The 57671-nt window shown below is 68.4% G+C and carries 44 protein-coding genes and 1 pseudogene (2 of these 45 only partly in view); 28 read left to right on the top strand and 17 right to left on the bottom strand.

The annotated features are described in order from the left end of the window. The 8 genes from ACFWZ1_RS06655 to ACFWZ1_RS06620 form a co-directional block, all read right to left on the bottom strand. Window positions 1-712 carry the 5' portion of a sensor domain-containing protein gene (locus ACFWZ1_RS06655; RefSeq protein WP_231324852.1) on the bottom strand. It extends 203 nt beyond the left edge of the window, so the window shows 712 of its 915 coding nt (coding positions 1-712); its start codon is at window positions 710-712; its stop codon lies beyond the left edge, outside the window. Further along, complete coding sequence (locus tag ACFWZ1_RS06650; RefSeq protein WP_231324850.1) at window positions 712-1074, bottom strand: PadR family transcriptional regulator; 363 nt, start codon at window positions 1072-1074, stop codon at window positions 712-714. Before ACFWZ1_RS06650 ends, ACFWZ1_RS06655 begins: the two co-directional genes overlap by 1 nt. A gap of 188 nt (window positions 1075-1262) precedes the next feature. After that, complete coding sequence (locus tag ACFWZ1_RS06645) at window positions 1263-3134, bottom strand: PAS domain-containing protein (protein ID WP_439665842.1); 1872 nt, start codon at window positions 3132-3134, stop codon at window positions 1263-1265. 305 nt (window positions 3135-3439) lie between these two features. After that, window positions 3440-3817, bottom strand: coding sequence for a response regulator (locus ACFWZ1_RS06640; RefSeq protein WP_231324847.1), 378 nt, complete (start codon window positions 3815-3817; stop codon window positions 3440-3442). Continuing rightward, complete coding sequence (locus ACFWZ1_RS06635; protein WP_439665841.1) at window positions 3817-5304, bottom strand: sensor histidine kinase; 1488 nt, start codon at window positions 5302-5304, stop codon at window positions 3817-3819. Before ACFWZ1_RS06635 ends, ACFWZ1_RS06640 begins: the two co-directional genes overlap by 1 nt. Beyond that, window positions 5301-5861, bottom strand: coding sequence for a YfiR family protein (locus ACFWZ1_RS06630; RefSeq protein ID WP_439665840.1), 561 nt, complete (start codon window positions 5859-5861; stop codon window positions 5301-5303). Before ACFWZ1_RS06630 ends, ACFWZ1_RS06635 begins: the two co-directional genes overlap by 4 nt. Window positions 5862-5965: 104 nt before the next feature. Then, the gene (locus ACFWZ1_RS06625; protein WP_439665839.1) at window positions 5966-7936 is read right to left on the bottom strand and encodes a TonB-dependent receptor plug domain-containing protein; all 1971 of its coding nucleotides are present in this window, start codon (window positions 7934-7936) and stop codon (window positions 5966-5968) included. Between the two features lie 357 nt (window positions 7937-8293). Further along, window positions 8294-9346 (bottom strand): NAD(P)-dependent alcohol dehydrogenase, encoded by a 1053-nt coding sequence (locus ACFWZ1_RS06620; RefSeq protein WP_231324839.1) that lies wholly within the window; start codon window positions 9344-9346, stop codon window positions 8294-8296. Window positions 9347-9712: 366 nt separating this feature from the next. Between ACFWZ1_RS06620 and ACFWZ1_RS06615 the strand changes: the two genes are divergently transcribed. The 8 genes and pseudogenes from ACFWZ1_RS06615 to ACFWZ1_RS06580 form a co-directional block, all read left to right on the top strand. Next, the gene (locus tag ACFWZ1_RS06615; protein WP_439665838.1) at window positions 9713-10048 is read left to right on the top strand and encodes an ArsR/SmtB family transcription factor; all 336 of its coding nucleotides are present in this window, start codon (window positions 9713-9715) and stop codon (window positions 10046-10048) included. A gap of 4 nt (window positions 10049-10052) precedes the next feature. Then, complete coding sequence (locus ACFWZ1_RS06610) at window positions 10053-10541, top strand: ArsI/CadI family heavy metal resistance metalloenzyme (RefSeq protein WP_439665837.1); 489 nt, start codon at window positions 10053-10055, stop codon at window positions 10539-10541. 9 nt (window positions 10542-10550) lie between these two features. Continuing rightward, window positions 10551-10937: an arsenate reductase ArsC gene (locus ACFWZ1_RS06605; RefSeq protein WP_231324833.1), complete on the top strand. Its 387-nt coding sequence runs from the start codon at window positions 10551-10553 to the stop codon at window positions 10935-10937. Window positions 10938-10939: 2 nt separating this feature from the next. Beyond that, window positions 10940-11599 carry an aquaporin gene (locus tag ACFWZ1_RS06600; RefSeq protein WP_439665836.1) on the top strand — a complete coding sequence of 220 codons (660 nt, stop codon included), beginning with the start codon at window positions 10940-10942 and terminating at the stop codon, window positions 11597-11599. Window positions 11600-12066: 467 nt separating this feature from the next. Further along, window positions 12067-13065 (top strand): sulfate ABC transporter substrate-binding protein, encoded by a 999-nt coding sequence (locus ACFWZ1_RS06595; RefSeq protein WP_439665835.1) that lies wholly within the window; start codon window positions 12067-12069, stop codon window positions 13063-13065. 1 nt (window position 13066) lies between these two features. Further along, the gene (gene cysT / locus ACFWZ1_RS06590; RefSeq protein WP_231324827.1) at window positions 13067-13891 is read left to right on the top strand and encodes a sulfate ABC transporter permease subunit CysT; all 825 of its coding nucleotides are present in this window, start codon (window positions 13067-13069) and stop codon (window positions 13889-13891) included. Beyond that, the gene (gene cysW / locus ACFWZ1_RS06585) at window positions 13888-14748 is read left to right on the top strand and encodes a sulfate ABC transporter permease subunit CysW (protein ID WP_439665834.1); all 861 of its coding nucleotides are present in this window, start codon (window positions 13888-13890) and stop codon (window positions 14746-14748) included. The genes cysT and cysW overlap by 4 nt, the downstream gene beginning before the upstream one ends. A 171-nt stretch (window positions 14749-14919) precedes the next feature. Continuing rightward, window positions 14920-15966: pseudogene (locus tag ACFWZ1_RS06580) on the top strand (sulfate/molybdate ABC transporter ATP-binding protein); the annotation flags it as partial. A 90-nt stretch (window positions 15967-16056) separates the two neighbouring features. On the opposite strand, the gene ACFWZ1_RS06575 reads toward ACFWZ1_RS06580, so the two are convergent. Next, a complete protein-coding gene (locus tag ACFWZ1_RS06575; RefSeq protein ID WP_439665833.1) occupies window positions 16057-17199 on the bottom strand; it encodes an OprO/OprP family phosphate-selective porin in 1143 nt (380 codons plus the stop codon). A 237-nt stretch (window positions 17200-17436) separates the two neighbouring features. On the opposite strand from ACFWZ1_RS06575, the gene ACFWZ1_RS06570 reads away from it, so the two are divergent. The 8 genes from ACFWZ1_RS06570 (at window position 17437) to ACFWZ1_RS06535 (ending at window position 24591) form a co-directional block, all read left to right on the top strand. Continuing rightward, window positions 17437-18351: a peptidylprolyl isomerase gene (locus tag ACFWZ1_RS06570; protein WP_439665832.1), complete on the top strand. Its 915-nt coding sequence runs from the start codon at window positions 17437-17439 to the stop codon at window positions 18349-18351. Window positions 18352-18521: 170 nt separating this feature from the next. Continuing rightward, on the top strand, window positions 18522-19448 hold the full coding sequence (locus ACFWZ1_RS06565; protein WP_439665831.1) for an EamA family transporter: 927 nt from the start codon (window positions 18522-18524) through the stop codon (window positions 19446-19448). Between the two features lie 52 nt (window positions 19449-19500). Continuing rightward, the gene (locus ACFWZ1_RS06560) at window positions 19501-20421 is read left to right on the top strand and encodes a 23S rRNA (adenine(2030)-N(6))-methyltransferase RlmJ (protein WP_439665830.1); all 921 of its coding nucleotides are present in this window, start codon (window positions 19501-19503) and stop codon (window positions 20419-20421) included. 63 nt (window positions 20422-20484) lie between these two features. Next, the gene (locus ACFWZ1_RS06555; RefSeq protein ID WP_231324817.1) at window positions 20485-21000 is read left to right on the top strand and encodes a Slp family lipoprotein; all 516 of its coding nucleotides are present in this window, start codon (window positions 20485-20487) and stop codon (window positions 20998-21000) included. A gap of 163 nt (window positions 21001-21163) precedes the next feature. Continuing rightward, window positions 21164-22072: a cation diffusion facilitator family transporter gene (locus ACFWZ1_RS06550; protein ID WP_231324815.1), complete on the top strand. Its 909-nt coding sequence runs from the start codon at window positions 21164-21166 to the stop codon at window positions 22070-22072. Window positions 22073-22182: 110 nt separating this feature from the next. Continuing rightward, window positions 22183-23127, top strand: coding sequence for an aspartyl/asparaginyl beta-hydroxylase domain-containing protein (locus ACFWZ1_RS06545; RefSeq protein WP_231324813.1), 945 nt, complete (start codon window positions 22183-22185; stop codon window positions 23125-23127). Between the two features lie 57 nt (window positions 23128-23184). Continuing rightward, the gene (gene sigJ / locus ACFWZ1_RS06540) at window positions 23185-24087 is read left to right on the top strand and encodes an RNA polymerase sigma factor SigJ (protein WP_439665829.1); all 903 of its coding nucleotides are present in this window, start codon (window positions 23185-23187) and stop codon (window positions 24085-24087) included. Between the two features lie 42 nt (window positions 24088-24129). Next, window positions 24130-24591 carry a carboxymuconolactone decarboxylase family protein gene (locus tag ACFWZ1_RS06535; RefSeq protein ID WP_439665828.1) on the top strand — a complete coding sequence of 154 codons (462 nt, stop codon included), beginning with the start codon at window positions 24130-24132 and terminating at the stop codon, window positions 24589-24591. Between the two features lie 75 nt (window positions 24592-24666). On the opposite strand, the gene ACFWZ1_RS06530 is transcribed toward ACFWZ1_RS06535, so the two are convergent. The 3 genes from ACFWZ1_RS06530 to grxC all read right to left on the bottom strand — a co-directional run bounded on the left by ACFWZ1_RS06530 (window position 24667) and on the right by grxC (window position 26559). Then, entirely contained in the window at window positions 24667-25680 is a 1014-nt protein-coding gene (locus ACFWZ1_RS06530) for an isocitrate dehydrogenase (RefSeq protein WP_231324808.1), read from the bottom strand. Between the two features lie 223 nt (window positions 25681-25903). Next, window positions 25904-26299 carry a carboxymuconolactone decarboxylase family protein gene (locus tag ACFWZ1_RS06525; RefSeq protein WP_231324806.1) on the bottom strand — a complete coding sequence of 132 codons (396 nt, stop codon included), beginning with the start codon at window positions 26297-26299 and terminating at the stop codon, window positions 25904-25906. Continuing rightward, on the bottom strand, window positions 26296-26559 hold the full coding sequence (gene grxC / locus ACFWZ1_RS06520; RefSeq protein ID WP_231324805.1) for a glutaredoxin 3: 264 nt from the start codon (window positions 26557-26559) through the stop codon (window positions 26296-26298). The genes ACFWZ1_RS06525 and grxC overlap by 4 nt, the downstream gene beginning before the upstream one ends. A 127-nt stretch (window positions 26560-26686) precedes the next feature. On the opposite strand from grxC, the gene ACFWZ1_RS06515 reads away from it, so the two are divergent. From ACFWZ1_RS06515 to tssA, 12 genes are all read left to right on the top strand, one after another. Continuing rightward, window positions 26687-28303 (top strand): M48 family metalloprotease, encoded by a 1617-nt coding sequence (locus tag ACFWZ1_RS06515; protein ID WP_439665827.1) that lies wholly within the window; start codon window positions 26687-26689, stop codon window positions 28301-28303. A gap of 150 nt (window positions 28304-28453) precedes the next feature. Beyond that, complete coding sequence (gene phoB, locus ACFWZ1_RS06510; RefSeq protein ID WP_231324801.1) at window positions 28454-29143, top strand: phosphate regulon transcriptional regulator PhoB; 690 nt, start codon at window positions 28454-28456, stop codon at window positions 29141-29143. Between the two features lie 85 nt (window positions 29144-29228). Further along, a complete protein-coding gene (gene phoR / locus ACFWZ1_RS06505) occupies window positions 29229-30269 on the top strand; it encodes a phosphate regulon sensor histidine kinase PhoR (RefSeq protein ID WP_439665826.1) in 1041 nt (346 codons plus the stop codon). Window positions 30270-30377: 108 nt separating this feature from the next. Next, entirely contained in the window at window positions 30378-32474 is a 2097-nt protein-coding gene (gene ppk1 / locus ACFWZ1_RS06500) for a polyphosphate kinase 1 (RefSeq protein WP_439665825.1), read from the top strand. A gap of 91 nt (window positions 32475-32565) precedes the next feature. Beyond that, a complete protein-coding gene (locus tag ACFWZ1_RS06495) occupies window positions 32566-34080 on the top strand; it encodes a Ppx/GppA phosphatase family protein (RefSeq protein WP_231324796.1) in 1515 nt (504 codons plus the stop codon). 134 nt (window positions 34081-34214) lie between these two features. Further along, window positions 34215-34907 (top strand): peptidylprolyl isomerase, encoded by a 693-nt coding sequence (locus ACFWZ1_RS06490; protein WP_231324794.1) that lies wholly within the window; start codon window positions 34215-34217, stop codon window positions 34905-34907. Further along, on the top strand, window positions 34907-35632 hold the full coding sequence (gene lpxH, locus ACFWZ1_RS06485; RefSeq protein WP_439665824.1) for a UDP-2,3-diacylglucosamine diphosphatase: 726 nt from the start codon (window positions 34907-34909) through the stop codon (window positions 35630-35632). The genes ACFWZ1_RS06490 and lpxH overlap by 1 nt, the downstream gene beginning before the upstream one ends. A gap of 98 nt (window positions 35633-35730) precedes the next feature. Then, window positions 35731-36957: a patatin-like phospholipase family protein gene (locus tag ACFWZ1_RS06480; protein ID WP_439665823.1), complete on the top strand. Its 1227-nt coding sequence runs from the start codon at window positions 35731-35733 to the stop codon at window positions 36955-36957. Between the two features lie 52 nt (window positions 36958-37009). Then, entirely contained in the window at window positions 37010-37777 is a 768-nt protein-coding gene (locus ACFWZ1_RS06475; protein ID WP_439665822.1) for an SDR family NAD(P)-dependent oxidoreductase, read from the top strand. 110 nt (window positions 37778-37887) lie between these two features. Further along, window positions 37888-38451, top strand: coding sequence for an elongation factor P-like protein EfpL (gene efpL / locus ACFWZ1_RS06470; protein ID WP_231324787.1), 564 nt, complete (start codon window positions 37888-37890; stop codon window positions 38449-38451). 159 nt (window positions 38452-38610) lie between these two features. Beyond that, window positions 38611-40707, top strand: a complete 2097-nt coding sequence (locus tag ACFWZ1_RS06465) for an FUSC family protein (protein ID WP_439665821.1) — start codon at window positions 38611-38613, stop codon at window positions 40705-40707. Window positions 40708-40853: 146 nt separating this feature from the next. Next, window positions 40854-41885, top strand: coding sequence for a type VI secretion system protein TssA (tssA, locus tag ACFWZ1_RS06460; protein ID WP_439665820.1), 1032 nt, complete (start codon window positions 40854-40856; stop codon window positions 41883-41885). A gap of 318 nt (window positions 41886-42203) precedes the next feature. Here tssA and ACFWZ1_RS06455 read toward each other — a convergent pair whose 3' ends face one another. The 5 genes from ACFWZ1_RS06455 to ACFWZ1_RS06435 all read right to left on the bottom strand — a co-directional run. Beyond that, a complete protein-coding gene (locus ACFWZ1_RS06455) occupies window positions 42204-43301 on the bottom strand; it encodes a hypothetical protein (RefSeq protein WP_439665819.1) in 1098 nt (365 codons plus the stop codon). Next, window positions 43294-54684, bottom strand: coding sequence for a filamentous hemagglutinin N-terminal domain-containing protein (locus ACFWZ1_RS06450; protein ID WP_439665818.1), 11391 nt, complete (start codon window positions 54682-54684; stop codon window positions 43294-43296). The genes ACFWZ1_RS06455 and ACFWZ1_RS06450 overlap by 8 nt, the downstream gene beginning before the upstream one ends. A gap of 12 nt (window positions 54685-54696) precedes the next feature. Continuing rightward, complete coding sequence (locus ACFWZ1_RS06445) at window positions 54697-56388, bottom strand: ShlB/FhaC/HecB family hemolysin secretion/activation protein (RefSeq protein WP_439666879.1); 1692 nt, start codon at window positions 56386-56388, stop codon at window positions 54697-54699. A gap of 521 nt (window positions 56389-56909) precedes the next feature. Then, window positions 56910-57224 carry a hypothetical protein gene (locus ACFWZ1_RS06440; RefSeq protein WP_439665817.1) on the bottom strand — a complete coding sequence of 105 codons (315 nt, stop codon included), beginning with the start codon at window positions 57222-57224 and terminating at the stop codon, window positions 56910-56912. After that, a protein-coding gene (locus ACFWZ1_RS06435) for a protein kinase domain-containing protein (protein ID WP_439665816.1) crosses the window boundary here: on the bottom strand, window positions 57221-57671 show its 3' portion. It continues 3254 nt past the right edge of the window; only the last 451 of its 3705 coding nucleotides appear in the window; its start codon lies beyond the right edge, outside the window; it ends in the stop codon at window positions 57221-57223. Before ACFWZ1_RS06435 ends, ACFWZ1_RS06440 begins: the two co-directional genes overlap by 4 nt.

Genomic DNA, 57671 nt, shown 5'->3' with positions numbered 1-57671 from the left:
ACGCCCAGGCGATCGGCGCGCCGATGAAGCCCACCGCCACCGAGATCAGCGTCACCGCAATGGTGAAGTAGACGATACCCAGCGGCAGCATCAGCAGCATGTACAGCAACGTGGTCCAGGTGCGCGCGTCGGTGAACATGGCGCCGATGCGCTTCATCAGGGTCAGCTCGCGCGTCGGATAGGGCGGACGCCGTGGCATGCGCGCACCCAGCATGGCCTCCACGATCCGGCCCTCCACCAGCGAGAGCACCCGCACCGAGCCGAAGAACAGCACGATGAACGGCAAGCCGACGATCAGCACCGACAGCCCGGCCGACAGCGACACGCCGGTGACCGCCCAGGTGAAATAGAAGATGCCCGTGGCCAGCGCCAGCACCATGTAGAACAGCGCGCCATAAGTGCGAGGGTCGGCCGCCACGCCGAAGAAGCGCCCCGCCAGCGAGCGGCGCCTGGGCTGCAGCGGCGGTCGCAACGCGCGCTGGATTTTGATTTCCTGGTCACGGTAGAGCTCGGCCACCTCTTCCGGTGCGCCGTAGCTCCCGACCACGTGGGCCAGCATGTCCGCCTCGCTGCGGCCCGGCTGTTCGGCCAGCTCGGCGCGCAGGTGTTCCTCGGCGTCGTAGAGCGCATCCTGCACCAGTGCCGGGTCGGCGCCGCGCAGCGCGGCGCGCAGTTGGTCGAGATATTCGTTGATCGTGCGCGGTGCGTTCATCACACCTCTCCTTGAAGGACCTTGTCGACGGAATCACGCGTGGCGTTCCAGGCCGCGACCCATTCGCGCAGCACGTCCCGCCCCGGCTTGGTAACGCGGTAATAGCGGCGCGGCGGGCCGCTCACCGAAGGCTCCACTTCGCTGGCCAGCAACCCGGCCGCCTCCAGGTTGCGCAGCACCGGGTAGAGCGCGCTCTGCTTGCCTGCCAGCACGCCCTCGCCCAGCTCTTCCAGCCGCTTGGCGATCTGATAGCCGTAAAGCGGCTGCCTCGATTGCCCCAGCACCGCCAGCAGCACCAGCGAAACGGTGCCGGCGGAGAGCTCCTTCTGGAATTTCTTCAGATGGCCGACCCGATCGTCCACACGCTTGCCTGCACTGCCACTTGGGTTGCTGTGAAGGTTAGTGCGAAGTTCGCACTAGTGCATGGGCCTGAAGTCATGCCGCGTTCGCGGGACAGGCGTTCATCGGGCCGGAGACGGCATGGCAGGACATCGCCCCGCGAGCTTCGCGCCCCCCTTTGGTTCGATGCTGTTGCCCTGGATAGTGCGGTCTACGCTTGATCGCCCGCGAGCCGGTCGATCGGCACGGACACGCGTATCTCGAGTCCCTCGGGATGCCAGATGCGGGTCAGCTCTCCGGCCAACTGCTCGCGCAGCGTCAGGTCAACCAGCCGGCTGCCGAAGCCGGTCCGCTCCGGTTCCTGCACGGGAGGCCCGCCCTGCTCGCGCCAGTTCAGCGCGAAGCGGTCAACGGAGCGCTCGCCCCAGATACGCACCTTGCCGTCGGGCACGGCAAACGCCCCGTATTTGGCCGCGTTGGTAGCCAATTCGTGGATTGCCAGGGACAGCGGCGTGAGCGCGCGCGCATCGAGTGCCAGGTCATCCCCGGTCACCTCGATGCGGTCGTATCCCTCCAGGGCATAGGGCCTGAGCAGGCGCCGAGTGAGGCCCAGCACCGTGGCCTCCTTCTCCACCGGCCCGGCGTCGGCTCCCTGCGGGCGGGCATAGTCGTGGGCCTCGTCCAGGGCGAGAAGGCGGGCGAGCAGTTCGTCGGCGAAGGCGCGGCTTCCGGGGAATCGCCGGACCGTCAGCGCGACCAGGCCGGAAACCACCGCGAATATGTTCTTGATACGGTGGCCCAGCTCCTTGCCGGCCAGCTCCAGCTGCTCGGCGGAAGCCTTCTGCTCGTGGATGTCGGTGCAGGTGCCCATCCAGTGCAGGATCTGCCCACTGTCATTGCGTACCGGATGCGCGCGGCCGAGTACCCAGCGGTAGACCCCCGTGTGGTGGCGCAGGCGGTATTCGATCTCGTAGGGCTCGCCGGTGGCCAGGCTGTGCCGCCAGCGTTCGAAGGTTCGCTCGCGGTCGTCTGGATGGAACAGGTAGGCCCATCCGTCGCCTTCGGTGGTTCCCGGCGTGGCGCCGGTGAATTCGTACCAGCGGCGATTGAAGAACTCGTGGTAGCCATCGGGCCGGGCGGTCCAGATGATCTGGTCGACCGAGTCGACGATGGTCGCGAGCGAGGTGCGGCTGTTCTCCAACGCCTGTTCCATGCGCTTGCGCTCGGTGATGTCCAGGAACAGCACGGCGAAGCACTGTCCTCCGAGCGGATGGGCACGGGCCTCGAACGTGCGCAGTTGCAGCGCGGGCACCTCGACTTCGAACGCCGCCGGAACGCCCTCGTCGACTACCTTGCCGTAGAGCTGGATGACGCTGAACGGGAACCCCGGCACCACCTCGCTGACCGGACGGCCCACGACCGCCTGTGCCGCACGGCCGGTCTGTGCGGTGAACGCCTCGTTGACTTCCAGGAAAACGAAATCGATGACCTGGCCCGCCCCGTCGCGCACCACCTCGGCAATGAAGAAGCCCTCGCGGATGCGCGCGAACAGGTCGCGGTAGGGCCGGTCCTGCAGCGCCGCCGCGGTCGCGCCGCCGGCCCGATGCAGTCCGCCCCCGTCGACCGGATCGCGTACCTGCATCGCGCCGGTGGTCTCGTGGACGAACTGGAAGGCGCCGACCTGCTGCCCGCGCGCGTCGCGCAGCGGGAAGAAGCTCATCTCGTAGCTGCGCCGGCCGCGCCGGGCGTCGCCGTACTCGCCGGTCTGGCGGAACGACTCGCCGGCAAGCGCGCGGCTCCACACGGCCCTGACTTCGCCCTGCTCGCGCGGCCGGTCACCGAGCAGGTCGAGCATGGAGTCGCCGCGCCGGGGCCGCACCCCGAAAATGCGCTCGAACTCGTCGGCGCTGGTCCGGTTGATCGCCAGGAAACGGTAATCGCGGTCGGCGACCTGGATCATCGCCGGGCTGGCATCGATGACCTGCTGGAGGATGTCCAGGCCCGGAACGCCCGCCGCCGGGCCGTCGCTGGCGGGAGTGGACGAATGGCTCGTTGCGCTCGACTGAGCCTGCGATTGGATCATCGGACCATCACGCCTTCGGCAGGCGTGGCTGATGTTGTCCAGAAGGTGCGCATGGTGTTCCGGCCTCCTCCAGGTCCGCCGCAGCTCCCCCTGCCCTTCCTGCCGGCAGGTGTCGCTGGACTTGCACCCGCCAACATGGTGGATCGGGAGTCAAGGACATGTAGGCCAGCGGTGAAGTGGCGGTGGGTTTCGAACACGCCGGTCCTACACACCGGTCTGCGCGACGTGGCCGTGCTGCTTGCCCGGTCTTACGCGCCGGCCCGGGCCATGATGGACTGACTCCGCGGACTTCCGCCGCGCCGCGCTCAGGCCTCCAGGGCGGCGTTCACCATCCCCGGCAGGGTTTCCAGCGAGAACGGCTTCTGCAGCACGCGATAGACCACCGACTGCAGCGTGGGCGGCAGCGGCGAAGGGGCGTAGCCGGTCATCAGGATGACTTTCAGGCCCGGTCGAAGGGTGCGCGCCGCTTCGGCGACCTGGTAGCCGTCGATGTCCGGGAGCTTGATGTCGCTCAGCAGCACGTCGATGCGCTGGTCCGACTTCAGGGCCTGCACACCGGTGGTGCCGTCGCTGGCCTCGAGCACGTTGAAGCCGGCGTCCTGCAGGCCTTCCATGACCAGTTCGCGCAGGAATGCTTCGTCTTCGACCAGCAGGATGTGGGTAGTGGTGTCGGCAGAAGGCATTACGCTTCCTCGGGGAGGGTTTCGCGGGGCGCGCGGGGAAGGATGATGTGGATCGTGGTGCCGCGACCGGGGCGGCTCTCGATGCTGGCGACGCCGTCGGATTGCTCGACGTAGCCCAGGATGGTGCTCAGGCCAAGTCCGGTGCCCTTGCCCACCGGCTTGGTGGTGAAGAACGGGTCGAACGCCTTGTTGCGCACGTCTTCGCTCATGCCCACGCCGCTGTCGACCACACGCAGGTGCACGTATTCACCTGCATCGAGCCCGGCCATCGGATGTTCGGCATCCACGCGCATGTCGTCGGTGCAGATGGAGATCTGCCCGCCGTCGGGCATCGCGTCGCGCGCGTTGATCACCAGGTTGAGGATGGCGTTCTCCATCTGGTTGGAATCGCACAGCACGGCCCACTGCGAATCGAGCCGGTAATCGATCATCCAGCTGGCGCCGACCGAATGGTCCAGCAACGGCTGGATGCTGCGGATCAGCGCATCCAGCCGCAGCGACTTGGGCGACAGCGGCTGGCGACGCGCGAAGGTGAGCAAGCGCTGGGTCAGGCTGGCGGCGCGGTCGATACCGTCCTGCGCCATGTCGAGATAGCGCTGGATCTGGCGATGGCGCGTCTGGCGCTCCTCGAACAGCTTGAGGTCCCGCGCCGGGATGGCCGGTGATTCCGCGCCGGCGGCGACACCGGCGCGCTCGAGCTGCAGCTCGCGCTCGGTTGTGGGGTCGTTCTGCTGCAGATGCTTGTTGAGCCGGGCCAGGCTGCCGCGGATGATCATCAGCAGGTTGTTGAAGTCGTGCGCGATGCCGCCGGAGAGCTGGCCGATGGCCTCCATTTTCTGGCTCTGCCGCAACGCTTCCTCGGTGCGCGCGCGATGTTCCATCTCGGCACTGAGTCGTTCGTTGGCCTTGGCCAGCTCGCGCGCGCGTCGCTGCAGCGCCGCATTGGCGCGCATGAGCACGCGGTGGGCGACCGCCAGCGCGGACAGCATCAGCACGGCCATGAGGGTCAGCAGCGCCACGCCGCTGTAGCGTGCCAGCTGCATGATCAGCGGTGTTTCGGCGGCACGCAGGTACACGCTGCCCACGGTGGTGGTGCCCTGCTGCGCGGGCACGGCCACCACCATGTGGTCGTGCGGCAGCCGCCCGCCGTTGGCCAGGCTGTCCGCAATCGGCTCGCTACCGGGACGCTGGAAACCGGCGACCTGGCGATGCGCCTCGTTGTAGACCGCTGCGGCGTCCAGACGTGGATCGAGCATCAGCGCATTGACGTATTCCTGCGCGGTGGCGCGATCGTTGAACGCGATCGCCGCGGTGACGCTGGCGGCCAGGATCTTGGCCTGTACGGTGAGCTGGCGGCGATGCTCCGTGTGCGCGGAGTGGTACTGGTAACCCGCCGCGAGCGCGCCGGCGAACAGCAGCAAGCCCGCGGCGACCAGCGACATCACCGGCCTGAACGCGAAAGGCTGGCCGATGACCCGCCTTTTCACGACGCCTCCCTCACTGCCAGGGCGAGGTTGAGCAGCTTGGAGCTGATGGTGATGTGGTTGCGCGCGGCCGCACCGGTGTCGATGACGAACCGCACCCGGCCGCGGTCGATGACGAAGTGGACGATGCCGCCGCCCTGGTGCGGCTCGGTCGAGTCGACCACGGTAAGCACCGGTTTGCCGCTGACGGCATCGAGCGCCTGCTGGATGCTTTGCGTCGAGAGGTGGCTGATGAACACGATCTGGCATTGCGTGTCAGACGTGAGCGTTTCGAGCCGGCGGACCTCGAACGGGTGCGTACCCAGGCTGCGCCCGGCGACGGCGTGCTGAAGATAGTCGTCGAACGGGTCTTCGCCGGCCACGCAGATGCGGAAGGGTTGGTCCGCCGCCTCGAACGTGGTGGGCGGCCAGTTGACGAACGGCGCCAGCTTGTAGAGATAGGTCGCCTTGACCGCGTACTCGAGCGAGACGTCCGGCTGCGCGCCCGCGCCGGGCTGCGGCGAGGCCTCGCAGGTCGCGCACGCCAGCAGGACCGCAAGCAGGCAGGCAGGCGCGCGCATTCGCACGCCACCGAGACGGGCGAGCAGTCCCGCCGTGCGGGCGCGCGGGGAACCGGACGGGCTATGGCGGGTGCGAATCGGCATCTCCTGGGCGCCCGGCAACGTCAGAAGTTAAGGCGTGCGTCGAGCGACACGCCGCGACCGATGCGATCGCCAGCGGGATACTCCTGGTGCCACGCATGCAACAGGTTCGAGCCGGAGAGCGAAAGCTCGAGCTTGTCGTTCACGAGCCAGCCAATCCGCAGGTCCAGTTCCATGTAACCGGGCACCTTCGGATCGGGCAAGGCATCGACGCCGCGCAGGTCGGCGTAAAGCGTCCAGCTGTCGGAGAGGTTCATCATGGAGCGGAGGAAACCCTGGTACTCGGGATCGTCGCCCGCCTGCGCCACGCCAAGCAAGCCGCTGGCGCCCGGCTTGAAGCCCAGATGCTGGCGCTGCGCATCGAAGCCGGCTCCCAGCTGCCACCAGTCGCTGATCGCGTAGCTGCCCCAGGCCTCCACGCCGTAGGTGTGGCCTTTCATGCCGTTGCCCCAGATCAGCGGCAATCCCGTGGGCGAGAGTTCGATCGTCCTGAGGTCGTCGTAGACGTTGTAGTACAGCGACACCGAAAGGGTCGCGCGGGTAGCGACCTGCCCGCGCCAGCCCGCTTCATACGCGGTGAGCTTCTCGCGCTTGAACACCGGGTTGCCGGTCAGGAACAGGACCGGGCCCAGCTTTTCCCTGACATCCACGTCGAACGGCGTCGGCGTGCGCACCGCGCGCGAGGCTCCGGCCCACAGCAGCGTGTTCTGGCCGGGCGTCCACGAAAGCCTGAGGTTGGGCAGCACCGACACGCCCGAATACGGGTCGTCCTCGGCCTTGAGGCCCAACGTAAGCTGGGTGTCGGGAGTGAGCGTCACCTGGTCCTGAACGAAAGCGTTGGCCAGGTTCTGCGTGTTGCGCGCCGGATCCCACAGCAGCGAACTGGCCACGGCGATGCGCGGCGTGATGTCGTAGCGGTAGATCCGGTCGCCCAGGCCCCACAGCAACTGGTGGCGCTTGCCCACGGCAAGACCGTGCTGGATCTCCACGTCCAGCGTATCCAGCGCAAAGCCGCTGCCACCGTCGTTGCTGCTGCGGCGATGCACGTGGTCGTAATAGGTCTGCAGCTGGAAGCTCGAGGTGCCGCTGATGGTGTGTTGCCAGCGCGCCAGCACGTCGGCCTCGGTGCTGCGCGCGTCCGACCCGCCGGGCTGGTCGGTGCGGCCGTCGTGCAGGTCACCCTGCAGCATCAAGGCATCGTCGGGGCTGCCTTGCCAGTCCACGCGGAAGCCGACCTGGGGATTGTTCCAGCCGTTGCGTGCCGGCCGGCCCGAGGCGTTGTCCAGTTCGCGGCGGCGCACGTCGCGGGCATAGACGCGGTAGTGCGCATCCTTGCCCAGGGCGCCGCCGTACTGGACGGCCGCGCTGCTCTCCAGGTTGCCCACGCGCACGGCGAGCAGGCCGCCGTCGGCCTCGCTGGTATTGCGCGTGATGATGTTGATCACACCGTTGACCGCGTTGGCGCCCCACAAGGCGCCACCCGGGCCGCTGATGACTTCGATGCGTTCGATGTTCTCCGGGAGCACGAACTGGTCATCCCAGTACATGCCCGAGAAGATCGGCGAGTACACGCTGCGCCCGTCGATAAGCACCAGCAGCTTGTTCGGGAAATTCTGCGCGGTGTTGTTGCCGCTGAAGCCGCGAGCGGTGACGACGTAGTTGCTCGGGCTGGTCTGGAACACTTCCAGGTTGGGCGCCAGCCGCAGGATGTCGGGCACGCTCCTGGCGCCCGATCGCATGATGTCGTCGTGGCTGATCACGTAGACCGCCGCGGGCGCCTTGGCCAGCGGCTCGGGGGCCTTGGCCACCGAGGAGATGACTACCCTGCCCAAATCCTCCAGCGTGAGGTCGCTCAGGTCGGTCGGCAGCGCCACGGCGCAGGCCGCGCGCGTCGACAAGGCCAGCAGGGTCATCGCAATGGCGCCACGCGCGAGCGCACGCTTTCCCGTGCTTTCGCGCGCGCTTCCGTGCGGATCGAATTCCGGGCGGCGCATCGGGGACATCCTTACAAGACAGTTGTGCAACGGCATCATTGTTCTTGATGAGCCCAACGGCAGGAACGGCATCCGGGAGTGGATCGGCCCGCGTCGAGCTCGGTTTGCTGCCGGACAGTGTAACGGCAATGGAAAAGGCGCACCGTGTCGCCGTGCATGGATGCGGCTATCCGTTCCCGGATCACGCCACGCGACCACCGGCAGGTGCATGCACGAACCGGCGTATCGAGCGCCGATGTGGAAGCAACCGTGGCATTGATATCGCCGATACGCGCGCAGCCGGGCTGCGGCTGCGCGTCCACGAGCGCATGACGAACTCCGGGGCCGTCCGCACGCGGGCGACGGCCGCGTCCGCGCCTACGCGCCCAGCGAAGCGTTGTCGATCACGAAGCGGTACTTCACGTCGCTACGCTGCATGCGGTCGTAGGCCTCGTTGATCTGCCGCGCGGGGATCATCTCGATGTCGGCCACGATGCCGTGTTCGGCACAGAAGTCGAGCATCTCCTGCGTCTCGGCGATGCCGCCGATCAGCGAGCCGGCGATCGAGCGACGCCCGAAGATAAGCGTTCCCACGCTCGGGCTCGGATGCGCGTGCTCGGGCACGCCCACCAGGCACAGCGTGCCGTCGCGCTTGAGCAGCCGCGTGTAGGCGTCCAGGTCGTGGCTGGCCGCCACGGTGTTGAGGATGAAGTCGAAGCTTCCCGCATGCTTGGCCATGTCGTCCGGATTCTTCGAGATCACCACCTCGTCGGCGCCCAGGTCCAGCGCGTCCTGCCGCTTGGATTCGGACGTGGTGAAGGCGACCGTGTGCGCGCCCATCGCGTGGGCCAGCTTGATGCCCATGTGGCCCAGCCCACCGATGCCGACGACGCCCACCTTCTTGCCGGGACCGGCACCCCAGTGGCGCAGCGGCGAATAGGTGGTGATGCCCGCGCACAGCAGTGGCGCGACGGCGGCGAGCTGGTCTTCCGGATGGTGGATCTTCAGCACGAAGCGGTCACTGACCACGATCCGCTGCGAGTAGCCGCCCAACGTATGGCCGGGCGCGTCCGGCGTCTTGCCGTTGTAGGTGCCGGTGAAACCGTTCTCGCAGAACTGCTCCAGCCCCTCGCCGCAGGAAGCGCAGTGCTGGCAGCTGTCGACCAGGCAGCCGACGCCGACGGTGTCGCCGACCTTGAAGCCGGTCACTTCGCTCCCGACGGCGCTGACGTGGCCGACGATCTCGTGTCCCGGCACGCAGGGGTACAAGGTGCCGGCCCACTCCGAGCGCACCGTATGCAGGTCCGAATGGCACACGCCGCAGTAGGCGATGTCGATCTGCACGTCGTGCGGCCCGGGCTGGCGGCGCTCGATGTCGATCGCTTCGAGCGGCTTGTCGCTGGCATGGGCGCCGTAGGCTTTGGTCTTCATGGATCGTTCCTGTGCAGTGGATGTATGGCAGACAGGGGACGGTAGCAAAGCCGCCTTAGCGCTTGCCAACCGGAGGCGCCGCCTTCCAGTGGAGTTGCCGGCGGCGTGTCATCGATCGGCGCCAGGCATGGTCACGAATCGGTTCCGGGGAGCGTGGCATGGCTGGCGGAACCGTAACGATCTACTCGCCTTGGTATCGGCGGCACGTGAGCGCGGGTCACGCGCAAGGCTGCGCGCAGCGTCTTCCTGTTCCGCCGGGGAAAACGGCGGTCGCCCGGGTTGTCGAGACCGCCGCGCTATCGAAGCGTACGTTGGGGCATCGCCTGCCGCTTGACGGCCGGCTTAAATTTCCATATTTTTGGAAATATGGAAATCAAAGCCGCCCTCGCCTCCCTCAGCGCCCTCGGCCACGAATCGCGACTGGCCGCCTTCCGCCGGCTCGTCCAGGCCGGGCCCGAAGGGCTGTCCGTGGGCGAACTGCGCGAGCACCTGGAGCTGCCACCGGCGACGCTCAGCGCGCACCTCAACGTGTTGCGCGCGGCCGGACTGGTGCGCGACCAGCGCGAGGGCCGGGTGATCCGGGTGCGCGCCGACTACACGCAGATGGATGCGCTGCTCGCCTATCTCACCGAAAACTGCTGCGCCGGATCCGCTGCATGCGGTCCGACGCAGGCCTGCAAGCCACGCCGCAAGGGAACCTGACGCCATGAACCGCTTCCACGTGCATTTGAACGTCGCCGACCTGGCGACCAGCATCCGCTTCTACACCGCGCTGTTCGGCGCCGAGCCGACGGTGCGCAAGGACGACTACGCCAAATGGATGGTCGAGGACCCGCGCGTCAACTTCGCCATCTCCAGCACCGGCCGCGAAACGGGCATCGATCACCTGGGCATCCAGGCCGACAGCGGCGAGGCACTGGCGGCGCTCGGCGAGCGACTGGACGCGGCCGGCGGCGCGCTCGTGCCGGAGGAGGCGACCGTCTGCTGCTACGCCCGCTCGGACAAGCTGTGGACCGAAGACCCGCAAGGCACGCGCTGGGAAACCTTCCACACGCTGGGCGAGGCGACCACCTACTACGCCGGCGAGGCGCCCTGCGCGACCGATGGCGCCAGCTGCAGCCCCGACCCTCGGGCGATGAAACCGAAGGTTGCCAAGGGCGCATCCTGCTGCGCCCCGGACTCGGGCTGCTGCTGAGCGAAATCCATGAAAAAACGCGTCCTGTTCGTCTGCGTGGAAAACGCCAACCGCAGCCAGATGGCCGAGGCCTTCGCACGCCTGCACGGCGGCGACGCCGTGGAGGCCTGCAGCGCCGGGTCCGCGCCTTCCGGGCGCCTCAATCCGCGTGCGGTGCAGTTCATGGCGGAACTGGGCTACGACCTCACCACCCACGCTTCCAAGTCGCTGGACGCCATCGAGGGCGGCTTCGATGCGGTGGTCACCATGGGCTGCGGCGACCGCTGCCCCTGGGTGCCGGCGCGGCGGCGCGAAGACTGGAACCTGCCCGACCCGAAGGACCTGGACGACGCGGGCTATCGCGCGGTGCGCGAGGAGATTTCCTCGCGCGTGCAAACGCTTCTGGCCTCGCTCTGACCATGCTGGGACGCAAGTTATTGGCCGAGTTCATCGGCACCGCCCTGCTGCTCGCCACCGTGGTCGGCTCGGGAATCATGGGCGTGATGCTTTCGCCGGGGAACACCGGCGTGGCGTTGCTCGCCAACGCGGGTGCAACAGCGGCGGCGCTTTACGTGCTGATCGTGCTGTTCGGGCCGATCTCCGGCGCGCACTTCAATCCCGTGGTGACGCTTGCCATGTGGCTGCGCCGCGAATTGCCCACCCGCGAAGCGCTGGCTTACGTGCTGGTGCAACTGGTCGCGGCGATCGCCGGCGTGCTGCTGGCGCACGCCATGTTCGACCTGCCATTGCTGCAGCCGGGCACGCACGTGCGCAGCGGCGCGGCGCAATGGCTGAGCGAGGGCGTGGCGGCGTTCGGCCTGCTGCTTGCCATCCTGCTCGGACTGCGGCATCGGCCTGCCGCCGTGCCGGCGCTGGTCGCCAGCTACATCTTCGCCGCGTACTGGTTCACCGCGAGCACCTCGTTCGCGAACCCGGCCGTCACCCTCGCGCGATCTCTGACGCGAACCTTCGCAGGCATCCGCCCCATCGATGTCTGCGGGTTCGTGCTGGCGCAGATGGCCGGTGCGTTCGCTGCCGTGCTTGTCGTGGCAAGGCTGGACGCCGGCGGGGGCGATTGAGACCAAGCTCCGGAGGCTCCTTTCGTGCCTCCCTTCCCTTCGCGCTCGGCCGGAAAATCCCGCGTTTGTTATTGAAAAGTGGACGGAATTTTCTACGCGAAATGCCACGAATGCCTAGCGGATGCTTAACGGGAGCTGTGTTGCAGTTCGCCTCGAGTACGCCGATCCCCGAGGTGGAAACCATGCACGACGCACTCGACATCCACACCGCTCCCCAGCGCCGGTCCGACTCCCCCGCCGCTGCACGGGCCCGTCGTCCAGGCGCTCGCCGGCGCTTCCAGCGGGAAGCGTTCGATGACTGGGACAGCTCCCGCCATCGCGGCTTTGCGCCGGCCTGATCCGGCGTAACCGCTCCCGAGGGAAAACAACCCGTCACGCCAGCCTGCGGCCCGCCGCAGGAATGGGTGTCTGCGCACGCGGCGAGGACACCGCGTGCATCCATAGCTGTCGTTCGCCAGGGAGACTCCATGAAGAAGCTGATTGCGATCTGCGCCGTGCTCGGCGCATTGGCCGCGGGCACCGTCGCGGCGAAGACTGTGACGATGCTCAACGCATCCTACGACCCCACACGCGAGCTCTACCGTGATGCCAACGCCGCCTTTGCCGCGCAGTGGAAAGCGCAGCACGGCGACAACGTGACCATCCGCATGTCCCACGGCGGGTCGGGCAAGCAGGCGCGGGCCGTGGTCGACGGATTGCCGGCGGACGTGGTGACGCTGGCATTGGCCCACGACGTCGACGTGCTGGCCGACCGCGGCCTGATTCCCGCGAACTGGCAGCAGCGCTTGCCGGACAACAGCGCGCCCTACACCTCGACCATCGTGTTCCTGGTGCGCAAGGGCAACCCGAAGAAGATCCGCGACTGGTCCGACCTCATCCGTCCGGGCGTGCAGGTCATTACGCCCAATCCCAAGACCTCCGGGGGCGCGCGCTGGAATTTCCTGGCCGCCTGGGGCTATGCCTTGAAGCACCCCGGCGGCAACGAGGCCAAGGCCAAGGCCTTCGTGCACGAGTTGTTCAAGCACGTGCCGGTGCTGGACACCGGCGCGCGCGGCGCCACCAACACCTTCGTCCAGCGCGGCATCGGCGACGTGCTGCTGGCGTGGGAGAACGAGGCCATGCTGGCCAAGCAGGAGATGGGCGGAGCCGACGTGGAGATCGTGGTGCCGTCCGTAAGCATCCTGGCCGAGCCCACAGTAGCCGTGGTCGACCGCAACGTGGACAAGCACGGCACGCGCGCGGTGGCCGAGGCCTACCTCAAATTCCTGTATTCGCCGCAGGGCCAGGCCATCGCCGCGAAGCACTATTACCGCCCGCGCTCGCCGCAGGTGATGGCGCAATTCGCGCGGCAGTTCCCGAAGGTGCAGCTGTTCACGCTGAAGGACACGTTTGGCGACTGGCGCCAGGCGCACGCGAAGTTCTTCGCCGACGGCGCGATCTTCGACCAGATCGGTCCGGGGAGCTGACATGAAACGGCGCATCCTTCCCGGCTTCAACCTGAGCCTTGGCTATTCGCTCACCTATCTCGGCCTGATCGTGCTGCTGCCGCTGGCGGCGCTGGCCTGGAAGGCCTCCGGACTGGGACTGGGCGGCCTGATCGAGCTGCTGCGGGTGCCGCGCACGCTGTCCGCGCTCAAGCTCAGCTTCGGCGGCGCCACGCTGGCGGCGGCGATCAACGTGGTGGTCGGCCTGCTGGTCGCATGGGTGCTGGTGCGCTACCGCTTCCCGGGCCGGCGCCTTTTCGACGCGGTGGTCGACCTGCCCTTCGCTCTCCCCACGGCGGTGGCGGGCATCGCACTGACCGCGCTGTACGCGCCCAACGGCTGGATCGGACAGTGGCTGGCGGCGATCGGCATCAAGGTCGCCTACACGCCGTGGGGCGTGCTGGTGGCGATGGTGTTCGTCGGGTTCCCGTTCGTGGTGCGCACGCTGCAGCCGGTGCTGGAGACGCTCGAGCACGACGTCGAGGAGGCGGCCGAGACGCTGGGCGCGCGGCGCTGGCAGATCTTCGTCAAGGTGATCCTGCCGATGCTGGTGCCCACGTTGCTGACAGGCTTCGCGCTGGCGCTGGCCCGTGCGGTGGGCGAGTACGGCTCGGTGATCTTCATCGCCGGCAACATTCCGATGAAGTCGGAGATCGCGCCCCTGTTGATCGTGCAGAGTCTCGAACAGTTCGACTACGCCGGGGCGGCGGCGCTGGGCGTGGCGATGCTGGCATTTTCCTTCGTGCTGCTGCTGGTGATCACGCTGCTGCAGCGCTGGAGCCATCGCTGGGCGGAGGTCACGCCATGAGCCGGCGGCATTCGCGTTCCTTCGGGTGGCCGCGGCTGCTCGGGCGGGCCCTGCTCACGCTCGCCGCGGTGGCGTTCCTGATCGTGTTCCTGCTGCTGCCCCTGACGGCAGTGTTTGTCGAGGCGTTCCGCCAGGGGGCTGGCGCCTACTTCGATGCCATCCGCCAGGACGAAGCACGTTCGGCGATCTGGCTGACCGTGCTGGTGGCCGCGATCGCGGTACCGGTGAACCTGGTGTTCGGCATCGCCGCGGCATGGGTGATGGCGCGCTTCGAGTTTCCCGGCAAGGCGCTGCTCGGCGCTTTCATCGACCTGCCCTTCTCGGTCTCCCCGGTGATCTCCGGCCTGGTCTACGTACTGTTGTTCGGTGCGCAAGGCTGGTTCGGACCATGGCTGGAGGCGCATGGCGTGAGCATCATCTTCGCCGTGCCCGGACTGGTGCTGGCCACGATGTTCATCACCTTGCCATTCGTGGCGCGCGAGCTGATCCCGCTGATGCAGGCGCAGGGCAACGAGGAGGAGGAAGCTGCCCGGGTGCTGGGGGCCAACGGCTGGCAGATGTTCTTCCGCGTGACGCTGCCGAACATCCGCTGGGCACTGCTCTATGGCGTGCTGCTGTGCAATGCACGCGCGATGGGCGAATTCGGCGCGGTGTCGGTGGTGTCCGGGCACATTCGCGGCCTCACCACCACGATCCCGCTCGAAGTGGAGATGCGCTACAACGAGTACGACTACGTTGGCGCCTTCGCCGTGGCCTCGCTGCTGGCGTTGCTGGCGTTGCTGACGCTGGCGATCAAGACGGTGCTGGAGTGGCGCTACGGCGACGAGATCGCTTCGCATGCGCCCGGTGGGCGGTGATGTCATGACCCTTCGCACGTTTGCAGATGGCGGTCTCACACAGGTGCGCTCCTACGCACGCCGTTATGCGAGCGCCCTTGGGCGCGAGCGCAGGCTCGCCGGTCACACCCGCGGGCGCTCCTGCGGGAAACCCCGCGACGCCTGCCATACGACCTTTCCCGGAGACGACGCATGACCCTCGAACTGACCCGCCTCAACCGCCGCTTCTCCGATTACCCGGCGCTCAATGACGTCAGCCTGTCCATCGCGCCGGGCGAGTTCCTGGCACTGCTCGGTCCTTCGGGATCGGGCAAGACGACGCTGCTGCGCATCCTTGCCGGGCTGGACTATCCGGAAAGCGGACAGGTGACTTTCAATGGCAAGGACTATCTGGCCGCCGCGCCACGCGACCGCAACGTCGGGCTGGTGTTCCAGCACTACGCGTTGTTCCGCCACCTGACCGTGGCCGAGAACGTGGCCTTCGGCCTGCGCGTGCGGTCGCGGCGCACGCGCCCGAAGCGCCACGAAATCGACGCGCGCGTCGAGCAGTTGCTCAAGCGCGTGCAGCTGGACGGTTTCGGCCAGCGCTTCCCCTCGCAACTGTCCGGTGGCCAGCGCCAGCGCGTGGCACTCGCCCGCGCACTGGCCGTGGAACCTGACCTGCTGCTGCTCGACGAACCGTTCGGCGCGCTGGATGCCCAGGTCCGGGTGACCCTGCGCCGCTGGCTGCGCCGGCTGCACGAGGAGCTTGGCCTGACCACGGTGTTCGTCACGCACGACCAGGAGGAAGCGCTCGAGCTGGCCGATCGCATCGCGGTGATGAATCGCGGGCGCATCGAGCAGGTCGGCACGCCCCGGGAGATCTACCAGCAACCGGCCACGCCATTCGTCTGCGAGTTCATCGGCAAGGTCAACCGGTTGACCTTGCGACGCGAGGGCGAGCGCTTCCTCGCTGGAGGCTGGATCTTCGCCGACGAGCCGTGGGCCGGCGAGCATGCGCAGGCGATTGCCTACGTGCGACCGGAACACCTGACCCTGTCGACCACGCCGATGGCCGGCGCGTGGCGCGCGCGCCTGCGCCACGTCTACCTTGCCGGCAGCGTGGCGCACCTGGACCTGGAAGTGGCCGCGCTGGACCAGCCGCTGGAAGCCGACGTCGCCAGCGAAGACCTGGCGCGGATGGGCCTGCACGCGGGCGCGGAGCTGTTCGTCTCGCCCAGCCATGCGGTGATCTTCCCGCTCGACCGCGAGGACAAACCGGTCGCCGAAGACCGCTGGCTTTGGCGGGCCGGCGTCGTGAATCCGCCGGTCCGCCTGCCGATCAAGCGTTCAGAAGTTGAGCTGGGCGCGCATCGCGTAGATGGTGGGGTCCAGCGGTAGGTTGCCGCGGTCGCTGAACGCGCGGATGACGTTGGCCTGCAGCTTGAAGTGGGTGTTGATGTACCAGTTCAGTCCCAGCGTCCAGTCGTGTTCGCGCCCGCCCGTCACCGCGCCGTCGTCGAGGTCCAGCGTGGCGTAGCGCAGCGCCAGTTCCAGCGCGCCCCAGGGATGGGCCGGCGTGAGACCGGCGATCGAGCCCGCCTTGTAGCCGCGCGATTCGCCGGTCAGCGCCCAGGTCCCGTACACGTAGTAGCCGCGGGCCTGGAAGTCACGCAGGCCGGGGCGGATCGCCTGCATCGCCAGGTACTCGCCCTGCAGCAGCACCGGACCGTGGATCCAGGCCGCTTCCAGGCCCTGCCTGTCGAGTCGGTCGACGCCCTCGAGCGTGCCGGTATCGACGAGGCGGACCGGCGTGAGGTTTACCTCCGGGCGCGCGCGGATGCGGCCGGTGCGGTCGTCGCGCAGTTCGCGCGAGGCGGACAGGCCCAGGTGCACGACCTCGCCCTGTTCCTGCACCGGGTTGTAGACGACGCGTCCGGCGAAGGTTTCGCCGGCGGCATCGTCGTTGAGATCGTGGCGGGTAAAGAACCCCGCCTGCAGCAGCCAGTGCGGGATGCCCTGATACACCCAGTCGAGGCCGACACGACGTCCCTCGTAGACCGCCTGCTCGGGCAGGCTGCGCTCCATGAAGGTCACGTTGCCGGTAGCGATGTTGCCGTCCTCCCAACCCACCGGCGTCTTGAACTGGCCGAGGCGGAAGCGACCGGCACTCGTTTCCACGCCGATGTAATTGTCGACCCAGCTGTTGGCCTGGAAGTCATAGCCGGCGTTGGCCGTAAAGACGCCCTTTTTCTCGATGTAGAGATTGAATTCCTGCCGGCGCCAGGTGTGCGCGTCGTCGAACCGGTCGGTCCCGTCGGGCAGGCGGTCGTCGGTGAACTGGTTGACGTCGTACTGCAGGAGACCCTTGAGGCCGGCGCTGACGCCGTTGCCCAGTTCCACGCTGGTGGGCCACTGGTCCGAATCGCCCGCAAGCGCGGGCTGGGCCAGTCCGCAGGCCAGGACGGCCGCCGCCAGGATATGTAGACGCATGATCGCTCCCATCGAAAGAAAGCCCCTGGACGCAGGAATAACAGGGCGCTGGTTAGCCGGTAATCCACTGGGCGTTCGCCATCGGTAATGCATGCGATTGACGAAAGCGAAACAGGCGCCGGAACAGTCGCGCATTGTCCCACGCATCCGCCGGATCGCGTACACCCGACGCCCCGCACATCCGGCGCGGACGCTATAAGCTTCGAACCTCATCCATGCCTGCAGGGGACCATAAGCATGCGCCGTACGCTTCTCGCCTTTACGCTCGCCAGCCTCCTCGCCCTGCCCGCCCTGGCCGACGAAGCCAAGCCCACGCCCACCGCGAAGGAACTGCTGGCGCAGTCCCGGCCGCAGGAGTGGCGCACGCCCGATCCCTCCAACCTGATCGACATGGAGCTGCCCGGCGGCCACGTGCTGATCGAGCTGGCGCCGGACTTCACCCCGCTGCACGCGGCCAACATCCGCACGATGGTGCACGAGCACTACTTCGACGGGCTGGCGATCGTGCGCGTGCAGGACAACTTCGTCACCCAGTGGGACGACCCGGCGGCGGACGACGAGGACAAGGCACACATCAAGCCGCTGGGCACGGCGAAGAAGACGCTGCCGCCGGAATTCACCCGCGCGATGGATGCGAAGCTCGAGTGGACGCCGCTGCCCGACGGCGACGTCTACGCGCCGCAGGTGGGTTTCTCCGAAGGCTTCCCCGTGGCGCGTGATCCGGTTGCGGGGCGCGAATGGATCGCGCATTGCTACGGGACGGTCGGCGTCGCCCGCGACGTCGGTCCCGAGACGGGCAACGGCAGCGCGCTCTACGCCATCATCGGCCAGGCCCCGCGCGGGCTGGATCGCAATCTCGCGGTCGCCGGACGCGTGATCGAGGGCATGGAACTGCTCTCGGCCATGCCCCGGGGGCCGGCGCCGATGGGGTTCTATACGGACAAGTCGCAGCGCGTGAAGATCCAGTCCATGCGCCTGGCGGCCGACATGTCCAGGGCCGAGCGACCGAAGATCGAAGTGCTGCGGACCGACAGCCCCACGTTCGCGAAACTGATCGAGGCCAAGCGGAACCGGCGCGATGCGTTCTACACGGTGCCGGCGGGGAAGATCGACCTGTGCAGCATCGGCATCCCTTCGCGCGAGGCGAAGTAGTACGCGTCGGGTGAGCGAGCCTCGGGCGCGCACGCACCACGCTCCGCCCGAATCCTCATCCGGGTATCGACATCCTTTCCCTCCGGCGTGGGGGTTCGGGGATATCCGCAACCCGCCTCCCCGCGCGCCATCCACCTACAATTGCGCGCCTCCCCCACTGCGACCTCCCCATGCAAGCCATCAGCAAGGCCCGCCTGCAGATCCACTTCTGCGTGGTGTTGTGGGGCTTCACCGCGATCCTCGGCAAGCTGATCACGCTGCCGGCAGCGGCGCTGGTCTGGTGGCGCATGTTGCTGGTGACGGTGGCGCTGATGATGACGCCGCGCGTCTGGCGCGGGCTCAGGGCGATGCCGGCGCGGCTGCGCTGGGCCTATGCGGGCATCGGGGTGCTGGTGTCGCTGCACTGGCTCACTTTCTATGCGGCGATCAAGCTCTCCAACGCATCGGTCGGCGCCACCTGCATCGCGCTGGGGCCGGTGTTCCTGGCTTTCGTGGAACCGTGGATCGCACGGCGCCGTTTCGACCCGCGCGAGCTGCTGCTCGGCGTGGCGGTGGTGCCGGGTGTGGCGATGGTGGTCGGCGGCGTCCCCACCGCGATGCGGTTGGGCCTGGTCGTCGGCGCCGCCTCGGCGCTGCTGGTGGCGCTGTTCAGCGCGTGCAACAAGCGGCTGGTCGAGCACGGCGATCCGCTCACCGTGACCTGGCTGGAACTGGGCACGGGCACGCTGTTCCTGGGCCTGCTGGCGCCGCTGCTGCCGCACACAGGCAGCGCCTTCGTCCTGCCTGGACTGCATGACGCCATCCTGCTGGTGTTGCTGTCCTTCGGCTGCACGCTGTTGCCTTTCGCGTTGGCATTGGTGGCGCTGCGGCACCTGAGCGCGTTCGGCACGCAGATGGTGACCAACCTGGAGCCTGTCTACGCCATCGTGCTGGCCGTGCTGCTGCTGGGCGAGCAGCGCGAACTGGCCTGGCCGTTCTACCTGGGGGTGGCGGTGATCCTGGCCGCGGTTTTCGTGCATCCGTGGCTGAGCCGCCGCCAGGAACCGGCCCAGCCGGAGCTGCTCGGCGTGAGCGAGTCGCACAGCACCACCGACTAGGGCGTGCGTGCTTCCACCGGGTAGCCGGGCCGCCGGCCTCTATACTTCCCCGATGAACTACCGCCACGCCTACCACGCCGGCAACTTCGCCGATGTCTTGAAGCACGTCGTGCTGTCCGCGCTGATCGATGCGCTCAAAGCCAAGCCCACGCCATTTGCCGTGATCGACACGCACGCGGGCAGCGGCTCCTACGCGCTCGAGGGCAAGGAGGCGGAGAAGACCGGCGAGTGGCGCGAAGGCGTGGGGCGGCTGCTGTTTCCCGACGTGGGCCCCCATGCCAGCTCGGGCGGCACGCTGCCGCCGCTGCTGCGGCACTGGCTGGACGGCCTGCTGGCGATGCCCGGCAACGAGCACGGCCTGAAGCTTTATCCCGGGTCGCCGCTGCAGGCGGCCATGGCCATGCGCGAGAGCGACAGCGCCCAGTTGTGCGAGCTGCAGCCGGAGGAAGCCTCGCGCCTGCGCGAGCTGTTCCATCACGACAAGCGCATGCACGTGCACCAGCGCGACGGTTACGAGGCGCTCAAGGCGCTGCTTCCGCCAAAGGAAAAGCGCGGGCTGGTGCTGATCGACCCGCCCTACGAGGCGCAGGAGGCCGAGTACCGGTTGATCGAGCAGGCGCTCAAAGGCGCCCTGGTGCGCTGGCCCACCGGCGTCTATGCCGTGTGGTATCCGATCAAGCAGCGCAGCCAGGTGCAACCGTTCCTGCGCTGGCTCGGCCATTGCGGCGCCCGCCGCGTGCTTCGCGCCGAACTCCTGGTGCATCCGGACGACTCGCCGCTGCGGCTGAATGGTTCGGGCATGGCGATCCTCAACGCGCCGTGGAAGCTGGACGACACTTTGCGCGAGCCGATGCGCGCGCTGTCCCGGCTGCTGGCGCAGGAACGCCCGGCCGAATGGCGCCTGGACTGGCTGCTCGAAGAAGGCGCCGCGCCGCAACCGTCGCCGCTACCGCGTTCACACGGTCGCCGCTAAGCTCGCTCCGGACCGCGGCGGCATCCCCGCCGCGCCTTTCCTCGCCAAGGTCAGGAGCCCGCCATGCGCATCCGCCTCGCTTCGATCATGTTCCGCTCGCTCGTGCCCGCCACGCTGCTGGTGCTCGCCGCCTGCGCTCCCGCGCCGATCTACAAACCCTCGCCAAACGCGGTGAGCGCCGCGCCGTTCCAGGTCGCCCAATCGCCCGAGCAGTTCGCCAGCCAACAGGTGATCTGGGGCGGGCGCATCGTCGGCGTCACCAATCTCGCCGATCACAGCGAGGTGGAAGTCCTCGCCTACCCGCTGGACAAGTCGCAGCGGCCGCAGGCCAACGACAGCGGCAGCGGCCGGTTCATCGCGGTGATGCCCGGTTACGTGGAATCGCTCGATTACCCGGCCGGCGGCCTGATCACGGTCAACGGCCAGCTCAACGGCAGCCGCGCCGGCAAGGTCGGCCAGGCTGACTACGTGTTTCCGCTGGTGCAGGTGAACCAGTCGCACGTGTGGACCGCGGACGAGATGAACAAGGGCAAGAACAACGTGCACTTCGGCGTGGGTGTCGGCGTCGGCATCCGCTGAATGCGGGCACGTCTTGCAGGAGCCCGCCCGTGGGCGATGCTTTTTCCGCCGGGCCCCAAGTGCAGCGTCCCAACAGTGGGCTCCTGCGAAAAGCAGTCAACGCGCGGCGCAATTTCATGCGCTGCCCTAGACTAGCCGGCTCATCTGCCACGGAAACGGTTTCATGTCCGGCCACGCCAACTCGCTCAAGGCGATCTTCCTCGCGCTCGGCGCCAACTTCGCCATCTTCATTGCCAAGCTCGTCGCCGCCTTCCTGACCGGTTCGGGCGCGATGCTCGCCGAGGCGGTGCATTCGCTGGCCGATTGCGGCAACCAGGGCCTGTTGCTGCTGGGCATGCGCCAGGCCAAGCGGCCGCCGTCGGACGAGTACCCGCTGGGCTGGGGGCGCGCGCTGTATTTCTGGTCGTTCCTGGTGGCGATCCTGCTGTTCAGCGTCGGCGGCGTGTTCTCGGTCTACGAGGGCGTGCACAAGCTCAGCCATCCCGAGCCGCTGAAGTGGCCCTGGCTGGCACTTGGCGTGCTGGTATTCGGTGTCATCGCCGAAGGCATTTCCATGCGCGGCTGCATGCAGGAGGTCAACAAGGCTCGCGGCGAGCAGAACCTGTGGACCTGGTTCCGCGAGACCCGCTCCAGCGAGCTGCTGGTGATCTTCGGCGAGGACCTGGCGGCGCTGATCGGCCTGTGCCTGGCCGCGCTGGCGGTGGGCGCCACCATGCTGACCGGCAACCTGTTGTTCGACGCCATGGGCACCGTCGCGATCGGCGTGCTGCTGGTGGTGGTGGCCGTGGCGCTGGCGGTGGAGGTCAAGGCGTTGCTGATCGGCCAGGGCGTGGAGCCGCGCCGTCGCGGCGAACTGTTGGCCTTCCTGGAGAACCGCCCGGAGGTGGCCAAGGTGCTGAACCTGATCACGCTGCAGATGGGAGCGGACGTGATGGTCTCGGTCAAGGCGAAGATGCAGCCGTGCGCCAGCGATCGTGCGCTGATCGACGCGATCAACGTCGTCGAACGGGATATGAAAGCGCAGTTCCCGGACATCCGCTGGAGCTTCTTCGAGCCGGATGTGACGGACTGACGGACTGCGTGCGCTCGCTTCCTCTCCCACGGGGAGCGGGGGCGGACGTGGGCTCTGCCCACCTGTTCGCGGCAGCGTAGAATGAACCGCCCCACTCTCGACCCAGCCCCATGATCTTCACCCCCCGCCTGATCGTCCTGCTGCTGCTCCTGCTGTTCGCCGGCTGCGTGCTGCTGGTGCATCTGCGCGGGCGGGCGCGGCTGCGCTTCGACCGCCAGCTGGTGGACCATTCGGCCATCTTCGCTCCGTACAACCTGCTGATGTACGCCTTCTCGGCAGTACCGGCGCGGCCGATCCTCGACCGCCGCGGCTTCCCGCAGCTGGACCTGTTGCAGGCCAACTGGCAGACCATTCGCGAGGAGGCGCTGCGCCTCTTCGACGAAGGCCACATCCGCGCCGCCGAAAAGCACAACGACGCCAGCTTCAACAGCTTCTTCAAGCAGGGCTGGAAGCGCTTCTACCTCAAGTGGTACGGCGAGCCGCTGGCCTCGGCCGAGGCGTTGTGTCCCAAGACGGTCGAGCTGCTCAACGCCATTCCCAGCATCAAGGCGGCGATGTTCGCCACGCTGGCGCCGCACAGCAAGCTCAATCCCCACCGCGATCCGTTCGCCGGCTCCCTGCGCTACCACCTGGGCCTGATCACCCCCAACTCGCGCGACTGCCGCATCTTCGTCGACGGTGAGGAACACGCCTGGGGCGACGGCAAGGACGTGGTGTTCGACGAGACCTACGTGCACTGGGTGGAAAACAAGACCGACCAGACCCGCGTGATCCTTTTCGCCGATGTCGAGCGACCGCTGCGCACGCGCTGGATGGGCGCGGTCAACCAGCGGGTCGGCGCGTTCATGGGCAAGATCACTGCCTCGCCGAACGCGGACAACGGCAACGAGAAGGTGGGTTTCGTCAACCGCATGTTCGCCCTCAACCAGCGTAGCCGCGAGCGCAGCAAGGCGTTCAAGCGCCGGCATCCGAAACTGTTCCGCGGGCTCAAGTACGCCGGCATCGTGCTGCTGATCTGGCTGGTGTTCCTGGCGCCCTGGCCGCTGGTGCGCTGAGACCGGTCACGTTCCGCGCGCATCGCGCGTCCTGGCCGTATCCCAACGGAGAATTCCATGGATACCCAGACCGCCTTGTTCCAGCAGCACCGCCCCCGCCTGTTCGGGTTGGCCTACCGCATGCTCGGCACGCCCACCGACGCCGAGGACGTGCTGCACGACGCCTGGCTGCGCTGGCACGCGCAGGACACCAGCGTCCTGGACGACCCGGAAGCCTGGCTGGTCACGGTCACCACCCGCCTGGCGCTCGACCGCCTGCGCCGCGCCAAGACCGAGCGCGAGCACTACACCGGTCCCTGGCTGCCCGAGCCGCTGGTGCCGGATGCGGAGCGCCCGGAAGCCGAGCTGGAGCGCGGCGAGACCCTCACCCTGTCTTTCCTGCTGCTGCTCGAACGGCTGAGTCCGGAAGAGCGGGCCGCGTTCCTGCTCCACGAAGTCTTCGATTACAGCCATGGGGAGGCCGCGGCGATCCTCGGCATCGCCGAGGACGCCTGCCGGCAACGCGTACACCGCGCCAAGACGCGCCTGCGCGAGGGACGGCCGCGCTTCAGCGTGGATACGCCGACCCAGCGACGCATGCTCCAGCGCTTCATCGAGGCGGTAAAGCAGCCCGACCTCGAATCGCTGCGCGCGCTGTTCGCGGAAGACGCCATTGCGATCGCCGATGGCGGCGGCGTCGTGCGAGCCGTCCTGCGTCCTCTGCAGGGGGCCGACCGCCTTGCCCGCCTCTACATGCAGATCGGCATCCGCTTCTACTCACGTCCGGACGTGCACTTCACCACGACCACGCTCAATGGCGAACCCGTGCTGCTGGCCTGGGCCGGGGACACGCTGGTCAGCGCCACATGGGTCGAATGCGAGGGCGACCAAATCACCGCCACCCTCGCCCTTCGTCATCCCGACAAGCTGGCGCGCCTGGCGGCGGTCACGAAAAGCAGGCCTCTGGCGTCCTTGCATTGAACGGCCCATCCCGGGCCGCCTTCCAAGCCAAGGAGTCCCGCCATGTCCCGTTTCGCCATCCAACGTCACTACAAATCCATGATGCCGCTGGTCCAGCTCGGCAAGCAGGTCCATGACGCCGGCCGCCTGGAGCCGCGCCTGATCGACCTGGTGCTCATGCGTGTGTCGCAGATCAACGGCTGCGCCTACTGCCTGGACATGCACAGCAAGGACGCCCGTGCGGCCGGCGAAACCGAGCAACGCCTATACGTCCTGCCGGCCTGGCGCGAAACCACCCTGTTCAGCGAACGCGAGCGCATCGCCCTGGCCTGGGCCGAGGAACTGACCGAACTGAACTCGCACGACGCGGTCTCCGACGCCCTCTACGAGCAGGCCCGCCAGCTCTTCGACGAAGACGCGCTGGTCGACCTCACGCTGCTCGTGGTGACGATCAACAGCTGGAACCGCATCAACATCGCCGCGCGTACGATCGGCGGGAGCTACAAGCCCGGCCAGCACGGCTGAGCACGCCCGGAGGCTCAAGCTGAAAAAAAGGCCGCGGACGAATGCCGCGGCCTTGATGACGTTCCCGCCCGAAACTCAGGCCTTCACGCGCCTGGCGATTGCCTCGCCGAAGCTCTGCGTGTTGCCCTTGCCGCCAAGGTCCGGCGTAACGTGCTCATGGTCGTTGGCCATTGTCTCGCGGATCGCGTTGCGCAGGCGGGTGCCCTTGTCGACCATGCCCAGGTGGTCGAGCATGTCGGCCGCGGCCAGCAGCAGCGCGCAGGGGTTGGCGATGCCCTTGCCGGCGATGTCCGGGGCGGAACCATGGACCGCTTCGAAAATGGCTGCGTGCTCGCCGATGTTGTCGCCCGGCGCCAGGCCCAGGCCGCCGACCAGGCCGGCGCACAGGTCCGAGAGGATGTCGCCGAACAGGTTGGTGGTCACGATCACGTCGAACTGCTCGGGGCGCATCACCAGCTGCATGCAGGTGTTGTCCACGATCATCTCGTTGAATTCGATCTGCGGGTATTCCTTGGCGATCTCGCGCGCCACGTTGAGGAACAGGCCCGAGGCGGTCTTGATGATGTTGGCCTTGTGCACCGCGGTGACCTTCTTGCGGCCTTTCTTCACCGCCATCTCGAAGGCATAGCGCACGATCCGCGCGCAGCCCTTGCGCGTCACGCGGATCATCGAGGTCGCGACCTCGCCGTCCTCGGAGAGCGTCTGGCCCTCGGCGAGGTAGGCGCCCTCGGTGTTCTCGCGCACCGTGATGATGTCGATGTTCTCGTAGCGCGCGCGGGTGCCCGGGAAGCTCGTGGCGGGGCGGACGTTGGCGTAGAGGTCGAAATGCCGGCGCAAGGTCACGTTGATCGAGGTGAAGCCACCGCCGATCGGGGTGGTGAGCGGGCCCTTCAACGCGACGCGGTGTTCGGCGATCTTGTCCAGGGTCGGCTTGGGCAGCAGGTCTCCGTGCTTCTCCAATGCCACCATGCCGGCGTCGACGACGTCGTAGCTCAGGCCGCAATCGAGCGCGTCGAGCACGCGCAGCGTGGCGGTCATGATTTCCGGACCGATGCCGTCGCCCGGGATCACGGCGATGGTTTTGCTCATGGGAGACTCCTTGGGGACTGATCGCGCTCGTGCGGCGGGAGATGCGCACGGCAAAGAGGCCCATTATCGCCCAAGCGCGCCGTGCCGGCAGCGGGCGGATATGCCAGGGCGTTGCAAATCCTCGCATGGAGCGTTGCGGTTCATCGCACCGCATGCTGCCGCCAGTACGGGCTTCAGCCACCGCAACCTGCCGGGGCGGTGGGTTGAAGCCCGCCCTAGGGGTTCATGCGTGGTCGGCGCAGGCGGCGCCTTCGGTCTGGCCACCTTCCAGCTGGTCGAGAAAATCCACGGCCCGGCGCAGGTGCGGGATGACGATAGATCCGCCGACCACCAGGCCTACGCTGAAGGTCTCGAAGAATTCCTCGCGGGTGACGCCGGCTTCCTTGCATTGCGCCACGTGGTAGCTGATGCAGTCGTCGCAACGCAGCACCATCGAGGCGACCAGGCCGAGCAGCTCCTTGGTCTTCACGTCGAGCGCGCCGGGCTTGTAGGTCTGCGTGTCGAGCGCGAAGAAGCGCCGCACGACCTGGTTGTCCTCGGACAGGATGCGCTCGTTCATGCGCTGGCGGAACGCGGTGAATTCCGCCAGGCGGTCCTTGCTCTTGTCGGCGTCGCTCATGCGGCCTCGCCGAGCAGTTGCTTGAGCTTGCCGCTGCGGTCGGCGGCGACCAGATCGTCGTAACCGCCCACGTGCTGGTCGTTGATGAAGATCTGCGGCACCGTGCGGCGACCGCCGCTGCGCTGGAGCATCAGGTCGCGCTGGGCCGGGTCGGCATCCACGCGCACCTCGTTCCACTCCAGCCCCTTGGACTTGAGCAGGTTCTTGGCGGCCACGCAGTAGGGACAAACGGCGGTGGAATACACCTCGATCTTGGGCATGACTGGCACTCCGGGCGACTTTTCAAAGCTGACCACCAGATGGGGCGCCCGACGCCTGTTTGCAAGCAACGAACGATGAACCGACGCCCCGACCGGCGGTCTTGTACTGATGTATTGTCGCCCACCTATGGCCATGGCACCACGACCCGCCCCCCGCCTGCTGACCGCGCTGCTCACCGCCTGCCTTGCCTTCGGCGCGGGCGCGCAGGAGGACATCCGCCTGCCGGACCTGGGCAGTTCGGCGGACGCGCTGATTTCCCCGCAGGACGCCCAGGACTACGGCGCCGCCATGCTGCGCGAGATGCGCTCGCTGGACATGGTGGTGGAAGACCCGCTGCTGGACGACTACCTCAATGACCTGGGCTACCGCCTGGTGGCCGGCAGCGACCGTCCGAAGGACCATTTCACCTTCTTCGTGGTCAAGGACGAGGAGATCAATGCCTTCGCCGCTCCCGGCGGCTACATCGCCGTCAACTCCGGCCTGATCGCCATCACACGCAGCGAAAGCGAACTGGCCGGCGTGATCGCCCACGAGATCGGCCATATCACGCAGAACCACCTGCAGCGCGCGTTCGAGGATTCGAAGAAGGATGCGCCGCTGATGGCGCTGGTGCTGCTGGGCGCGGTCGCCGCCGGCGCCAGCTCGCACAGTGGCGATTCCCCGATGGCGGTGCTGGCCGCCGGACAAGGCCTGATCGCGCAGCGCTCGATCAACTTCACCCGCAAGGACGAGGTCGAGGCCGATCGCGTGGGCATCCAGACACTCGCCAACGCCGGTTTCGACCCGCGCGCCATGGCCAGCTTCTTCGAGCGCATGCAGGACACGCTGCGCGCCGGCTCCGGGGGCACCGACGTGCCCGCGCTCCTGCAGACCCACCCGGTCACGCTCGCGCGCATCAGTGACGCCAAGTCGCGCGCGGGCGCGCTGCTGGCCGCGCAGAAGCTGCGCCCGAGCGGCACCACGCTGGTGCGCAGCGAGTGGGAAAAGACCACCGCGCCGATCGCCTACGTGAAGGACCCGACCGCGCTGCTCGCCGCCACCGCACCCAAGGACGGTCTGGACACCTACGCGCTGATGCGCGAACGCGCGCGCGTACTGGCCGGCGACGCTTCCAGGCTGGTCCACTACTACAACGCGAATTTCGGCATGGCCGGCTTCGACAGCCCGGCCAACCGCTACGGCTATGCGCTGGCGCTGACCCGCAGCGGCGCCGGCGCGCAGGCGATCGCGCAGCTCAAGCCGCTGCTGGCGGCGCATCCGGGCAACCTGATCCTCGACCTGGCGATGGCTGACGCACAGCTGCAGGACGGTCAGCGCGCCGACGCGCTGGCCCGCTATGCCCGCCTCAACACCCGCTCGCCGCGCAACCGTGCGGTGGCGCTGGCCTACGCCAAGGCGCTGACCGCTGGCGGCGACACTGCCGAAGCCACGCTCGCCGCGTCGCTGCTTCGCCCGCTGCTGGACAACGCCGACGAACCGGAAGTCTACCGCAGCTACGCCCGCGCCAGCGACAAGGCCGGCGACAGCGTGCGCGCCGGCGAGGCCTACTCGGACGCCAGCTACCTCTCCGGTCGCCCGTTCGACGCCATGGAACAGTTGAAGCGCCTGCTCAAGCGCGACGACCTGGACTACTACGCCCGTGCGCGCATCCAGGCGCGCATCGCCGATCTGACGCCGCTGGTGCTGGAACTGCGCAAGCGCAAGGTGCAGACCGAGGACAATCCGGACGGGCGAAGCCAGTAGAGCGGGAATGACGCTGGTCGAGGTGATGCAAGCCAGTGCGGCCGACGAGCCGCAAACCGAAAGGCCGATGTTCCTCGTTCCCCGCCCCTGTCATCCCCACGTAACATTCCCCCACTGCAATACGCTCGTCACAGGCCAGGCGAAACCCGCGTGCACAAGCGCATCCTCATCGTCGAAGACGAAGCCTCCATCCGCGACATGGTCACCTTCGCGCTGCACAAGGCCGGCATGGAGGCCATGCAGGCGGCGGATGCCCGTGCCGCGCAGATCGCCATCGCCGAGCAGGTGCCGGACCTGATCCTGCTGGACTGGATGCTGCCAGGCACCAGCGGGCTGGAACTGGCGCGGCGGCTGCGCAAGGAAGAACTCAGCCGCGAGATCCCGATCATCATGCTCACCGCGCGCGGCGAGGAGATGGACCGGGTCAACGGCCTGGAGGCAGGCGTCGACGATTACGTCGTCAAGCCCTTCTCCACGCGCGAACTGATCGCCCGCATCAAGGCCGTCCTGCGCCGCAGCCAGGGCGACGACGGCACTGGCATGGTCGAACTGGGCGGCCTGCGCATCGATGGGCCGGCGCACCGCGTCTTCGCCGGCGAGGAGCCCGTGCCGATCGGCCCCACCGAGTACCGCCTGCTGTACTTCTTCATGACCCACCCCGAGCGCGTCTACACCCGCGCCCAACTGCTCGACCACGTATGGGGCGGCAGCGTCTACGTGGAGGAGCGCACGGTGGACGTGCACATCCGCCGCCTGCGCAAGACTCTGGAGCCCTGGCAGCTCGACGCGATGGTGCAGACCGTGCGCGGCGCGGGCTACCGCTTCTCGGCCAGCGTCTGACCATGCGCTCCCCCATGGGCGGCCTTCTGTTCCCTCTCCATCGGCGCCGCCGGGCAAGCGGGGAAAGCCTTTCGGGATGCCACCGATGAAACACCGCGCCCGCCGCCTCGCCATCACCCTGCACGACCTGCGCGACGCGGCCGACAGCCTGCCCGATGCGATCGTGCTGCTGGACGAAGCCTGGCGTGTGCGCTGGTTCAATCGCGCCTCCGAAACGCTGCTGGGCCTGCGCCGCGGCAGAGACCGCGGCGTGCTGCTGTCCGAGCGCCTGCAGGGCACCGACCTGGCCGCCTGGCTGCGGTCCGGGGCCCGGATGCCGCTGCACGACGTGCCGGCGCCCGGCCGCGCCGAGGGTCACCTGGACGTCTCGGTGCAGCCGTTCGGCCGCCGCCAGCGGATGCTGATGGCACGCGACATCAGTCCGCTGACGAGGCTCGAACAGATCCGCCGCGACTTCGTGGCCAACGTCTCGCACGAGTTGCGCACGCCGCTCACCGTGATCCACGGCTACCTGGAGCTGCTCGATCCGGAGGACGTGCCCGCACTCGCCCCGGTACTTGGCGAGATGCGCGCGCAGTCCAAGCGCATGGGCCAGATCGTGGAAGACCTGCTGACCCTTTCTCGCCTGGAAACCCAGGAACATGTCATCGACGAGCGCGTGCCGATGGCCGCGTTGCTCGCCACCCTGCGCAAGGAGGCCGAGGCGCTGAGCCAGGGTCGACACCAAATTGCATTGGAGGTGGAAACCGACTGCGACCTGCTCGGCTCGCCCCGGGACCTGCACAGCGCGCTGTCCAACCTGGTCAGCAACGCCGTGCGCTACACCCCCAGCGGCGGCAGCATCACGATCCGCTGGCAGCGCACGGCCGCGGGCGCGACCTACGCCGTGGCCGATACGGGCTACGGCATCCCGGCCAGCCACCTGGCGCGGCTGACCGAACGCTTTTACCGCGTGTCGTCCAGTCGCTCGCGCGAAACCGGCGGCACCGGACTGGGGTTGTCCATCGTCAAGCACGTGCTCAACCTGCACCAGGCGCGCCTGACCGTGGAAAGCACGCCCGGCAAGGGTTCGACCTTCGCCTGCCACTTCGAGCCGGAGCGTCTGCTCCCGCCGGAAACTCAGTAGCGCAGGCTCGAGGCGCCATACCGCCACGGTGTCGTGGGCTGAAGCCCACCCTACCGTGTGATCGACACCGGGTGTACTTGCGCCCGGCATCGGCCAGAATGGGTTCCCATGGCCCGCAAACCGCCGCAAACCGCCACCGAGATCGCCGACCTGTCCGCGCCGGAGCTGTACCTGAGCCGCGAACTGGCCGCGCTGGAATTCAACTTCCGCGTACTCGCCATGGCACGCGATGCCCGCGTGCCGCTGCTGGAACGGCTGCGCTACCTGAGCATCGTGGCGAACAACCTCGACGAATTCTTCGAGGTGCGCGTGGCGATGCTCAAGCACCACCACGCTTACGGCTCGGCCGCGCCCGGACCGGACGGCCTTTCCTCCAGCGAGCTGCTGACGCGCATTCGCGCCCGCGCGCTGGACCTGGTCACGGAGCAGTACGCGACCTGGCAGGAGCAGCTCAAGCCGCAGCTGGACGCCGAGGGCATCCGTTTCCTCACCCGCCACCAGTGGAACCCCGTGCAGCGGCGCTGGTTGCAGGGCTATTTCGAGCACGAGGTGCTGCCGGTGCTGTCGCCGCTGGGGCTGGACCCGGCGCACCCGTTCCCGCGCATCCTCAACAAGACGCTCAACATTGCGGTGGTGCTGCAGGGCCGCGATGCGTTCGGCCACGAGGGCCACATGGCCCTGGTGCGCGCGCCGCGCTCGCTGCCGCGCATCGTCAAGCTGCCGGCCGAAGTGGGCGGCGGTGGCGACAACTTCGTGTTCCTGGCCGAACTGCTGCAGGCTTTCGTCGACCTGATGTTCGCCGGCTTCAAGGTGGTCGGCTCCTACCAGTTCCGCGTCACCCGCAACAGCGAGCTGATCGTCGAAGAGGCGGAGGTGGAAAACCTCGCCCGCGCGCTCAGCGAGGAGTTGCTGGGCCGCGGTTACGCGCGGCCCGTGCGGCTGGAGATCGCCAACGACTGCCCGAAGGCGATCACCGCCATGCTGGTGGCCAACTTCGAGCTGGAGGAATCGGACGTCTATCGCTGCGACGGCCCGGTCAACATCATCCGCGCCGGCGGCATCTACGACCACGTCGACCGGCCCGAACTCAAGTTCCCGCGCTTCGTGCCCTGCCTGCCGGCGGCGATCGAACCGGGCGCCAACCTGTTCGAGCTGATCGGCCAGCGCGACGTGCTGCTGCACCATCCGTACGAGAGTTTCGCCGCGGTGGTCGACCTGCTGCGCCAGGCCGCGGCCGATCCCGCCGTGCTGGCGATCAAGCAGACGCTCTACCGCGCCGGCGAGGACACTCCGCTGGTCGACCTGCTGGTGGAAGCGGCGCGCAACGGCAAGGACGTCACCGTGGTGATCGAGTTGCGCGCGCGCTTCGACGAGGAGGCGAACATCCGGCTGGCCACGCGCCTGCAGGAAGCCGGCGTGCAGGTGGTCTATGGCGTGGTCGGCTACAAGACCCACGCCAAGATGATGCTGATCGTGCGACGCGAGACGGACACGCTGCGCCGCTACGTGCACCTGTCCACCGGCAACTACCACCAGGCCAACAGCCGGATGTACACCGACATCGGCCTGATGACCTCCCATCCGGAGATCGGCGAAGACCTGCACAAGGTATTCCAGCAGCTCTCGGGCCTCGGCTCGGTGATCAGCCTGAAGCGCCTGCTGCATTCGCCCTTCACCCTGTACAAGAGCGTGGTCGCCAAGATCGAGCGCGAAACCGCCAACGCGCGGGCGGGCAAGCCATCGCGCATCGTGGCCAAGCTCAACGCGCTGAACGAATCGCACGTGATCGAGGCGCTCTACCGCGCCTCGCAGGCGGGCGTGGAGATCGACCTGATCGTGCGCGGGGCCTGCACGCTCCGGCCCGGGCTGCCGGGGATCTCCGAGCGCATCCGCGTGCGCTCGATCGTGGGAAGGTTCCTCGAACACAGCCGCGTGTACTGGTTCGCCAACGACGGCCAGCCGGAGATCTATTGCGCCAGCGCCGACTGGATGGAGCGCAACCTGATGCGCCGCATCGAAGTGGCCTTCCCTATCCTGGACCCGGCCCTGGCCGCGCGCGTGTTCGACGAGACGCTGGCCAACGGCCTGGCGGACAACACCCAGGCCTGGCTATTGGATGGCGATGGCCGCTACACGCGCGCCACGCCCGGCGACCAGCCGCCGCACTGCGCGCAGCAGACCTTGCTGGACAAGATCTGCAAATGACCCTGCGAGCGCAGCCCCCCCGCAGGAGCGCGCCCGCGCGCGCCCGGTCCGGCGTGGCAGAATCCCCGTTTCGCCTGCCTGGAACCCGCGCGTGACCACCGAGCCCGTACCCATCAAGGATGGCGAGCTGATCGCGGCCGTCGACCTGGGTTCGAACAGCTTCCACATGGTGGTGGCGCGCATGGAGCACGGCGAGCCACGCGTGATCGACCGGCTGCGCGACAGCGTGCGCCTGGCCGCCGGCCTGCGCTCGGACGGCACGCTGGACGCCGCCCACCGCGCTCGCGCGCTGGCGTGCTTGGCGCGCTTCGGCCAGCGCATCGAAAGCCTGCCCTCGGCCAATGTGCGCGCGGTGGCCACCAATACCGTGCGGCGGCTGGCGTCGCCGCACAACTTCCTGGGCGCGGCCGAGGACGCGCTGGGCCACCCAGTCGAGATCGTCTCCGGCCGCGAGGAAGGTCGGCTCATCTTCCTGGGCGTAGCGCATGACCTGCCGGCCTCGCGCGAACCACGGCTGGTCATCGACGTGGGTGGCGGCAGCACGGAATTCATCATCGGTCGCGGGCTTGCCCCGTTGCACACCGAGAGCGTGCAGGCCGGCTGCATCGCCTCCACCCTTCGCTTCTTCCCCGGCGGACGGCTGACGCCCAAGCGCTGGCAGCGCGCGCGCAGCGAAGTCGGCGTGCTGCTGCAGCAGTTCGCGGAGGATTTCCGCGAAGCCGGCTGGCAGGAGGCCTATGGGTCCTCCGGCAGCGCCAAAGCGGTAGACGCGGTGGTCCAGGCCATGGGCCTGACGGACGACGGCGTCACCCTGGACGCCCTCGCCGAGCTGCGCGAGGCGATCCTCGAGCAGGGCCAGATGGATCTGTTGCGCCTCCCCGGCCTCACCGAGGAACGCGCGCCGGTGTTCGCCGGCGCGGTGGTGATCCTGGAGGCCGCGTTCGAGGCGCTGGGCATCGAGCACATGCGCGTGTGCGAAAGCTCCATGCGCGAAGGCCTGCTGTGGGACCTGCTCGGCCGCGCCGGCGGCCGCGATCCGCGCACCGACAGCATCGATGCGCTGGCCACCCGCTACGGCGTCGACCGCGCGCAGGCGCGGCGCGTCGAGCAGACGGCGCTGGGACTGTTCGACCAGGTCGCGCGTCCCTGGAAGCTGGACGCCGAGGCGCGCGAGTGGCTCTCCTGGGCCGGCCGCGTGCACGAAATCGGCCTGGCCATCGCGCATAGCCAGCATCACCACCACGGCGCCTACATCCTCCGCCACGCTGACCTGGCGGGCTTCTCGCGGCAGGAGCAGCAAATGCTCGCGGCAGTCATCGAGGCGCACCGGCGCAAGCCGGCCAAGGCGCTGATCTCGGTGCTGCCGCAGCGTTATCGCGCGCTGGCCCGGCACATCACCGCGCTGCTGCGGCTGGCCGTGCTGTTCCGTCGCGGACGCCGGCCCGAATCGCTGCCGCCCCTGAAACTCAGCGCCACGAGCCACCGGCTGCGCCTGGCCGTTCCTGCCAGCTGGCTGGACCAGCATCCGTTGACCGAGGCGGACCTGGAGCAGGAGCAGGGGCCGATGGCGGAGTTGGGGTTGACGCTCGAAATCCAGCGGACCTGAGCTATCTCCCACGGGCCCATCCCTCACCCTCGCTGCAGGGGAAGGATCGCGCTCGCAGCTTCGGGGACGAGCGCGCTTCAGCCCACGCGATGCCTACGCGTATCATGCGGAGGCAATCCACACAGGTTCCGCCCATGCCCCGACTCCTGCTGGCCCTCCTGATGTTCCTGCCCCTGGGCGTGCTCGCCCAGACCGCGCCGCCGTCGGCAAGCACCAGCCCCACGCCGCCCGCGCCGGGGCCGAAGGTGCTGCTGCACACCAGCGTCGGCGACATCACGCTGGAGCTGTTCCCGGACAAGGCACCCAAGAGCGTGGCCAATTTCCTGCAATACGTGCGCGAGGGTTTCTACGACGGCACCGTGTTCCACCGCGCGATCAACGGCTACCTGGTGCAGGGCGGGCTGTACACGCGCGACCTGCAACCGAAGCGCACCCATCCGGCGATCGCCAGCGAGGCGGACAACGGCTTGTCCAACCTGCGCGGCACCGTCGCGGTGGCGCGCGGCGCGGATCCGAATTCGGGCACCGCGCAATTCTTCATCAACCTGGTCGACAACCGCCGCCTGGACTTTGCCGGCAACCAGAGCGGGCTGACCTGGGGTTACGCCGTGTTCGGCCGTGTGGTCGAGGGCATGAACGTGGTCGACAAGATCGCCGGCCTGCCCACGCGCGGCCAGGGTGCATTCGCGGCCGACGTACCCTACCCGCTGCCCGTCATCCAGAGCGTGCGCGTGGTCGGCGAGGAAGCGCCGGCTTCCGCCGCCAGCGCCAAGGCGCCGGCCAAGGCCACGAGTGCCGCCAAGCCGGCCGCCAGGAAAGCGGGCTGATGTCCAGTCTGTTCATCGCCGACCTGCACCTGGACGACAGCCGCCCACACATCACCGACCTGTTCGAGCGCTACCTCGCCGGGGACGAGCTCCGCCAGGCCGACGCCTTGTACGTCCTCGGCGACCTGGTCGAGGCCTGGATCGGCGACGACGACGATGCCGAGCTGCCTGCCCGCATTGCCCGCGCCACGCGTGCCGTGCGCGATTCGGGGAAGCCGGTGTACTTCATGCCCGGCAACCGCGACTTCCTGCTCGGCCAGGATTACGCCGACCGCGCCGGGCTGACCCTGCTGGAGGACGGCGTGGTGCACGACCTCTACGGTCGCCCCACCCTGCTGATGCACGGCGACACGCTGTGCACCGACGACGTCGCCTACCAGGCGGTGCGCCGCCAGGTGCGCACGCCCGAGTGGAAAGCCAACATCCTGGCCATGCCGCTGGAGGCTCGCCGCGCCTTCGCCGCCAAGGCCCGCGCCGACAGCCGCGCGCATACCGGCGCCACGATGGAATCGATCATGGACGTCAATGCCGACGCGGTCGCCCAGGCCATGCGGGGCGCCGGCGTCACCCACCTGATCCACGGTCACACCCACCGGCCGGCGATCCACGAGTTTTCCCTTGATGGCCAGAACGCGCAGCGCATCGTGCTGGGCGACTGGTACGAACAGGGTTCGGTGCTGCGCGTGGCGCGCGACGGGAGCGAACTGCAGGGCCTTTCGCTCTAGACGACGCGCCGCGTACGACGCGGTGACAGGACGCGCCGGCCACGCGTCGACCGTGCAACGCTGTCTGGCCGGACTGCTGTCGCCAGGAGGAGTCCTCCATGCGCATTCGCCGATCGCTCCCGCTCGGGCTCGCATTCGCCCTCCTCGCCGGTTGCGTCACCACGCCGCGCCGGCCGGCGCCGCCCACGCTGATCGATGCGGCGGTGCCGGACGGCCTGTCCACCAACGTGCGCCTGCTCAGCATCGACCGCCGACATTTCCTGCAGCAATCGCCCCTCCTGCTCAGGAACATTCGGCGCGCCGCGGATGGCAGCCTGGACATCCTGGCGCTGTCGGGCGGCGGATCGGGAGGCGCCTTCGGCGCCGGCGCACTGGTTGGCCTGAGCCGCGCCCACGCACGCCCCACCTTCGAGCTTGTCACTGGCGTCAGCGCGGGCGCCCTGATCGCGCCATTCGCGTTTCTCGGTTCCGACTGGGATCCGCAACTGACCTCCGCCTTCACCGGTCAGGCCAGCGCCAGCCTGCAACGCTCCCCCCTGATGAGCGTGGCCAGTCGCCTGCTGTTCCCACAGGGTTTCGGGCGGCACGATCCGTTGACCGCCCTGGTCGACCAATACGTGACCGACACGATGATCGCCGCCGTGGCGCGCGAGCATGCAAAGGGCCGGCGGTTGATCGTGGCCACGACCGACCTGGACAAGCAGGAGACCGTGCTGTGGGACATGGGCGCGATCGCCACGCAAGGCGGCAAACCGGCACGCGAGCTGTTCCGTGACGTGCTGGTTGCCTCGGCCAGCGTGCCGGGCGTATTCCCACCGGTCCTGATCCGGGTACACGAAGGCGGGCGCCAGTACGAGGAAATGCACGTGGACGGCGGCGTCACTACGTCGCTGTTCGCCGCGCCGTTGATCGCACAAATCCTGCCTGCCGACCTGGGCCTGCTCAACGGCGCGCACCTGTACGTCATCGTCAACGGCCAGTTGGTCGCGGCGCCCGCCTCCACGCGCCTGAGTACGCCGGCGATCCTCGAACGCAGCTTCTCCGCGCAGACCACCTACAAGACGCGGGAAACGCTGGTGCTCACGCTGGGCTTCGCCGACCGCTACGGCATGCAGCTGCGGATAAGCGAAATTCCCGGCGACTACCCCTTCGGCAGCTTCATCGATTTTCGTCCGCGGCACCTGCGAGCGCTGTTCGACTACGCCGCCGCCTGCGCCGCGCACGAGCGACTCTGGATGACGCCGGCACAGTCGTTGCACCGCAACCTGGAGCCGCCGCGGCCCTCGCCCGGCGGGCCCGTCGCCTGTCCGGCGCCCGCGCCCTGACGCCCGCGCGTCGGCTACCATTGCCGTTTCGCTTCGCACTCGAGGGACGAATATGCAGCTCGATCAGGTCAAGGCCGTCATCACTGGCGGCGCCTCCGGACTCGGCCATGCCGTGGCACAGCATCTCGCCGCGCACGGCGCCAAAGTGGCGCTGTTCGACGTCAACGAGGAGAAAGGCCAGCAAGCCGCGCAGGCGCTCGGCGAAGCGGCCCGTTTCTACCGCACCGACGTCACCTCCGAAGACGGCGTGACCGCCAATGTGGCTGCCGCTCGCGAGGCGATGGGCGGGCTCAACGTGGTGATGAACTGCGCGGGCATCCTGGGCGCCGGCCGCGTGCTGGGCAAGGAAGGCCCGATGGCGCTGTCGCAGTTCCAGGCCACCGTGATGGTCAACCTGGTCGGCAGCTTCAACGTGGCCAAGGCCGGCGCGGCGCTGATGCAGTCCAACGAAGCAGGCGAAGACGGCGAGCGTGGCGTCATCATCAACACCGCCTCGGTCGCCGCCTACGAAGGCCAGATCGGCCAAGCCGCCTACTCCGCCTCCAAGGGTGGCGTCGTTGGCATGACGCTGCCGATGGCGCGCGAGCTGGCGCGCTTCGGGATCCGCGTGGCGACCATTGCCCCGGGCATCTTCTGGACCCCGATGGTCGATGGCATGCCCGAAGCCGTGCAGCAGTCGCTCTCCGCCTCGATCCCGTTCCCCTCGCGCCTGGGGAAGCCGGAGGAGTTCGCGCAGACGGTCGCGTTCATCCTCGGCAACCGCTACATCAACGGCGAGACGATCCGCCTGGACGGCGCGGTGCGGCTGCAGCCCAAGTAAACGTAAACGTTTCCGGACGTCATTCCCGCCAAAGCGGGAATGACGTCCAGGCGCGAGATGTCATCGCGGCACCTTCGTCATTTCCGATTAACCCACCTGACCGGCACCCCATGAAAGCTTCCGACGTCAAGAAAGGCAACGTGGTCGAACACGACGGCACCGTCTACCAGGTGCGCGACATCGAGCGCAGCTCGCCCACCGCCCGCGGCGGCAACGTCACCTTCCGCTTCACCATGTATTCGATCCCGGGCGGGCGCAAGTTCGACCTGAGCCTGCGCGCCGACGACGACCTGAAGGAGATGGACCTGGTGCGCCGCGCGGCCAACTTCTCCTACATGGACGGGGAGGTTTTCGTGTTCATGGACGCCGAGGACTACACCCAGTACCTGCTCGGCCCGGAGCTGGTCGGCGACAACGCCGGCTACATCGTCGAGGACACCGAGGGCTACTACGTGCAGTTGATCGACGACGCACCCGTCGGCCTGCAGGTGCCCACCAGCGTGGTGCTGACCGTGGTCGACACGGCGCCGGAACTCAAGGGTGCCAGCGCGACCAAGCGCACCAAGCCGGCCAAGCTCAACACCGGCGTCGAAATCCAGGTCCCCGAGTACATCACCAACGACGAGAAGGTGTGGGTCAACACGCTGACGGGCGAGTTCGCCGGCCGCGCTTGAACCCTGGCGACCGGCCTCCACGGGGGCCGGTCGTAGCGCACGGACGCGCGGTCAACGCGACGTGGATTTCCGGCACCGGAAGCCATCGCACAACTCGTCTGTCGCGCTCCGTTCAACTCGTCTCGTGCAGAATCGCCGTTCCCACCCAGCGATTCGGCCATGACCGCCAGCGTCTACTCGCTCCGCGCCAACGTGCTGGAAAGCCTGACGCGGACCAAGCGCCCGGACGTCCCGCTGTGGGTGGTCGTGCGCAATACGCTTGCCGTGGTGCTCCCGCTGGCGATCGGCATGGCGACCGGCTACACCGCGGTGGGCCTGGGCATCGCCGCCGGCGCGCTGGACACGATGTTTTCCGACCAGCCCGGACCGTATCGGCAGCGCGTGCGCCAGCTCCTGCTGGCCTCGCTTGCCGCCGGCCTGGCCGCGTTCGCCGGCTTCCTGATCGGCGGGCACCTGCCCTCGATGCTGCTGGCCACCGCACTGGTCGGCTTCGGCGGCGGCATGCTGGTGGTGTTCGGCACCGACCTGGCGCGCGTGGGCATGACCAGCATGATCCTGCTGGTGGTCACCGCCGCCTATCCCACCTCGCCCGGGCACGCGGCCGCGGGCGCCGCGCTGATTTTCGCCGGCGGACTGCTGATGATGCTGTTCTCCATCGCCGCCTGGCCGCTGCAACGCTACCGGCCGGAGCGGCAGGCGCTGGCCGTGGTCTATCGCGGACTGGCCGCCGTCGCACGCCAGCGCGCGCAGGACGATGAGGACGAGCCGGCGCTCAGTGGCGCGATGACAACCCTGCAGCAGACCCTGCTGGGCCGTTACCACGCCCGCGGCCGTGCGATGGAGGCCTTCGGCGTGATGCTGGAGCTGGCCGAGCGGATCCGCCTCGAACTCACCGCTTTGTCCGACGGTTCACCAGCCAACGCCGTACCGCTGCGCTTCCGCGCCCGCGTCGCCCGGGTTCTCGACCACATCGCCGAGGCGCTGGAGGAAGGCGTCTCGCCGGTCGCGGCCGAGCGCGCCTTGCGGGCGCTGCGCACGATCGAGCGCCATGCCGCCGAGACCAATCCCCAACGGGCGCTGCACGTCCACGCGCTGGCCGGCCAGCTCGCCGCTGCCGTGCGCAACGCGAATTGGGCCGGCAGCCGCGGCGAACAACGCGCCGAAGCCGCGGACCTGCGCCTGCCCGCCTCGCTGCGGCAGAGCTCGGCCCGCGCCATGCTGCTGGCCAACCTCACGCCGCATTCGGTGGCGTTCCGCCACGCGGTGCGCTCGGCGGTGGCGTTGAGCCTGGCGTTGGCGCTATCGCGCGGGCTGGAACTCCCGCACGGTTACTGGCTGCCGATGACCGTGGCCATCGTGCTGCGCCCGGATTTCGCCGCCACCTTCAACTTCGGCCTGCTGCGTGTTGTCGGCACCGTGCTCGGCCTGCTGCTGACCACCGCTCTTCTGCACGTCATCCCCAACGAGCCCTGGGCGCACCTGGCACTGATGGGAGCGCTGTGCATGGCCTTCCGCTACCTGGCCACCGCGCACTACGGCATCGCAGTGGCCGCGCTGACCGGCACCGTGGTGGTCCTGCTTTCCTTCGAGGGCGTCGACCCCGGCGTCGCGGTGACCGATCGCGTGATCAACACCGCGCTGGCAAGCGGCATGGCGTTGCTGGCCTACGTGCTGTGGCCGACCTGGGAACACGGACGCGCCCGCGCCGCACTGGCCGACATGCTCGACGCCTATGCCGACTACCTGCGCGCCCTGGGCCGTCCGCAACGGCGGGGCACGCATCGCGAAACGCGAACCGCCGCCCGCACCGCGCGCACCAACGCGCTGGCCTCGCTCGAACGCATGCGTGCCGAGCCGGCCACGCCCGCCGCGCTGGTCGATCTGGCGCAAGCGCTGTTCGCCAACGGCAACCGCCTGGCGCGTACGGCGATGACGCTGGAAGCGTTGCTGCAACACCGCACGAGCCTGCCGGAGCAGGCCGAGGTGAGCGCCTTCGTCGACCACGCCGCCACCGCGCTCCACGTCATCGCCGGGGCCTTGCGCGAACAACGCGCCGTATTGGAATTGCCCGATCTGCGTCTGCTCCAGCGCAGCCTGGCGACGCTGCTGGCCATGTCCGAGGACCAGGCCAGCGCCGAGCAGGTCGCCCGCCTCACCGACCGTCTCGTCGACAACGTCAACACGCTGGCCCACGTGGTTGGCCGCTGTCCGCAGGAACCGGCCGCGCAGTCGGCGGGGCGCCACGTGCATCCTTGAGGCCATCTGTAAATCGCGATTTACGAGCGGGCGTATTGCGTAAATCCGCGCCTGATTTACTCACCCTTTTTTTGGCGACTCCCGGTCGCTATCGGGCATCGGCCGTGTTGTAATTATCCCGTTGTATCACAGGGGATTTACGACCGATGACGCGTTACGACCCGGCAGCTTTTCTCGAACCGCTGGATGGCGACTCTCCCACTGGCAGCGACCTCGAATACGATCCCGATTTCATGGCACTCGAACGCGCCGCCGCGCCGCGCGCGGAACGCGCCATGGGCGATAGCGTCAAGGCGGCCGAGGAACCGGACTGGGACGAGGTCGATTCACTGGCCACCGGCCTGCTCCAGCGCTCGCGCGACCTGCGCGTGGCCACGCATTTGGCGACTGCCTGGATGCGCACTGGCGGCATGACCGGTTGGGCCGCCGGCCTGGCATTGATCCGCGGCCTGCTCGAAGACCATTGGGATGGCGTGCATCCGCAACTGGACGCCGAGGACGACGACGATCCGACCGCGCGCGTCAACGCGGTATCGGCCATCGCCAATCCGCTGGGATTACTCACCTATTTCCGCAATACGCCATTCGTCCAGTCGGCACGGCTCGGTCGTTTTTCGTTGCGCGACCTGCGCATTGCCAATGGCTCGATGAAAATCGACGCCGGCGGCGAAGCTCTGCCGAGCATGGCGGAAATCGAAGCCTGTTGCCTGGATTGTCCGGAAGAGGACCTGGCCGGAACGTTGGACGCGTTGACGCGCATCCTCGATGAAGCCAAAGCGATCGATCGCATCTTCAACGAGCGCATCGGCACGGCCGGCCCGGACCTCAAGCCGCTGCTGACCGACAGCTATGAACTGAAGAAATTCGTCGAATCGCAGGCAGCCCGTCGCAACCCCGCCATGGCCGGTGACGGCGAAGGCGAGGCGGAGGGCGGCGAGCCCTCCGCCACCGGCACCCGCAGCAGCGTTCCGGGCCGCATCGAGACGCCGCAGGACGTGCAGCGCCGGATCGACGAGATCTGCGACTACTACGCCCGCTGCGAACCCTCCAGCCCGGTCCCGCTGCTGCTGCGCCGCGCCCAGCGCCTGGTCGGCAAGAACTTCCTCGACCTGCTCAAGGACCTGGCACCCGGCGGCGTGAGCGAAATGGAAGTGATCTCCGGTCCGAACGAGGAATAATCCCGTCAGGATGCCTCGCTGCTCCTTCTCCCCTGCGGGGAGGGGGAGCAAGCGTCACGCAGGGCGAGTGCCGCTTTCCCCAGCTCAGATCCCGAGCGTCCGCGCTAAAGCGGCGACAGCACCTTTAAGAGCGCGAGGCCGACCAAGCAACGTGAGTTGGCACCTGGCTCGTACCCGTCAACGAGCTTCGCAGGCCGCTTCTCTGGCCATTTTTTTTGGGCCGGCCCAGCTCGCGGAAGGCGCGCAGGAACGACAGACAATGTCGCCATCTTGCAACACCATCCCCGCTCACCGCGTGCGGGAGCGAAAGCCAAAAGCTCAGCGCACGCCCTTGCACATCGGCGCGCCTGAGCGCACGAACAGCTGGCGTACCGCAGGATCCCAGCTCAACGAAAGCCCGCCGGGAAGACCGACGGTCGCATTGGCGTCCGCGCTCTGCTCGAACGGCCCCGCCTTGGCGCTGGCGCCGTCGGCATAGGTGATCGTCGCGGAGATACGGTAGGCGACCGGATCGGCGCAGGCCGACGTGTCGATGGCCTGGGTCACGGTGGCGCCGTAGCCGTCCAGTGGCGGCAAGGTGCCCTTGCCCAGCGGCACCGTGCGCGGCGCGGCGCGACCACACACCGCATCCAGCGCATAGCCGACGGTGAACTTCGGCGCGGGCACGACCTGCACCGCGACGCTGGCCTCCGGCTGTGCGCTGCACCCGACCAGGAACGCCTTGTGCTGCGGCCGCGCGTGCAGTACGTAGCTCCCCGCTGCCAGCGCGGCGGTTCCGGGCCACTCGAACTCGATCCGCGTGGGTAGCACGTTGGTGATGCGCGGCTGCACGGACAGCGTCGTGCCGTTGGCGTCGGTGGCACTCAGCTGCGGATCGGGACATTGCAGATCGTGGAGTTCGCTGCCGACCAGCGCCAGCGCGACGGGTTTGTCCTTCGTACGCAGGGCGAACAGCGCCGCGTGGTCCGCGGTTTCGACCCGATCGATGGTGGCCTGCATTGGCTTGCCTTCGGCGGGCGCCTGCGCCAGCTGGCGGACCGACAGCGCGAGTGCCTTCGCCATGGATGCGGCCTCGCCCTCGCGACAACCTCCCGTGCTGTCGGCGAAGTCGGCGGCCAGCTGCGCGGCCGCGTGTGCGCGCAGGACCAGTCCACGTGCGCGATCGTCCAGCGCGGTGAGCGGCTGCGCGAGCTGGTTGGCCAACGCGACCCGCAGGTTTTGCGCGAGCGCCTGCAACTGTTGCGCGGTCGCCGCCGCCGCGGGCTGGCCGGCCAGCCGCTGCCGCGCGGCATCGAGCTGGTCGGCGACGCTGCCTGCCGTCAGCCGCGGCGGCAACTGGGCCGACGCCGGTGCTGCCAGTGCCAGCAGCAGGGCGAATCCGGCCAGCTGGCGAAGGCGATGCCTCGCCTCATTCATCGCATTCCTCCATTTCCGGGTCGCAGGCCTGCTGGTCGGCAGGCAGCAGGATGCCGGAGGGCACGATGCCGAACGAACGGTAGTTGGCCGAGATCACGCTCGGATCGATATAGACGTCCGTGTGGTTGTTTGCATTCTGCGCGCGGCTGGTGAACAGCGAGGTCGGCACGTTGACGCTGTCGCCGCCAGTCAGCGGCAGCAGGTTGCCCGCGGAGTTGACCGCATAGAAGTACGCCGGCGGCAGGCCGACGAACGCAACCGCCTGCGGGCCGGTGCCGGTGACGTAGATGGGCGCGTCAGAGGTACCGATGCGGCCGGTCGAGGCGAACGTGCCCTCGCCGTCGTACAGCCACGTGGTACCGATCTGCAGCAGGTCGCCGCCGGTCACGCCCAGGTACAGCGAGGAGGTGCCCGCATCGACGGTGTAGGTGCTGCCGCCGACCGACGCCAGGGTCAATGTCTGTGCGTTGGTGAGGCTGAAGCCCGCCGTCGAGGAGAAGCCGCCCAGGGTGCCGATGTAGTTGGCGAGCGGGCTGCTCGCCGTGCCGAGCTGGGTGTAGCCGCCCGCCTGCCCGGAGAGCGTGTCGGCCACGATGCTGCCGCCCTGCCCCTCGGTGATCGCGCCCGCGGATACCAACCGGGTCGCCCTGCCGCTGACCTTGCCGTTGATCAGCAGGTCGCCGCGGGTGGTGGTCAGGTTCACGCTTGCGCCGCCGTCGACCGGCCCGGTCACGGTGAGCGACGGACCATTGGTCAGCGTGAAGCCGTCGGCGCTGAACTCGCCCAGCGTGTCGAGGCGATTGGCGCCGGTGAGCGCGACGGCGCCGCTGGCCTGGCCGGTCAGCGTATGCGCGGTGATGCTGCCCGGACTGCCTTCGCTGATGTTGCCGGTGACCGCCAGCGTGGTGGTGTCGCCGGTCAGCGAACCGTTGATGGCCAGGTTGCCACCGGTGGTCAGCGTGGTGCTGCCACCGCCATCGACCGTGCCGGTCACTGTCAGCGCGCGCTTGGTGGTGATCGTCAGGCCGCTCGCGCTGAAGCCGTCGAGCGCTCCGATCGCGTTGGCCTGGTCCAGCGTGGTGCTGCCTGCCGAATGGCCGCTCAGGCTGTCGGCGGTGATGATGCCGCCGGCGCTCTGGCTGATCGTGCCGCCGGATGCGAGGGTCACCCGGCCGCCGTGAATGCCCTGGGCCAATGCCAGGTCGCCGGCCGAACCGAGCGCGATGGTATCGCCGGTCACTGAAGCGTTCACGGCCAGCTCGCCAGCACCTGTGGAAAGCTCGATCGCCCCGCCGTTGGCGGTCAGCGCTCCGGCCACCTCAAGAGCCTTGCCATTGGAGAACCGGAATTCGTTGGCGCTGAAACCGCCCAGCTTGTCGACGCGGTTATCGCCGTCCAGCGCGACGTCGCTGCCGGCCTCGCCAGTCAGCGTACCCGCCGTGATGCGGCTCTGGCCTGATTGATCTATGGACCCGGCGATGTGGAGCGTAGTCGCACTTCCGGCAAGAGCGCCATCGATGGTGAGGCCGCCGGCCTTGGTGGTCAGCGTCGTGCTCGCGCCGCCATCGACGGTGCCGGCGATGGTGAGCGCATTGGTGTTGGTGAAACTGAGTCCAGCCGCATCGAGGTTGCCCAGGCTGCCTACCGCGTTGTTGCCCGTAAGGCTGGCGCTGCCGGTAACGTGCCCGACCAGAGCGTCGGCGACGATGCGGCCACCGCCGTTTTCGCTGAGCGCTCCGGCCACGTTAAGCCGGGTGCTGGTGCCCTCGATGGCACCGCCGATCACCAGATTGCCGGCAATATCCAGCATGGTGCTGGCGCCGCCGTCGACGGTCCCCGACACGCGTAGGTTCTGCGCGTCGTACAGGCTGAAACCGGCGGCCTGGAAGTTGCCCAGCGTGCCGATGTGGTTGAGGCCATTCAGCGTGACAGCACCCGTAGCCTTTCCGGTCAGCGTATTGGCCACGATGTTGCCGCTCGTGCCTTCGCTGATCGTGCCGGTGCCGGAGATGTCCGTGGCGCCTCCCTTCACGATGCCGTTGATGCGCAGGTTGCCACCCGAGGCGAGCGCAGTGCTGGCGCCACCGTCGACGGTGCCGGCAACCGTCAGCGCCTTGGTGCTGGTGAGGCTGAAGACGTTGGCGCTGAAGTTGCCCAGCGTCGAGATCGCGTTGGCCTGGTTCAGCGTGGTGGCGCCAGCGGACTGGCCGCTCAGCGTGCCCGCGGTGATCAAGCCGCTGGCGGTTTGGCTGATCGAGCCAGCGGACTTCAGGCTCAACGTGTTTGCCTTGATGGCCTTGCCCAACACGAGGTTGCCCGCAGAATCGAGCGCAATGCTGCCGCCGTTGAGGGCGGAGTTCACGCTGAGGGCACTGGTGATGGTGGTCAGCGTGATGCTGCCCGCTCCCACGTCCAGGCTGCCGTTCACCGCAAGCGCCTGGGCGTTGGTCAGCGCGAAATTGGCGGCCGCGAAGTTGCCCAGGGCGCCGACGTGGTTATTGCGGACCAGGCTGACATTGCCACTTGCCTGGCCGCTCAAGGTGCCTGTGACGATATTGCCACTGGTCCCTTCGCTGATCGCACCGTCCACGTCCAGCGAGGTGCTGGCGGCGGCGAGCGTGCCGTTGATGGCCAGGTCGCCGCCGATCGTCAGCGACGCGGCGCCGCTGGTCGTGACGGGTCCCACCAGCACCAGATCTTCCGCATTGGTGAGCGACAGGTTCGCCGCGTCGAAACTGCCCAGGCGGTCGAGGCGGTTGGCGCCTGCAAGGCTGACACCGCCGGTAGCGTCGCCGATCAGCGTGCCGGCCGTGATCGAACCTCCGGTCTGGGCGATACCCGCGCTGGAGGTAAGTTCGAGCTGGCCGGTGCCGGCGTCGATGCTGCCAGCGCTCTGGCTGATGCCTGCGCCCTGCAGGGTGATGTCGTCGCCGCTGATGCCGGCCGCGACCTTCAACAGGCCGCCGCTGCCGATATCCAAGCCACCGCCACCGCCGACCACCGCGCCGTTGATCGTCAGGCCGCCCTTGGTGCGCAGCAGCAAGCCGTTGGCGCTGAAGCTACTCAGTGCGGAGATTGCGTTGGCCCGACCGAGCGTTGCGTTGCCGAACGCGCTACCGGTGAGCGTGGCGGCGGTGACCACCCCGGCGGTCTGGGTGACGGCGCCGGCTGCGCTGTTGAGCGTCAGCCTGACGGTGGCGGTAACGTCGTGCGCGAGAGTCAAACCGTCACGCCCGCTGAGCGAGACGTTGGCACCACTCAACGTGCCCTTCGTGCCCAGCGTGCCGCCGTTGGCGGCGAGCACCAGGTCCCCGGTACCAGTGTCGATCGCCGATACTGGCAGGACCAGCGAGCCACCCGCGACGAGGCGGATGTCGTCGTTGGCGGCGGCGGCCAGCGGTCCGATGGTCAGATCGTTGGCGTCGCGCACGGACAAACCGGCACCGGTGAGACCCACGGTGCCCTGGAAATCGTTGCCCGCGTTCGCCAGCGTGATCGAACCAGTACCGGCATCGAGCGTGCTGCCTCCGGTGACGATCAGCGCGCCGGACTGACCGATCGCACCACCGTTGCTGGTCGCCGACAGGTTGCCGCCAACCGTGCCGTTGCCCAGATTCAGCGCACCGGTGCTGGCGATGGTCAGAGTGCCGGTGTTCAACGTGCCCAAAATCAGCGCGTTGGCGTCGACGAGCTGGGTGATTCCGCCGGCCAGGCTGACCGCATCGCTGAAGTCATTGGCCGCCTTGGTGAGCGTGATCGCGCCGTTGCCGGCATCGATGTTGCTCGTGCCGCTGACGGTAAGTGCCCCACTTTGCGTGATCGCACCGCCGTTGCTCACCGCAACGAGGTTGCCCCCGATGCTGCCGGCGCCGAGATTCAGTGCGCCGGTGCTGGTGGCAGTCAACGAACCGGTAGCGAGCGTGCCCAGGGACAGGTCGTTTCTGTCGGTGATCTGGACGTTGTTGCCGCCCAGGTTCACCACCGCGCCGAACTCGTTGTTGCTGTCGGCCAGGGTGATCGCACCGCTGCCGGCATCGAGCGTGCTGGCGCCGGTAACGGTCAGGCCGCCGCTGGCCTGGCTGATCGCACCACCGTTGCTGGTCGCCCGCAGCGTGCCAGCTACCGTTCCCTTGCCGAGGCCAAGGTTGCCGGTGCTGGTGACGTCGAGGTTGCCGGTAGCCAAGGTGCCCAGCGTCAGGGCGTTGAGATCCACAATCTGCGCGGCACCGCCAACCAGACTCACGGCACCCACGAAGTTGTTGGAGGCATTGGTCAAGGTGACGGCGCTGCTGCCGGCATCGATCGCGCTGGTGCCCGTCACGGCCAGTGCACCCGTCTGGCTGATCGCGCCACCGTTGCTGGTAGCAGACAGGTTGCCGCCGATGGATCCGCTGCCCAGGTTGAGGGCGCCGGTGTTGCTCGCGGTGAGCGTGCCGGTCGCGAGCGTGCCCAGCGTCAGCGCATTGGCGTCGGTGACACGCGTCGTGCCGCCCGTAAGGCTGAGGGCACCGGTGAAATCGTTCGTCGCGTTGGTCAACGTGATCGCGCCGCTGCCGGCATTGATCGCACTGACACCAGTCACGGCCAACGCGCCGCTCTGGCTGATCGCACCACCATTGCTGCTTGCCACCAGACTGCCGCCGACAGATCCACCGCCGAGGTTGAGCGCGCCGGTGCTGGTGGCGCTGAGTGCACCGGTCGAGAGCGTCCCCAAGGTCAGTGCGTTGCGGTCGTAAATCCCGCTGGTGCCGCCTATGAGGCTGACGGCGCCAGTGAAATCGTTCGACGCGTTTGTCAGGATGATGGTGCCGCTGCCGGCATCGATCGTACTGGTGCCGGTCACGGCCAACGCGCCGCCCTGGCTGATCGCACCTCCATGGCTATTGGCCGATAGATTGGCGCCAACGAACCCGCTGCCCAGATTGAGGGCGCCGGTGTTGCTGACGGCGAGGGTGCCGGTCGCGAGTGCGCCCAGCGTCAGCGCGTTGGCATCCACGATTTGCGTCGCGCCGCCGGCAAGGCTTACGGCGCCGGCGAAATCGTTCGTGGCATTGGTCAGCGTGATCGAGCCGCTGCCTGCATCGATTGCACTCGTGCCGGCTACGCTTAACGCGCCACTCTGGATGATCGCGCCACCGTTGCTGCTGGTCGACAAATTGCCGCCAATAGAACTGTTGCCGAGATTCAGCGTACCGGTGCTACTGGCAGACAGGTTGCCGGTAGCGAATGCGGCCAGTGTCAACGCGTTCTCATCCACGATCTGCGTGGTGCCGCCAATCAGGGTCACCGCACCCACGAAGTTGTTGGAAACCTTGGTCAGGGTGATGGCGCCGGCACCGGCATCGAGCGTGCTGGCGCCGGTGACGGTCAGCGCGCCGGACTGGCTGATCGCGCCGCCGTTGCTGGTGGCGGAGAGGTTGCCGGCGACGGTGCCGTTGCCCAGGTTCAGCGCACCGGTGCTGGCGACGGTCAGGGCTGCGGTGTCCAGCGTACCCAAGGTCAGCGCATTGGCATCGACGAGCTGGGTGACGCCACCAGCGAGGCTGACCGCGCCGCCGAAATCGTTGGCCACGTTGGCGAGCGTGATCGCGCCGTTGCCGGCATCGATGTTGCTGGTGCCGCCGATCGTGAGCGCCCCGGTCTGCGTCACCGCACCGCCATTGCTCGACGCGACAAGGTTGCCGTTGATGGTGCCGGCACCGAGATCCAGTGCGCCGGTACTGGTGGCGGTCAACCCGGCAGTGGCGAGCGTACCCAGGGACAGCGCGTTCCTGTCGGTGATCTGGGCGGTGCCGCCGGTGAGGCTCACCGTGCCAACGAAATTGTTGTTGCCGTCGGCCAGGGTGATCGCGCCGCTGCCGGCATCGAGCGTGCTGGCGCCGGTGACGGTCAGGCCGCCGCTGGCCTGGCTGATCGCGCCACCGTTGCTGGTCGCCTGCAGCGTGCCGGCCACCGTACCTTTGCCCAGGCCGAGGTTGCCGGTGCTGGTGGCGGTGAGGTTGCCGGTGGCCAAGGTGCCCAGCGTCAGCGCGTTGGCATCGACGATCTGCGTGGCACCGCCGGTCAGGCTGACCGCACCCTGGAAATCGTTGCCGATGCTGGCCAGCGTGACGGTACCGCTGCCCGCATCGACGGTGGTGGCGCCTGCGACGAAGAGCACGCCGGCGGTCTGGCTGATCGCCGCGTTGGTGCTGCCCAGGTAGAGAGTGCCGCTGGCGTTGACGTTGCCGCTGAGAGTCAGGCCCGTGCCGCCGGTCAGCGACACGTTGTGGCCGCTCAGATCGGCGCTCGTGGCCAGGCCGGCGCCCGCACTCAGCGTGAGGTCGCCGGTGCCGGTATTGATGGCGCCGAACGAGGCCAGGTCCAGCGCGCCGCCAGCGACGAGGCTCAGCGAACCATTGGTGGCGACATCCATGCCGACGATGTGCAGGTCGCCGAGGGTGCGCAGCGAGACGGACGTGCCCTGTGCATCGACCGTACCGGTGAAGTCGTTGCCGGCGTCGCCCAGAACCAGCGCTCCGCCGCCGGCCGTAAGGGTCACCGCGCCAGCGCCCACGGCCTGGCTGATGCCTCCGACCTGGCTGACGCCGCCGCCCGCCAGCGACAGCGTGCCGCTGCCGACGTTCGAGGTGCCCAGCACCAGCGCGTTCGTACCGTTGTCCAGCGCGACGTTGTTGGCGCCGCTGTTGGACAGGCTTACCGCCCCGATGAAGTCGTTGCCCGGAGCGGTGAGCGCGATCGCGGCGTTGCCCGCGCTGATCGCGCTTGTGCCGTTGACGGTCAGGCCGCCCGCCTGGCTGATCGCGCCATCGTTGCTGGTAGCGGTCAGGTTGCCTCCGACGGTGCCGCTCCCCAGGTTCAGCGCGCCATGGCTGATGGCGGTCAGGTTCGCGGTCGACAGCGTGCCCAGGCTCAGGGCATTCGCGTCGGTGATCCGCGTGGCGCCGCCTGTCAGGTTCACGCTGCCGACGAAGTCGTTGGCCGCGTCGTTCAATGTGATCGCGCCGCTGCCGGCGTTGATCGCCGTGCTGCCGCCGACGGCGAGACCGCCAGTGGCCTGGGTGATCGCGCCCCCGTTGCTGGCAGCGACGAGGTTGCCGCCGATGCTGCCCTTGCCGAGATTGAGGGTGCCGTGACTGGTCGCGGTCAGGTCACCGGTGGCCAGCGTGCCCAGCACCAGCGCATTGCGGTCCACGATCTGGGTGGTCCCGCCGGTCAGGCTGACCGCGCCGCCGAATTCGTTGTTGGCCTGGGTGAGCGTGATGGCGCCCGTGCCTGCGTCGAAGCTCGAAGTGCCGGACACATCCAGCGCACCGGTCTGGCTGATGGCGCCCGTGCTGGTCGCGTCGAGGTTGCCGCCGACGCTGCCGCCGGCAAAACCCAGCGTGCCCGCGCTGACCACCGTGAGGTCGCCGGTGGCGAGCGTGCCGAGTGCGAGATTGCCGCTGCTGGTGAGCCGAGTGGCGCCACCGGTCAGGCTGACCGTTCCGGCGAAACTGTTTGCGGCGTTGTCGAGCGTGATGGCGCCCGCGCCCGCGTCGATGTCGCTCGAACCGCTGACGGTGAGGCCACCGCTCTGGCTGATCGCGCCATCGTTGCTGGTGGCCGAGAGACCGCCGCCGATCGTGCCCTGGCCGAGGTCGAGCGCGCCGGTGCTGGTCACGGTCAACGCGCCGGTGGCGAGCGTGCCCAGCGCCAGCGCGTTGCTGTCGGTGATGGCGACGGCGGCGCCGGTGAGGCTCACGGCGCCACCGAAATCGTTGCCGGTGTCGGTGAGCGTGATGGCGTGGGTACCGGCATCGATGCTGCTGGTTCCACTCACGGCGAGGCCGCCGCTGGCCTGGTCGATGGCACCGCCGCTGGTGGCGACGAGGTTGCCGCCGACCGTGCCGGTGCCCAGGGTCAGGGCGCCCGTGCTGGTGACCGTCAGGTCGCCGGTGGCAAGCGTCCCAAGCGCCAGCGCCCCGGCGCCGTTGATCTGTACGTCGCCGCCGCTGAGGCTCACCGCATCCTGGAAGTTATTGGCGCTGCCGGTCAGCGTGATGTCGCCGGCCGCGTCGATCGCACTGGTGCCGCCGACGTCAAGCGTGCCGGCGGTCTGGGAGATCGCCCCGGTACTACTGGCCAGGCTGAGCGTGCCAGTGGCGATGACGTCGTAGGCGAGCGTCAGACCAGAGCTGCTGGCCAGCGACACGTTGGCGCCGCTCAGGTTGCCGTTGATGCCCAGGCTGCCACCGTTGGCGGCGAGCGTGAGATCGCCGAGCCCGGTATCGATGGCCATCGTCGGCAGGAACAGCGAGCCACCCGCGACCAGGCTCACCGATCCGTCCGTGCCGCTGGTCAACGCGGCCACGGTGAGGTCGCCGGACGACTGCAGCGATACGTCGCTGCCGGTGGCGCTCACCGCGCCGGTGAAGATGTTGCCGCCCTCGGCCAGCGTGATCGCGCCGGTGCCGGCATCCAGCGTGCTGGTGCCGGTGACAGCGAGCGCACCGTCCTGGGTGATCGCGCCATCGTTGCTGGTGGCCGCAAGCGCACCATCCACCGTGCCCTGGCCCAGGTCGAGCGCCCCGGTGCTGGTGGCGGTGAGGTCAGTGGTCGCGAGCGTACCGAGCGTCAGCGCGCCGCCGCTGGTGATCTGTGCCGCGCCACCGGTCAGGCTCACCGCACCGCCGAACGCGTTGGCGGACTGGGTCAGCGTGATGGTGCCGCTGCCGGAAGCGAACCGGGAGGTGCCGGTGACGTCGAGCGCACCGCTCTGGCTGATGTTGCCCGCGGCGGCGGCGTCGAGGTTGCCATCGACGTTGCCGCCGGCGAAGACCAGCACGTCGCCGCTGTCGACCGTGAGGTCGCCGGTGTCGAGCGCGCCGAGGGACAGCGCCCCGTTGCTGGCGATCTGCGTGGTGCCACCGGTGAGCGTGACGATGCCGCTGAAGTCGTTGCCAGCATCGGTGAGCGTGACGTCGCCGGTGCCGGCATCGATGATGCTGGTACCCGTGACGGCCAGGCCGCCGCTGGCCTGGGTGATTGCACCGTTGTTGCTCGTGGCGGCCAGGTTGCCGGAAACCGTGCCGGTGCCCAGGGACAACGCGCCGGTGCTGGTGGCGGCAAGGCCATCGGTGCTCACCGCATCCAGCACCAGGGCGTTCTTGTCGGTGATCTGGGCGGCGCCGCCGCTGAGGCTCACCGCGTCCTGGAAATCGTTGTTGGCCTGGGTGAGCGTGATCAGGCCCGTGCCGGCGCTGAAGTTCGACGTGCCGGTGACCGTGAGCGCGCCGCTCTGGCTGATGTCGCCACTGCTGGTCGCCGTGAGGTTGCCGTTGATGGTGCCGCCACCGAAGGCCAGCGTGCCCGTGGTGGTGGCGGTGAGATTGCCGGTCGCCACCGTGCCCAGTACCAGGTCGGTGCTGTCGGTGATCTGCGTGGTGCCGCCGTAGAGGTTGGCCGTACCGATCGCGTTGCCGCCGTTGGCCAGCGTGATGCTGCTGTTGGAACGCGCGTTGACCGTGGTGGCGGCGATGCTGCCGTTGGTGCCTTCCCTGATCGAACCGACCTTGTTCGTGGCGCTGCCGATGGTGAGCGTCGTGGCCTTGATGGTCGCGGTGTTGGTGCTGTTGCCGATCCTCACCGCGCCGGAGGTCAGGATGTCGACAAGCCCGCCATGCGTGTCGATCGTGGCGGCGGCGGTGTCGCCAATGGTCACCACGCAGGCGGTGGTGCATGAACCCTTGGTGTAGGTATTGGCGCCCCCCGTTCCCGCGTAGTTCGCCCACAGGTGGACATCCAGCGACTGGCCGGCCGCGGCGGTGATGTTGTCGTTGACGTAGATGCTGCCGTAGGCCTGCAGGTAGAGCTGGCCCGCCCCGCTCGCGGTGATCGGCGCGTCGACGGTGATGTCGCCGTTCTGCGATCCGCCCGCGGTGTTGGTGAAGACATAGACGCTGGTGCCGCCGGTCAGCGCGGTGCCGATCCCACCGGCGTTGACCACCGAGTTGTTGCCGTTCGGGGTGTAGATCGGCCCGGACGACGTCTTGCTGTCCGCGGCGCTGCTGATGGTGACGCTGTAGGGATCGAGCAACCAGCTGCCCATCTTGCCGTGCGCCGCCGAGGCGTCGACGTGGCCCTGCGCGTTCAGTCCGTCGTGGGAGGAGGTTTCCACCCGGCCGCCGTCGCCGCCGTTGGCGCCGCCGCGCGCGCTGATGCTGCCGTAGAAGTTGTTGACGTGGTTGCCCCACACCACCACCGAGCCGCCGTCGCCGTTGCGCGTGGTGTCGGCCTTGAGCGTGGCGTCGTCGGCCACGTAGACGGCATCGGCCGTCTGCAGCCCTTCGCCGCCCTGCCAGCCGCCGCCCACGCGGATGTCGCCGCCGTCGTAGGTGCCGGACGCATCGATGCTGCCGCCGGTCACGCCCACGTTGCGATCCGACAGCAACTGGATGCTGCCGCCCTGCGCCCCGGTCGCGTCGATGCGGCCGCTGTTGACGGTGTCGCCGCCGCGGGCGACCAGGCGCACCACGCCGCCGTCATGGCTGATCGCGCCGGCATCGATCACGCCGGAGTTGTTGACCAAGTTGGTGAACAGGTCGCGCGCCGCGGCCGCCTCGAGCACCACGGTGCCGCCGTCGGCCTGCAGCGTGCCAGCGTTGCTTACCGCGGCCTTGGCATCGAGGCGCTGCTTGAGCTCGCCGGTGATCTGGACGTTGATCAAGCCGTTGCCGTCGAAATCCAGCACCGCATGCTCGGCGCCGTCGAGGTTGATCCGGCCATAGTTGGCCAGGATCACGCCGTCGTTCGCGACGCTGCCGCCGATGAGGCTGATCGAGCCGCCACTCGCCGCGGCGAGCGTGCCATGGTTGACGATGCCCGCGCCGCCGCCGACAGCGTTGAGGTTGAAGTGGTTGGACAGGAAATCGGTGGGCGTCAGGTCAAGCGTGCTGGCCACCAGGCCGCCCACGTTCACCTGCGCGGTCGAGCCGAAGATGATGCCGTGGGTGTTGATGAGGAACACCTGGCCGTTGGAGCTGATCTGGCCGAAGATCTGGCTCGCGTTCTGGTCCAGGATGCGGTTGAGCGCGACCGCCGACGTGCCCGGCTGGTTAAAGCGCACCAGCGCGTCCTGGCCCAGGTTGAAGCTCTGCCAGTTCAGCACCAGCTTGTCGCTGGCCTGGTTGATCACCACGTTGGCGCCATCCTGCAGGATGCTGCCGCTGCCGCCGATGACGACGCCGCCGGTGGGCGTCGTGGTCCGGCCCACACCGCCGCCGGCCTGGGCCGGTGTGCTGGCGAGCGCGCCGCACAACAGCAGCGACAGGCTCAGCGGCAATGCCTTGCGGCGCAGGCTGGCGAGGGAGTCCTTGCGGGAAGTCGCGCGGGTGGTGTGCATGGGTATGGCCCGTCAGAAGGTGAAGCCGAAGCGCGAATACACGTGGTAGCCGCTCTTGTCCGAGGCGTCGCGGCTGCCGGTGGGTACCGAGGCGTCCAGGCGGAACTCGAAATGGTGGAAGCGCGGGATGCGGAAGATCAGCCCTGCGCCGATGCCCTCGAGCCGTTCGACCGGGTTGTTGCCGTCGCGGTGGTTCGAGGCGTAGCCGCGACCGAAGTCGTAGAACACTTCCACTTCCAGCAACTCGCGCCAGGGCCGGTCGTAGAACGGCGAGACGCGATCGCCCAGGCCGGGCGCGTCGATGTGGTATTCCAGCGAGCCGTACCAGCCGCGGTCGGTGAGCGCGTCGGCGATCGGATAGGCGCGCACGCTGTCCGGGCCGCCGATCACGAACTGCTCCAGCGGCGGCAATGCGTCGCGCGTGTACTGGCCGCCCAGCTTGAAGTAGAGCCGCTGCGAGCGGGTCAGGAACTGCAGGCGGGTGTACGAGAGCCGCGCCAGCAGGAAGTTGCTGTCGTGGTCGGGGCTGACCAGGTCCGGCGCGACCGAATCGTCGCGCACCGACTTGCGCAGGCTGCCCTGCACCACGTCCAGGCCACGCAGGCGCTGGTCGGTACGCTGCAGGCCGAAGCCCAGTTCGGCCACGTCGAAGCGCTCGTCCGAGAGCTTCACGCCGAGCGCGCCGAGCTGCGACTTCTCGCGGATGTAGCGCAATGATGTCTGCACCGCGACGTCGTCGGTGTTGACGAATTTCCAGTCCGCGCCGGCGTAGGTCGAGGACGTCGGTCCGCGGACCTTGAGGTCGGCGAAGGCGCCGCTGTTGATCTGCAGTTCGCTGCGGGTGGCGCCGATCACGCCGCTCAGGCCGGGCACCACCACGGTGGGCGCGCGGTAGCCCAGCGCGTAGTAGACGTTGCTGTGCGGGTCCAGTGCGTAGTCGACGTTGGCGGTGAGCTGGTCGCCGATGCCCAGCGGGCTGTTCCACGCCGCGCCAGCCTGCGCGCGATAGCGGCCGGTGAGTTCCGTGCCGTAGTTGTTGCCGCCGAGCGTGAAGGTGAACGGGCGCTTGGCCTCGTGCGCGACCATCACCAGGTCGGTCTGGCCGGTCTTCGCGCCTGGCTGGAAGGTGGAGGACACCGTCACGCCGGGCAGGTCGCGCGCGTAGAGAAGCGCCGAGTCGATGTCCTGCTTGCGCAGCGGCTGGCCCTTGAGCTTCTCGGCCGGCGCGGCGATCACGCCCGGCCGGTAGCGCGAGGTGCCCTTGACCACGACCTTGCCGATCGTGCCTTCCAGTACGCCCAACTTCACGATGCCGTCGTTGCCTACGTCCTGCGCGGGCACGAACGCGGTGGCCACGATGTAGCCAGCCTTGCGATAGCGATCGGTGATGCGGTCGGCCACCTGCTGCAACTGGCTGAAGTTGGCCTGGACCGGCTTGCCGGAACCTCCGGTGAGCGTGGCGAATTGTTCATCGGCCATCGCCTGCACGGTCGTCGGGGTGATGCCGTCCTCCGGATGGTCACCCACGCCCTGCACGCGGAAGCCGTGCACGGTGAGGGTCTGCTCCTGTGCCCCGGCCGCTTCGCGCTCGCGCAACGGCGGTACCGCCGCGGCAGGGGCGGCGGCCTCGGGCGCAGGCGCCGTGGGCGTTGCCAGGGCTTGCGCCACGGTCGCGGCGGGCGTCGGACCGGCACCCAGGTGCACCGCGAGGACCTGTCCCGGCAGGTAGGCGTGGGCCTCGGGATAGCCGGCTGCGTGCAGCCGGGTGGTGATCAGCACGGCGGCCGCCTGCAGCTGGCCCGCGTCGAGCGAGGAAGCACCTGCGGTCGCCAACGCCTGCTGGTATTCGGACTGGATCAGCGCCTGTACCTGGGTCGCCTGCGGCCCCTCGGTCGGCACGCCGCTGACGAGGATGTCCTGCGCCGGCGCGGGGACCGGTGCCGGGGGTGGCGAGGCCTGGGCCCAGGCATCCCCGCCCGCCAAGGCAAGGGCCACCGCTGCTGCGAGGCAAGCAATCCGCACGACATTCCCCTCTTGATGACCGGTTCCTTGGCGCGGTGCCGGTTGCCGGCGGACCGCATCAGCGCCAACGGCCGGGTTTCAGGCCCGGCCGCTGGCGGGCCGCGTGCAAACACGAGCCCTCACCCAGTAGTGCGAACTGCGTCAACAAAACCGCCCATCAGAGGCCGTTTTCGTTCACGATTTGCTCATCAGGCATTCACATTTCAGGCAGCAAAAAAGAGCAGGCCGAGCAACAGGGCGCACACCAGCGCACCGGCGGCAAACACGGCCAGCAACATCCGGCTCGAGCGTGCTCCGCCGCCCAGCAGCACCGGCAACATGTCCTCGTCGACCCGAGCGTCCGCGGGGCGCGGCGGCTGCACCAAGGCTTTCCGGGCAGTGATGCCGTGGCTGTCGCGCAGGGCGGCCAGCACATTGCGCCGGCGCGCCCGGTACTCGGCGCGCGCGATGCGGCCGCCGTAGTGGGCCTCGTCGAGCAGGCTCAGGTCCCGATTGACGGTCTGCTCGCGCTCGTTCATGGCACCTCCCTTACCAGGCGCAGGCCCACGTCCTTCTGCGCGCCGCCGCCGTCGGCGCGACGGCTGTCGACGGTGCAGTCGGACCAGTAGCTTGTGTAACTACCGCCACGCACCGCAGCGCCCCCATCCACCCATTCCCAGACGTTGCCGGTCAGGTTGATCAGGCCCCACGGGTTGGGACTGCGGCCGCGCGCGGCGATCGGTGCCCCGCTACCGTCGTCGGCGCCAGCGGTAGGCGGGATGCAGTTGCTGTCCGTGGCCTGCTTCCAGCCGCCGCCGGCGCGCGCGGCGGCCAGCCATTCGGCATCGGTCGGCAGCCGGTAGACGTGGCCGCTGGCGCTCCCCAGCCACGCCGCGTAGGCGCGCGCCTGGGCCACGCTGATGTTGCTGACCGGCAGGCTGCCCGCGGAGCGGTCTTCCAGCGTGATGGCGCTGCACTTGCCGGTG

Origin of the sequence: Frateuria sp. GZRe14, assembly GCF_051900395.1 — a bacterium.
In the GTDB taxonomy this organism is placed as follows: Bacteria; Pseudomonadota; Gammaproteobacteria; order Xanthomonadales; family Rhodanobacteraceae; genus Frateuria_A; species Frateuria_A edaphi.
This window is presented reverse-complemented; position numbering and strand designations above follow the sequence as displayed.

Bases quoted from the DNA above. Each gene is read 5' to 3' on its own strand.
- ACFWZ1_RS06645 (WP_439665842.1), bottom strand. From the start codon at position 3,134: ATGATCCAATCGCAGGCTCAGTCGAGCGCAACGAGCCATTCGTCCACT.
- ACFWZ1_RS06640 (WP_231324847.1), bottom strand. From the start codon at position 3,817: ATGCCTTCTGCCGACACCACTACCCACATCCTGCTGGTCGAAGACGAA.
- ACFWZ1_RS06630 (WP_439665840.1), bottom strand. From the start codon at position 5,861: ATGCGCGCGCCTGCCTGCCTGCTTGCGGTCCTGCTGGCGTGCGCGACC.
- ACFWZ1_RS06625 (WP_439665839.1), bottom strand. From the start codon at position 7,936: ATGCGCCGCCCGGAATTCGATCCGCACGGAAGCGCGCGCGAAAGCACG.
- ACFWZ1_RS06620 (WP_231324839.1), bottom strand. From the start codon at position 9,346: ATGAAGACCAAAGCCTACGGCGCCCATGCCAGCGACAAGCCGCTCGAA.
- ACFWZ1_RS06615 (WP_439665838.1), top strand. From the start codon at position 9,713: ATGGAAATCAAAGCCGCCCTCGCCTCCCTCAGCGCCCTCGGCCACGAA.
- ACFWZ1_RS06610 (WP_439665837.1), top strand. From the start codon at position 10,053: ATGAACCGCTTCCACGTGCATTTGAACGTCGCCGACCTGGCGACCAGC.
- ACFWZ1_RS06605 (WP_231324833.1), top strand. From the start codon at position 10,551: ATGAAAAAACGCGTCCTGTTCGTCTGCGTGGAAAACGCCAACCGCAGC.
- ACFWZ1_RS06600 (WP_439665836.1), top strand. From the start codon at position 10,940: ATGCTGGGACGCAAGTTATTGGCCGAGTTCATCGGCACCGCCCTGCTG.
- ACFWZ1_RS06595 (WP_439665835.1), top strand. From the start codon at position 12,067: ATGAAGAAGCTGATTGCGATCTGCGCCGTGCTCGGCGCATTGGCCGCG.
- cysT (WP_231324827.1), top strand. From the start codon at position 13,067: ATGAAACGGCGCATCCTTCCCGGCTTCAACCTGAGCCTTGGCTATTCG.
- cysW (WP_439665834.1), top strand. From the start codon at position 13,888: ATGAGCCGGCGGCATTCGCGTTCCTTCGGGTGGCCGCGGCTGCTCGGG.
- ACFWZ1_RS06575 (WP_439665833.1), bottom strand. From the start codon at position 17,199: ATGCGTCTACATATCCTGGCGGCGGCCGTCCTGGCCTGCGGACTGGCC.
- ACFWZ1_RS06570 (WP_439665832.1), top strand. From the start codon at position 17,437: ATGCGCCGTACGCTTCTCGCCTTTACGCTCGCCAGCCTCCTCGCCCTG.
- ACFWZ1_RS06565 (WP_439665831.1), top strand. From the start codon at position 18,522: ATGCAAGCCATCAGCAAGGCCCGCCTGCAGATCCACTTCTGCGTGGTG.
- ACFWZ1_RS06560 (WP_439665830.1), top strand. From the start codon at position 19,501: ATGAACTACCGCCACGCCTACCACGCCGGCAACTTCGCCGATGTCTTG.
- ACFWZ1_RS06555 (WP_231324817.1), top strand. From the start codon at position 20,485: ATGCGCATCCGCCTCGCTTCGATCATGTTCCGCTCGCTCGTGCCCGCC.
- ACFWZ1_RS06550 (WP_231324815.1), top strand. From the start codon at position 21,164: ATGTCCGGCCACGCCAACTCGCTCAAGGCGATCTTCCTCGCGCTCGGC.
- ACFWZ1_RS06545 (WP_231324813.1), top strand. From the start codon at position 22,183: ATGATCTTCACCCCCCGCCTGATCGTCCTGCTGCTGCTCCTGCTGTTC.
- sigJ (WP_439665829.1), top strand. From the start codon at position 23,185: ATGGATACCCAGACCGCCTTGTTCCAGCAGCACCGCCCCCGCCTGTTC.
- ACFWZ1_RS06535 (WP_439665828.1), top strand. From the start codon at position 24,130: ATGTCCCGTTTCGCCATCCAACGTCACTACAAATCCATGATGCCGCTG.
- ACFWZ1_RS06530 (WP_231324808.1), bottom strand. From the start codon at position 25,680: ATGAGCAAAACCATCGCCGTGATCCCGGGCGACGGCATCGGTCCGGAA.
- ACFWZ1_RS06525 (WP_231324806.1), bottom strand. From the start codon at position 26,299: ATGAGCGACGCCGACAAGAGCAAGGACCGCCTGGCGGAATTCACCGCG.
- grxC (WP_231324805.1), bottom strand. From the start codon at position 26,559: ATGCCCAAGATCGAGGTGTATTCCACCGCCGTTTGTCCCTACTGCGTG.
- ACFWZ1_RS06515 (WP_439665827.1), top strand. From the start codon at position 26,687: ATGGCCATGGCACCACGACCCGCCCCCCGCCTGCTGACCGCGCTGCTC.
- phoR (WP_439665826.1), top strand. From the start codon at position 29,229: ATGAAACACCGCGCCCGCCGCCTCGCCATCACCCTGCACGACCTGCGC.
- ppk1 (WP_439665825.1), top strand. From the start codon at position 30,378: ATGGCCCGCAAACCGCCGCAAACCGCCACCGAGATCGCCGACCTGTCC.
- ACFWZ1_RS06490 (WP_231324794.1), top strand. From the start codon at position 34,215: ATGCCCCGACTCCTGCTGGCCCTCCTGATGTTCCTGCCCCTGGGCGTG.
- lpxH (WP_439665824.1), top strand. From the start codon at position 34,907: ATGTCCAGTCTGTTCATCGCCGACCTGCACCTGGACGACAGCCGCCCA.
- ACFWZ1_RS06480 (WP_439665823.1), top strand. From the start codon at position 35,731: ATGCGCATTCGCCGATCGCTCCCGCTCGGGCTCGCATTCGCCCTCCTC.
- ACFWZ1_RS06475 (WP_439665822.1), top strand. From the start codon at position 37,010: ATGCAGCTCGATCAGGTCAAGGCCGTCATCACTGGCGGCGCCTCCGGA.
- efpL (WP_231324787.1), top strand. From the start codon at position 37,888: ATGAAAGCTTCCGACGTCAAGAAAGGCAACGTGGTCGAACACGACGGC.
- ACFWZ1_RS06465 (WP_439665821.1), top strand. From the start codon at position 38,611: ATGACCGCCAGCGTCTACTCGCTCCGCGCCAACGTGCTGGAAAGCCTG.
- tssA (WP_439665820.1), top strand. From the start codon at position 40,854: ATGACGCGTTACGACCCGGCAGCTTTTCTCGAACCGCTGGATGGCGAC.
- ACFWZ1_RS06455 (WP_439665819.1), bottom strand. From the start codon at position 43,301: ATGAATGAGGCGAGGCATCGCCTTCGCCAGCTGGCCGGATTCGCCCTG.
- ACFWZ1_RS06450 (WP_439665818.1), bottom strand. From the start codon at position 54,684: ATGCACACCACCCGCGCGACTTCCCGCAAGGACTCCCTCGCCAGCCTG.
- ACFWZ1_RS06440 (WP_439665817.1), bottom strand. From the start codon at position 57,224: ATGAACGAGCGCGAGCAGACCGTCAATCGGGACCTGAGCCTGCTCGAC.